The sequence below is a fragment of the Streptomyces sp. NPDC040545 genome, assembly GCF_055595065.1.
In genome coordinates this window covers 1-51,562 of the sequence record NZ_JBVIWA010000029.1, presented here as the reverse complement: position 1 = coordinate 51,562, position 51,562 = coordinate 1, and the positions used below count along the sequence as shown (strand labels likewise).

49 protein-coding genes and 10 pseudogenes are annotated in these 51,562 nt (G+C 70.5%); 26 read left to right on the top strand and 33 right to left on the bottom strand.

Translation table 11 applies throughout. The features are described 5' to 3' along the window. Positions 1–440: 440 nt before the first annotated feature. Positions 441–809 carry a PRC-barrel domain-containing protein gene (locus ACZ573_RS35185; RefSeq protein ID WP_471312403.1) on the top strand — a complete coding sequence of 123 codons (369 nt, stop codon included), beginning with the start codon at positions 441–443 and terminating at the stop codon, positions 807–809. Positions 810–1,037: 228 nt separating this feature from the next. Here the strand turns inward: ACZ573_RS35185 and ACZ573_RS35180 are convergent, their stop codons facing one another. From ACZ573_RS35180 to ACZ573_RS35165, 4 genes are all read right to left on the bottom strand, one after another. Continuing rightward, positions 1,038–1,289, bottom strand: coding sequence for a hypothetical protein (locus ACZ573_RS35180; RefSeq protein ID WP_471312402.1), 252 nt, complete (start codon positions 1,287–1,289; stop codon positions 1,038–1,040). A 107-nt stretch (positions 1,290–1,396) separates the two neighbouring features. After that, entirely contained in the window at positions 1,397–1,540 is a 144-nt protein-coding gene (locus ACZ573_RS35175) for a preATP grasp domain-containing protein (protein ID WP_471312467.1), read from the bottom strand. A 107-nt stretch (positions 1,541–1,647) separates the two neighbouring features. Next, a complete protein-coding gene (locus tag ACZ573_RS35170) occupies positions 1,648–1,878 on the bottom strand; it encodes a DUF5133 domain-containing protein (RefSeq protein WP_471312400.1) in 231 nt (76 codons plus the stop codon). Between the two features lie 437 nt (positions 1,879–2,315). Further along, on the bottom strand, positions 2,316–3,362 hold the full coding sequence (locus ACZ573_RS35165) for a fatty acid desaturase family protein (RefSeq protein ID WP_471312398.1): 1,047 nt from the start codon (positions 3,360–3,362) through the stop codon (positions 2,316–2,318). Between the two features lie 1,315 nt (positions 3,363–4,677). Between ACZ573_RS35165 and ACZ573_RS35160 the strand changes: the two genes are divergently transcribed. Next, positions 4,678–5,094 (top strand): hypothetical protein, encoded by a 417-nt coding sequence (locus tag ACZ573_RS35160; RefSeq protein ID WP_471312396.1) that lies wholly within the window; start codon positions 4,678–4,680, stop codon positions 5,092–5,094. 106 nt (positions 5,095–5,200) lie between these two features. Here the strand turns inward: ACZ573_RS35160 and ACZ573_RS35155 are convergent, their stop codons facing one another. Continuing rightward, on the bottom strand, positions 5,201–5,998 hold the full coding sequence (locus tag ACZ573_RS35155) for a transposase (protein WP_471312394.1): 798 nt from the start codon (positions 5,996–5,998) through the stop codon (positions 5,201–5,203). 20 nt (positions 5,999–6,018) lie between these two features. Beyond that, positions 6,019–6,693: pseudogene (locus ACZ573_RS35150) on the bottom strand (ISL3 family transposase); the annotation flags it as partial. A gap of 10 nt (positions 6,694–6,703) precedes the next feature. Here ACZ573_RS35150 and ACZ573_RS35145 point away from each other — a divergent pair. Together ACZ573_RS35145 and ACZ573_RS35140 are read left to right on the top strand one after the other, a co-directional pair. After that, on the top strand, positions 6,704–6,847 hold the full coding sequence (locus tag ACZ573_RS35145; protein WP_471312392.1) for a hypothetical protein: 144 nt from the start codon (positions 6,704–6,706) through the stop codon (positions 6,845–6,847). A 180-nt stretch (positions 6,848–7,027) separates the two neighbouring features. Next, entirely contained in the window at positions 7,028–7,312 is a 285-nt protein-coding gene (locus ACZ573_RS35140) for a hypothetical protein (RefSeq protein ID WP_471312390.1), read from the top strand. Positions 7,313–7,323: 11 nt separating this feature from the next. On the opposite strand, the gene ACZ573_RS35135 is transcribed toward ACZ573_RS35140, so the two are convergent. Further along, a complete protein-coding gene (locus ACZ573_RS35135; RefSeq protein WP_351369912.1) occupies positions 7,324–7,455 on the bottom strand; it encodes a hypothetical protein in 132 nt (43 codons plus the stop codon). A 145-nt stretch (positions 7,456–7,600) separates the two neighbouring features. Here ACZ573_RS35135 and ACZ573_RS35130 point away from each other — a divergent pair, with 145 nt between their 5' ends. After that, on the top strand, positions 7,601–8,746 hold the full coding sequence (locus ACZ573_RS35130) for a hypothetical protein (protein WP_388097687.1): 1,146 nt from the start codon (positions 7,601–7,603) through the stop codon (positions 8,744–8,746). Between the two features lie 551 nt (positions 8,747–9,297). Further along, positions 9,298–10,667: pseudogene (locus ACZ573_RS35125) on the top strand (IS1182 family transposase); the annotation flags it as partial. 103 nt (positions 10,668–10,770) lie between these two features. Here the strand turns inward: ACZ573_RS35125 and ACZ573_RS35120 are convergent. Then, positions 10,771–11,631: a Mu transposase domain-containing protein gene (locus ACZ573_RS35120; RefSeq protein WP_471312387.1), complete on the bottom strand. Its 861-nt coding sequence runs from the start codon at positions 11,629–11,631 to the stop codon at positions 10,771–10,773. Between the two features lie 38 nt (positions 11,632–11,669). Here ACZ573_RS35120 and ACZ573_RS35115 point away from each other — a divergent pair. Next, positions 11,670–12,422 (top strand): annotated as a pseudogene (locus ACZ573_RS35115) (GTP-binding protein); the annotation flags it as partial. A gap of 72 nt (positions 12,423–12,494) precedes the next feature. Here ACZ573_RS35115 and ACZ573_RS35110 read toward each other — a convergent pair. Then, a complete protein-coding gene (locus ACZ573_RS35110; protein WP_471312385.1) occupies positions 12,495–12,764 on the bottom strand; it encodes a hypothetical protein in 270 nt (89 codons plus the stop codon). Between the two features lie 30 nt (positions 12,765–12,794). After that, positions 12,795–13,031, bottom strand: coding sequence for a hypothetical protein (locus ACZ573_RS35105; protein WP_471312383.1), 237 nt, complete (start codon positions 13,029–13,031; stop codon positions 12,795–12,797). Between the two features lie 79 nt (positions 13,032–13,110). On the opposite strand from ACZ573_RS35105, the gene ACZ573_RS35100 reads away from it, so the two are divergent. Next, on the top strand, positions 13,111–13,461 hold the full coding sequence (locus ACZ573_RS35100) for an alpha/beta hydrolase (protein WP_471312381.1): 351 nt from the start codon (positions 13,111–13,113) through the stop codon (positions 13,459–13,461). A 427-nt stretch (positions 13,462–13,888) separates the two neighbouring features. Continuing rightward, positions 13,889–14,863, top strand: a complete 975-nt coding sequence (locus ACZ573_RS35095; protein ID WP_471312379.1) for an alpha/beta hydrolase — start codon at positions 13,889–13,891, stop codon at positions 14,861–14,863. A 139-nt stretch (positions 14,864–15,002) separates the two neighbouring features. On the opposite strand, the pseudogene ACZ573_RS35090 reads toward ACZ573_RS35095, so the two are convergent. Further along, positions 15,003–15,506: pseudogene (locus tag ACZ573_RS35090) on the bottom strand (IS701 family transposase); the annotation flags it as partial. A gap of 111 nt (positions 15,507–15,617) precedes the next feature. Here ACZ573_RS35090 and ACZ573_RS35085 point away from each other — a divergent pair. From ACZ573_RS35085 to ACZ573_RS35070, 4 genes are all read left to right on the top strand, one after another. Then, complete coding sequence (locus ACZ573_RS35085) at positions 15,618–15,920, top strand: hypothetical protein (RefSeq protein WP_471312377.1); 303 nt, start codon at positions 15,618–15,620, stop codon at positions 15,918–15,920. A gap of 5 nt (positions 15,921–15,925) precedes the next feature. Continuing rightward, positions 15,926–16,279, top strand: a complete 354-nt coding sequence (locus ACZ573_RS35080; protein WP_471312375.1) for a DUF6233 domain-containing protein — start codon at positions 15,926–15,928, stop codon at positions 16,277–16,279. Between the two features lie 214 nt (positions 16,280–16,493). Next, positions 16,494–17,378: a non-homologous end joining protein Ku gene (gene ku / locus ACZ573_RS35075; protein ID WP_471312373.1), complete on the top strand. Its 885-nt coding sequence runs from the start codon at positions 16,494–16,496 to the stop codon at positions 17,376–17,378. Positions 17,379–17,899: 521 nt separating this feature from the next. After that, complete coding sequence (locus ACZ573_RS35070) at positions 17,900–18,037, top strand: hypothetical protein (RefSeq protein ID WP_471312371.1); 138 nt, start codon at positions 17,900–17,902, stop codon at positions 18,035–18,037. 215 nt (positions 18,038–18,252) lie between these two features. Here ACZ573_RS35070 and ACZ573_RS35065 read toward each other — a convergent pair whose 3' ends face one another. After that, positions 18,253–19,527 carry a hypothetical protein gene (locus tag ACZ573_RS35065; protein WP_471312369.1) on the bottom strand — a complete coding sequence of 425 codons (1,275 nt, stop codon included), beginning with the start codon at positions 19,525–19,527 and terminating at the stop codon, positions 18,253–18,255. A 237-nt stretch (positions 19,528–19,764) separates the two neighbouring features. Further along, positions 19,765–19,977: a hypothetical protein gene (locus ACZ573_RS35060; protein WP_471312367.1), complete on the bottom strand. Its 213-nt coding sequence runs from the start codon at positions 19,975–19,977 to the stop codon at positions 19,765–19,767. Between the two features lie 235 nt (positions 19,978–20,212). On the opposite strand from ACZ573_RS35060, the gene ACZ573_RS35055 reads away from it, so the two are divergent. Continuing rightward, positions 20,213–20,476 carry a hypothetical protein gene (locus ACZ573_RS35055; protein ID WP_471312365.1) on the top strand — a complete coding sequence of 88 codons (264 nt, stop codon included), beginning with the start codon at positions 20,213–20,215 and terminating at the stop codon, positions 20,474–20,476. A gap of 130 nt (positions 20,477–20,606) precedes the next feature. Here ACZ573_RS35055 and ACZ573_RS35050 read toward each other — a convergent pair whose 3' ends face one another. The 4 genes and pseudogenes from ACZ573_RS35050 to ACZ573_RS35035 all read right to left on the bottom strand — a co-directional run bounded on the left by ACZ573_RS35050 (position 20,607) and on the right by ACZ573_RS35035 (position 22,510). After that, positions 20,607–21,284, bottom strand: a complete 678-nt coding sequence (locus ACZ573_RS35050) for a transposase (protein ID WP_471312363.1) — start codon at positions 21,282–21,284, stop codon at positions 20,607–20,609. Then, positions 21,275–21,481 (bottom strand): annotated as a pseudogene (locus tag ACZ573_RS35045) (transposase domain-containing protein); the annotation flags it as partial. The pseudogene ACZ573_RS35045 and the gene ACZ573_RS35050, both read right to left, overlap by 10 nt. 375 nt (positions 21,482–21,856) lie before the next feature. Continuing rightward, on the bottom strand, positions 21,857–22,129 hold the full coding sequence (locus ACZ573_RS35040) for a hypothetical protein (protein ID WP_471312361.1): 273 nt from the start codon (positions 22,127–22,129) through the stop codon (positions 21,857–21,859). 207 nt (positions 22,130–22,336) lie between these two features. Next, entirely contained in the window at positions 22,337–22,510 is a 174-nt protein-coding gene (locus ACZ573_RS35035) for a hypothetical protein (protein ID WP_471312359.1), read from the bottom strand. 639 nt (positions 22,511–23,149) lie between these two features. Here ACZ573_RS35035 and ACZ573_RS35030 point away from each other — a divergent pair. Beyond that, positions 23,150–23,485 (top strand): annotated as a pseudogene (locus tag ACZ573_RS35030) (Ku protein); the annotation flags it as partial. A 13-nt stretch (positions 23,486–23,498) separates the two neighbouring features. Continuing rightward, a pseudogene (locus ACZ573_RS35025) lies at positions 23,499–23,705 on the top strand (Ku protein); the annotation flags it as partial. Positions 23,706–23,996: 291 nt separating this feature from the next. On the opposite strand, the pseudogene ACZ573_RS35020 reads toward ACZ573_RS35025, so the two are convergent. The 6 genes and pseudogenes from ACZ573_RS35020 to ACZ573_RS34995 form a co-directional block, all read right to left on the bottom strand. Continuing rightward, positions 23,997–24,119 (bottom strand): annotated as a pseudogene (locus ACZ573_RS35020) (IclR family transcriptional regulator); the annotation flags it as partial. A gap of 350 nt (positions 24,120–24,469) precedes the next feature. Next, on the bottom strand, positions 24,470–25,378 hold the full coding sequence (locus ACZ573_RS35015; protein ID WP_471312357.1) for an aminoglycoside phosphotransferase family protein: 909 nt from the start codon (positions 25,376–25,378) through the stop codon (positions 24,470–24,472). Between the two features lie 78 nt (positions 25,379–25,456). Further along, a complete protein-coding gene (locus ACZ573_RS35010) occupies positions 25,457–27,046 on the bottom strand; it encodes an ISL3 family transposase (protein WP_471312355.1) in 1,590 nt (529 codons plus the stop codon). Positions 27,047–27,785: 739 nt separating this feature from the next. Then, the gene (locus ACZ573_RS35005) at positions 27,786–29,495 is read right to left on the bottom strand and encodes a sensor histidine kinase (protein WP_471312353.1); all 1,710 of its coding nucleotides are present in this window, start codon (positions 29,493–29,495) and stop codon (positions 27,786–27,788) included. A gap of 137 nt (positions 29,496–29,632) precedes the next feature. Continuing rightward, complete coding sequence (locus ACZ573_RS35000) at positions 29,633–30,451, bottom strand: ABC transporter permease (RefSeq protein WP_471312352.1); 819 nt, start codon at positions 30,449–30,451, stop codon at positions 29,633–29,635. Beyond that, positions 30,448–31,419, bottom strand: coding sequence for an ATP-binding cassette domain-containing protein (locus ACZ573_RS34995; protein WP_471312350.1), 972 nt, complete (start codon positions 31,417–31,419; stop codon positions 30,448–30,450). The genes ACZ573_RS35000 and ACZ573_RS34995 overlap by 4 nt, the downstream gene beginning before the upstream one ends. Before the next feature lie 264 nt (positions 31,420–31,683). Here ACZ573_RS34995 and ACZ573_RS34990 point away from each other — a divergent pair, with 264 nt between their 5' ends. Then, on the top strand, positions 31,684–32,364 hold the full coding sequence (locus tag ACZ573_RS34990) for a response regulator (protein WP_471312348.1): 681 nt from the start codon (positions 31,684–31,686) through the stop codon (positions 32,362–32,364). Between the two features lie 411 nt (positions 32,365–32,775). Here the strand turns inward: ACZ573_RS34990 and ACZ573_RS34985 are convergent, their stop codons facing one another. Continuing rightward, positions 32,776–33,114 (bottom strand): subtilase-type protease inhibitor, encoded by a 339-nt coding sequence (locus ACZ573_RS34985; RefSeq protein ID WP_471312346.1) that lies wholly within the window; start codon positions 33,112–33,114, stop codon positions 32,776–32,778. A 550-nt stretch (positions 33,115–33,664) separates the two neighbouring features. Here ACZ573_RS34985 and ACZ573_RS34980 point away from each other — a divergent pair. From ACZ573_RS34980 to ACZ573_RS34955, 6 genes and pseudogenes are all read left to right on the top strand, one after another. Next, positions 33,665–33,883 (top strand): hypothetical protein, encoded by a 219-nt coding sequence (locus tag ACZ573_RS34980; RefSeq protein WP_471312344.1) that lies wholly within the window; start codon positions 33,665–33,667, stop codon positions 33,881–33,883. A 32-nt stretch (positions 33,884–33,915) separates the two neighbouring features. Next, positions 33,916–34,035 (top strand): annotated as a pseudogene (locus tag ACZ573_RS34975) (hypothetical protein); the annotation flags it as partial. 65 nt (positions 34,036–34,100) lie between these two features. Beyond that, a complete protein-coding gene (locus tag ACZ573_RS34970) occupies positions 34,101–34,517 on the top strand; it encodes an ATP-grasp domain-containing protein (protein ID WP_471312465.1) in 417 nt (138 codons plus the stop codon). After that, positions 34,493–34,771, top strand: coding sequence for a GlsB/YeaQ/YmgE family stress response membrane protein (locus ACZ573_RS34965; RefSeq protein ID WP_383198532.1), 279 nt, complete (start codon positions 34,493–34,495; stop codon positions 34,769–34,771). Before ACZ573_RS34970 ends, ACZ573_RS34965 begins: the two co-directional genes overlap by 25 nt. Before the next feature lie 246 nt (positions 34,772–35,017). Beyond that, complete coding sequence (locus ACZ573_RS34960; protein WP_471312342.1) at positions 35,018–36,325, top strand: serine/threonine-protein kinase; 1,308 nt, start codon at positions 35,018–35,020, stop codon at positions 36,323–36,325. A 1,144-nt stretch (positions 36,326–37,469) separates the two neighbouring features. Further along, positions 37,470–38,537, top strand: a complete 1,068-nt coding sequence (locus ACZ573_RS34955; RefSeq protein ID WP_471312340.1) for a helix-turn-helix transcriptional regulator — start codon at positions 37,470–37,472, stop codon at positions 38,535–38,537. On the opposite strand, the gene ACZ573_RS34950 is transcribed toward ACZ573_RS34955, so the two are convergent. The 3 genes from ACZ573_RS34950 to ACZ573_RS34940 form a co-directional block, all read right to left on the bottom strand. Continuing rightward, the gene (locus tag ACZ573_RS34950; protein WP_471312338.1) at positions 38,528–39,730 is read right to left on the bottom strand and encodes an MFS transporter; all 1,203 of its coding nucleotides are present in this window, start codon (positions 39,728–39,730) and stop codon (positions 38,528–38,530) included. The two genes, ACZ573_RS34955 and ACZ573_RS34950, sit on opposite strands and share 10 nt — an antisense overlap. 107 nt (positions 39,731–39,837) lie before the next feature. Continuing rightward, complete coding sequence (locus tag ACZ573_RS34945; RefSeq protein ID WP_471312337.1) at positions 39,838–41,838, bottom strand: PEP/pyruvate-binding domain-containing protein; 2,001 nt, start codon at positions 41,836–41,838, stop codon at positions 39,838–39,840. Continuing rightward, positions 41,835–43,331 (bottom strand): ATP-grasp domain-containing protein, encoded by a 1,497-nt coding sequence (locus ACZ573_RS34940; protein ID WP_471312335.1) that lies wholly within the window; start codon positions 43,329–43,331, stop codon positions 41,835–41,837. The genes ACZ573_RS34945 and ACZ573_RS34940 overlap by 4 nt, the downstream gene beginning before the upstream one ends. Before the next feature lie 269 nt (positions 43,332–43,600). Here ACZ573_RS34940 and ACZ573_RS34935 point away from each other — a divergent pair, with 269 nt between their 5' ends. Then, positions 43,601–43,828: a hypothetical protein gene (locus tag ACZ573_RS34935; protein ID WP_471312333.1), complete on the top strand. Its 228-nt coding sequence runs from the start codon at positions 43,601–43,603 to the stop codon at positions 43,826–43,828. A 534-nt stretch (positions 43,829–44,362) separates the two neighbouring features. Here ACZ573_RS34935 and ACZ573_RS34930 read toward each other — a convergent pair. Continuing rightward, positions 44,363–45,310 (bottom strand): LysR family transcriptional regulator, encoded by a 948-nt coding sequence (locus ACZ573_RS34930; RefSeq protein WP_471312331.1) that lies wholly within the window; start codon positions 45,308–45,310, stop codon positions 44,363–44,365. Positions 45,311–45,425: 115 nt separating this feature from the next. Here ACZ573_RS34930 and ACZ573_RS34925 point away from each other — a divergent pair, with 115 nt between their 5' ends. Then, the gene (locus tag ACZ573_RS34925; RefSeq protein ID WP_052875022.1) at positions 45,426–45,800 is read left to right on the top strand and encodes a carboxymuconolactone decarboxylase family protein; all 375 of its coding nucleotides are present in this window, start codon (positions 45,426–45,428) and stop codon (positions 45,798–45,800) included. Between the two features lie 79 nt (positions 45,801–45,879). Here the strand turns inward: ACZ573_RS34925 and ACZ573_RS34920 are convergent, their stop codons facing one another. The 3 genes from ACZ573_RS34920 to ACZ573_RS34910 all read right to left on the bottom strand — a co-directional run bounded on the left by ACZ573_RS34920 (position 45,880) and on the right by ACZ573_RS34910 (position 48,276). Beyond that, positions 45,880–46,005, bottom strand: coding sequence for a hypothetical protein (locus tag ACZ573_RS34920; protein ID WP_471312328.1), 126 nt, complete (start codon positions 46,003–46,005; stop codon positions 45,880–45,882). Positions 46,006–46,139: 134 nt separating this feature from the next. Then, positions 46,140–46,313 (bottom strand): CsbD family protein, encoded by a 174-nt coding sequence (locus ACZ573_RS34915; protein ID WP_471312326.1) that lies wholly within the window; start codon positions 46,311–46,313, stop codon positions 46,140–46,142. 415 nt (positions 46,314–46,728) lie between these two features. After that, positions 46,729–48,276, bottom strand: coding sequence for an alpha/beta hydrolase (locus ACZ573_RS34910; protein ID WP_471312463.1), 1,548 nt, complete (start codon positions 48,274–48,276; stop codon positions 46,729–46,731). Positions 48,277–48,537: 261 nt separating this feature from the next. Between ACZ573_RS34910 and ACZ573_RS34905 the strand changes: the two genes are divergently transcribed. Continuing rightward, the gene (locus ACZ573_RS34905; protein ID WP_471312475.1) at positions 48,538–48,705 is read left to right on the top strand and encodes a hypothetical protein; all 168 of its coding nucleotides are present in this window, start codon (positions 48,538–48,540) and stop codon (positions 48,703–48,705) included. A 456-nt stretch (positions 48,706–49,161) separates the two neighbouring features. On the opposite strand, the pseudogene ACZ573_RS34900 reads toward ACZ573_RS34905, so the two are convergent. Together ACZ573_RS34900 and ACZ573_RS34895 are read right to left on the bottom strand one after the other, a co-directional pair. Continuing rightward, a pseudogene (locus tag ACZ573_RS34900) lies at positions 49,162–49,809 on the bottom strand (ISL3 family transposase); the annotation flags it as partial. Between the two features lie 330 nt (positions 49,810–50,139). After that, on the bottom strand, positions 50,140–51,234 hold the full coding sequence (locus ACZ573_RS34895) for a hypothetical protein (RefSeq protein WP_471312324.1): 1,095 nt from the start codon (positions 51,232–51,234) through the stop codon (positions 50,140–50,142). Positions 51,235–51,562: the final 328 nt, after the last annotated feature.

The following is a 51,562-nucleotide window of genomic DNA, read 5'->3' as shown; positions in this document are numbered from 1 at the left end:
GACGATCCTATCACGAGCATCCCGGTGCCGCCGACGACCGCGCAGGCCCGGTCGCAGCCGGACTCCTGGCCTTCCCCCCCCCCCCCCTCCCCCCTCCTCCCCCCCCCCTCCCCCCCCCCCCCCCCCCCCCTCCCCCCCCCCCCCCCCCCCATGCCGTCGCCGGAAAGCCCTCGTGAACCCGTAGCCGCTAAAGGCGGATATCGGGGGTATCCGGAGAGCAGCCGGGACGGTCGCCGTGACGCAGCAGGGGACCTGCTCACCTCCAAGGATCGACGGCCGCCCCGGTTCCGCATTCGATCCGGGTGCGTGAAGTCGAAAAGTCGGGGCAGGCGAAGTCCAGGCGGAACGCAGCACAACCGCCGAGCACCACGTACAGCACAAGGAGGACCGGCTGGGATTTCATTCTCCCGCCGCCCCGTTGACCGAGGAGTTGTTTTCGCGTGACTGAGAATGTGTGGAGTTACCAGCCGACCGCGGGCCACCTGGCCGGTACGGACCTGACCGGCTACAAGGTCGAGGCGACCGACGGCAGCATCGGCAAGGTCGACAAGCACTCCGACGAGGTCGGTGACGCCTACCTGGTGGTCGACACCGGCGTATGGATCTTCGGCAAGGAGGTCCTCCTGCCGGCCAGCACGGTCGTCAAGGTCGACCCGGACGACCAGAAGATCTTCGTCGACCGGACCAAGGAACAGATCAAGAACGCGCCCGAGTTCCACCGGGACAAGCACCTCGGCGACACCGGCTACCGCGAAGAGCTCGGCACCTACTACGGCACCGGCGCCCCCTTCGGCGGCCGCCCCGCCTGATCGCACCCCCGTACGACGACGCCGGTCCCGGCACCCCCTGGGTGCCGGGACCGGCGTCATGGTGGGGTCAGCCACCCTCGGATTCGAGGACCACGCCCTCGCCGCGATCCGGGGTCCAAGGCAGGCGGGAAGCGCGCAGACGGGCAAGCGCATGGTCGAAGTCGATGGGAGTCCGTGCCCAGCCCTTCGACACCGACCATGCCGGGTGTGCGTCGGCAGATCTCTCGGTCAGCCGGTGACCATGGCGGGCGGTGTGGTGGTGGCCGTACGGCGGATGTCGCTCTCACTCGCGTACGCGACCCCGTCCGTGTCGACCAGCGCGTCGAGCCCGAAGGGCCCGGCGTAGCCGTGGTTGACCAGGTAGCGGCCCAGGGCCGTCCCCCACTCCCCCAGCTCGCCGGCCACATGCGCGCAGGGCGGTGGCAGCGCGGAGGCGTAGCCGGTGCCCTCCGGCCGAACGGTGGGGCTCCACCACAACACGCTCGTGGTCCCGCAGGAGTTCGCGCGCCACGTCTTGCGCCTCCGGGCGCCGGCACATCCGGCCCGGCGGCAGCCGCATGCCCAGCTGCTCGCAGGGGGCACATCGATCACCGCCGCCGATTCCGGGGGCACCCCGTCAGGTCGTCCACGTACCGCAAGAGCTCCCGGCTCAACGGCACGGGAGTGACGAACATGTCCCCCGGCCGAAGCACCCACGCCTTCCGCGGCGCCTGCTGGGCCCACGTCGTCAGGTCTGACCCGGCAATGCCGTCATAGCGAACACGTCGCCAACCCTGCTGGTCGGGCAGGTAGATGATCAGCTTGGCGGCTGACGGCTGACGGCTGACGGCTGAACCGGTCAGCCGGTGACGAGCACCGAGTCGTCGAGGACACCCGTGCCAGGCAGGTGGAGGCGGGCGGCAATAAGGGCTGCGTGCACGTCCGTCGTGCCGGTGGACACGCAGAGCGCCCGCTCGACGTCCTCGATCTCCCTGCGCACGGGCGATCCCCCTTCCGCGGCGTCGAGCACGGACAGCGCCCAGTAGCGGTCGACGAGGCCGGGGAGCACGGCCGGGTGAGCCATCAACATGGGTGGTTGCCTTTCGTCGGCGGATCCAACGGGTGCCCGTCGCCTACCCTCCCGATCACCCTTGAACCCCGGCACGGTCGGCTCACCCTCTGGCCCTCGCTCCCATGGCCGAACCGCTTGTCAGGGGCAGACGGCACACGGTCCGACGCACCCCACTGCTCCGGCCGCGATGCGTCAGGCGGGTGTCTTGCGGCTCCGTCAACGTGAAGCGGCCACACTCGTGACCACACGGCAGAGGCGGCGGCAAGGAGTCTGCCGTCGTCGGCCGCCCCCCGCTCGGTGCGCGAAGGCCTCCCGGCGACGGGGCGCTGCCCGGACACCCGCCGCCGGGATTCCTGGGTGGCCGTTCAGCGGCCGCGGCCTGCCCGAGACCGGGGTTGGAACGGTGTCCCGCGTGCCGGCCGGGGTTCGGTCCCGGCCGGGGGTTCGTGGCGGCGTCAGGTGGTCTCCGGCGCTCTGAGGGGGGCTCCGGCCGCGTGGAGGCTGGCGAGGGTCTGCCGGTAGGAGCTGACCAGGCTGGTCTCCAAGTAGCTGACCCCGAGTTCCTGGCAGTACCTGCGGACGATGATCTGGGCCCTGCGCAGGTGGGGGCTGGGCATGCTCGGGAAGAGGTGGTGCTCGATCTGGTAATTGAGACCGCCCAGGACGATGTCGGTGAACCGGCCGCCGCGTACGTCCCGGGAGGTCAGGACCTGGCGTCTCAGGAAGTCGGGCCGCTCGTCACCCCGCAGGACCGGCATGCCCTTGTGGTTCGGGGCGAAGATCGAGCCGAGGTAGACGCCGAAGAGGCACTGGTGGACGAGGAGGAACACGACCGCTTTGCCGGGCGGCAGCACCAGGAACAGCGCGCCGAGGTAGGCGGCGAGGTGAGCGGCGAGCAGGCCCCCCTCCCACATCCGATGCTTGAGCGAGCGGTCGAACAGGGACCGCACTCCGGACACGTGCAGGTTGAACCCCTCCAGCGTGAGCAGCGGGAAGAAGAGGAACGCCTGTGATCGGCCGAGCAGCCGCGGCAGTCCCCTGGCCGTGCGGGCCTGGTCCTGCGTCCAGACAAGGATGTCCGCGTCGAGGTCGGGATCGAGGTCCTCGTGGTTGGGGTTGGCATGGTGCCGTGTGTGCTTGTCCTGCCACCACCCGTAGCCCATGCCGATGCCGAAGTTGCCGGCGATGCGCCCGGACACCTCGCTGGCCTTGCGCAGCCGGAACACCTGCCGGTGGGCCAGGTCGTGCGCGAGCAGGGCCACCTGCCCGAACACGAAGGCAAGGAAGGCAGCCGCAGGCAGCGTCCACCAGCTGTCGCCGATCAGGAAGAAGGCCGTCCACCCAGCGGCGTACAGGGCTGTGACGGCCACGATGCGCAGTGCGTAGTACCCGGGGCGCCGGGCCATGAGACCCGCCTCCTGGATCTTCCGGGAGAGTCGGGCGAAGTCGCTACCCGAATCCGCCCGTACGGGAGGGGGGCGCACCGTCTGGGAGGAATTCATGATCAAGAGTCGCTTTCCGTAGTCCGTCTCGGAGGAGCGGCCCCGGCACCCGCGGAACGCCCTGTGCCGGAGCCCACCCGGCTCGCGGGTGACGCTTCCCGTCGTACTGCACATACCCGGGATATCGGCATTGACGTACTCCCCGCTCCGCGCCATCGTCCCGGCCTCGGGCGAGCGGACGCCGGCCCGGGACGCCGACCGGGCCGGCACGGTGACGCACCGAGGCGGAACCCCTGTCGGAAGTCCTCTGCCCCGCCACTCGCACTCCAGCCGCCGAGCACGCCGCCACCGAGGGCGCGGGACGCCTCGGCCTGGGCCAGCAGTCCCTGCGCCTTGCCCTTGACGCCTTCGACGGCGCCGGCGACGAAGCGCAGGGGCGGCTGCTTCTGGTCGGGGGTGGTCAGCAGGGCTGTGGCCCGGCCGTACGGGGTGCAGTCCTGGCCATCACGGCCGCAACGGGGCCGCACCCCGGCATCGCCGCACCCTCCGATCCGAACGGGGAACCGCCGGTCGGCTGCCACATGCGCCCCGAAGAGTGCGGCTGATTCGGCAGGGTCCTCGCCCAGGCCGACGCCGCAGCCCTGATGCCCTTCACCAGGGGTGGCGAACCCACCGCCCGGTACCTCACCAAGCGCCAGGGCAAAGGCCACTTCGACACCTTCACCCACGCCGGTACCGGCATTGGCTGCATAGGTCCGTTACTGAAGCAGGATCACCTTGCGGAGAAATTCGAATCCGGCTCGGTAGAGCAGGCTCTCGATTCTCTTGAGAAGATGCAGCGCCCTGGTCCAGAGCGCGACAAGGCCGGTGGGGCTGGCTGTCGTACTCCGGTTCTAGAGTTCGGCACATGTCCCGTCACACACCTGCCCGCCCGGTCGACGTGGAGAGCCTCTTCCCTGAGCTGCTTCCCTTCCGCCGTGAGTCCGTCCGCCTCCACCCGCGCCCCGGTTCTCCGACATACCGTGACAGCTCCGTCGGGGGTCCTCTGATGTGGCCGGCCGACGAACCATGGCCGGTGTGCACTGCGGAGCACTACGACCCGGACACCACGAGCCACCTTGAACCCGCCGCACCCATGGCCCCCATCGTGCAGGTCCGCCGCGTCGACGTACCCGGCCTTCCCTTCCCCGAGGGCACAGATCTGCTCCAGGTCCTGTGGTGTCCCTACGCTCACGGCACATACTGCTACCCGCTGCCCCTGGTGTACTGGAGGGACTCCCGCGCCATCCGGGAGGTAGGGCCGACGCCTGCACCGGCGGCGGCCGGGCTTCCCGACGGGTGGTACCCGGCACCCTGTGTCGTTCACCCCGAGCAGGTGACCGAATACCCGAGGAATGACCTGTCCTGGGATCTCGAGGACGCGCTTGAGGACCGTTCCGAGGCATTGCTGGCCGAGACCGGGCTGCGTTACTCGTCGCATCTCGCAGACGCGCCGGGGATCAAGCTGGGCGGCTACCCGGGCTGGCGCCAGGAGCCCTGCTGGCCGGACTGCGAAACGTGCGGCGGCCGCATGGATCACCTTCTGACCGTGACCGAGGGGGAATTCAACAATGAGTCCTGGCGCACATGGCTTCCCGAGGAAGACCGGCCCACCGAGGAGACTGAGACCCGCTGGCTATGGGAATCCGAGGCGTTCAACCCAACCCTTCTGGACACTTGCGGCATCAACGTCTACGTCTTCGAGTGCCGCACCTGTCCCCACCGTCCCATCGGACACTGGTCGGACCGATGACCGGCAGACACAAGCCGTCTGAGCCCACATCTCACCCTGTCGACCACGCTTCAGCAGAGCAACACACTGCTCTCGAAACTCGGTTCTGGGGAGTGGTCGCGGAGCGTCACTGAAGCAGGATCATCTTGCGGAGTAGGTCGAATCCGGCTCGTCCGTAGAGCTGCCTCTTGATCTTCTTGATGCGGTTCACGGCGCCCTCGATGCTGCCCGAACTCCAGGCCAGGGTGAGCCCGGCTGTCACGGCGTCGAAGTCCCGGTGCAGGTGGAGTGCGAAGCCGGTGAGGCCCGGTAGTTGGCTGGCATCGACTGCGTCGATCCAGGCAGGGAGCCTATCGCCGAGGCGGCCGCTGAGTAACTCGCCAAAGTCGCGGACATGCCCGGCTGCCGTGTCCAGTTCAGGACGACGGGCCAGGACATCCTTCAGACTGGCGCGGTCCTCTTCACTCAGGGCCGTGGGGTGACGGGTGAGCCAGGCGGTCACCTGCCGCACCGTCGGCGGCCGGGGCGGGGCCCCGGGCGGATCTGCGCGCAAGGTAGCGATGTGCGCGCGGACCATGCCGTAGGTGACAGGAGCTTGCTCGGCAACCAATTCACGGTGTAGTCGGGTGACGCTGGTGCATCCCTCGGCGAATCGCCGCTCCAGGTAAGGCTTGTAGGGCTCCAGCCTGCTCGACCGGGGCCGGCTCTCGCGGAAGGTGTCCTGCCAGCGGGCGGCGGCCGCGTACCGGAGCACGGTGTTGAGGCCCCAGCCCAGGTTCCGGGCAATCGCCCGGCGTGAGTGGCCTTGGGCAAGCAGCTCGTGGACCACGGCGTGCGCGGCCTTCTTGCGCTCGGCCCGCCGGCCCACGGGTGCCGATTCGTCCTGCGGCCGACCGGGTTCCGGTCGGGTGGTCTCGGGCAGCATGCCGCTGGGCGACGGGTTGCGAGGCAGTCGCGGTGGGCAGCGACGCAGGTATCCACAGCCCGGCCGAGGCCCTGCCACAGATGGAACCGGTCAGCGACCTGCAGAGCGTCGGGGGCACCGCGGCGTGCGCCCTCTGCGTAGGCGCCCGCCCGGTCTCGGCAGATGATCTCCACGCCGGGGTGGCGGGTCAGCCACTCGGCCAGCGGCATCGCTTCACGCGTGGGGAGTACGTCGACCACGCGATGGTCTTCGACGCTGGTCAAGACGGTGGAGTAGGTCTGACCGCGACGGATCGCGCAGTCGTCCACGCCCAGCACACGCGGAGTGCCGAACCGCAGATCGGACATTGCCATGACTCTGCGTAACAAGGTCATCCGTCCCGCGCCGAAGCCCAGCTGGGCAGCCAGCCGAGCTCCGGCCCGCCCGGCCAGCGCGAGCCCCACTCGCTCCAAGGCGTGGTTGAGCCGAGTGGTGAACCGTGCGTGCGGGGCGGCCAGTCGGGAGAACGGCTCAGCGAACGTCCGGCGCGGGCAGTCCGCCGACCCGCAGATGAAACGCCGGACCGTCAGCCGGATCACAAAGCCCTGCTCAGCGAGCGGAAGGTCCTTCAGCCTGCGCTGATAACGGTCGTGGACTCGTTCTGAGAAGCGCCCGCAGTCCGGACACGCCGCCCCGGCCGCGTGGCCTCTCGCCACCACCTCGACCGTGCCGAACGCGGCGGTCACCGCCTCGACATCCACATCGTCGATCCCGTCGAACACCAGCGAGTCCCAGAACGGCGCATCGGTCTGCATGACCAGCACCATCACCGCCCACAACCGGCCGCAGCAGCGGCTGGCAGACACCTGAGGGAGCGTCACTTACGACCGTCAGACGACAAGGCGTACGCCGTCTCGCACGAGCCAGTCCCTCGCAATCGAACACCGAGGTAACACTCCGCGACGACTCCCCCAGATCTGTGCCAGAACCGAAAACGAAGAGCGAATGTTGGTGGGTCCTGGCAGCAGCAAGTGGCCTGACAGCTGTGAAATGTTGCTCCGGAAGTTCGGGTTCCGCGGCTCCGGCTCGCTCGCCGAGCTGGGGAACGCAGCCGAGGGCAAGGGCGAGTACGTCCTCCGCTACACCGGCGGGCGCACCACGGTGCGGGTGGAGCTGAAGGAGGCCGGGCGCGTGACCCTCCGGCTCCGGTCGTTCAGCGGTGGTTACGGGGCAGAACTGATCACCTGCGACGGGCCCTTCCGCGGCACCGTCGACCTGCCCGGCCCCGGCCTGATCGAGGTGGACAGCCGGGTCCCCTGGACGATCACCGTCTGAGTGGCGCGCGGTCACCGGTGCTGCCACCACCAGATCAGCGCCGTGGTCATGGCGGTTCCGACCGCGGTCGCGGACCCCTTGACGACGGCGAACAGCACCGACCATCCAGCCCGCCGGACCTCCGCCTTGCCGAGCTTCTTCATCGACCTCACCTCTCCTCTTCGGTGCTCCCATCCTGGGCAGCGGTGAGGCGGGAAGGACGATTGCGGACATCATCGGATTCGCACCCGACAGAACCGAGCGAGCTGGCAAGCTGTCAGACAGTCTCGGACACCTGAGGGGGCGCTGATGGCGAGGTTGCGACGTCCGGAGCTGCCGGTCGGCCCGCACAGCGAGTTCAACACCGCACTGCACGAGCTGCACCATCGGGCGGGCTGGCCTTCGGTCCGGGTCATGATGGACGAGGTCGGGATCGGTGAGGCCGGGCGCAGCAGGATCTACGACGCCTTCAGCAGCGTACGGCTGCCGACCTGGGGCCTGGTGGAGCTGATCGCGGAGAGCCTGGCCAAGCGGGTCCCCGGCCGCTCGGCGGACGCGGAGCCGACACTTCTGCATGAGCTATGGCTGGCGGCGAGCGGTGCTCCCGTACCGGAGATCCGGCGTCCGGCCGAATCCGAGTGGTTCGAGGAGGAGTTGGCCTCGATCAGGGCCGTCGTCGATGCGCACGCCCGCGCGCTGCTGCTGGCCGAGCTGGCCTCGCGGATGACCGAGGACGACGAGCGGCGGAGCCTCCAGGCCGAGGCGCTGCGGTCCGTCCGGACGATCCGCAACAACCGGTCCTGCGCCAGGGCGCTGGTCGAACTGTCTTCCGGCCTGGATGCCGATCAACGCGGGCAGGCGTTGACGGACGCGCTGAATTTCGTCCGCAGCATCGGCAAGGAGGAGGAGCGGGTGGAGACGCTGGTGGAGGTGGCCTGCCACCTCGACGGCGAACACCTGCGCCAGGCCCTGGGGATCGCTCGGGCGCTCAGGAACCCGGCTCCCGCCCTGATCGGCCTTGCGAAGAACCTCAAGGACCGCGAGGGCACCAGCCATCGCGCACTGCGCGCCGAGGCGATGGCGATCGCCGACGAGGTCAACGACGACGTCGCGCGGTGCCGGGTGTACGAGGCGATCGTTCCCTACCTCGACGGCGACGAGCCGGACGTCGTACTGGAGGCCGTCCGCCACATCGAAAACCCCTTCTCCGCCGCGGGTCTGCTGGCCAGGCTGGCCAGGCGGGGGCTGACCGACGAGCAGCGGGGCCGGGCGCTGGCCGCGGCGTACGCGCTGGACAGCCGGAAGGCGCGCTCGGAGGCGTTCGTCGGGCTCGGGCCGTACCTGGGCCCCGACCAGCTGGCGACGGTCATAGCCGACGTCGACAGGATGGTGGGGGACGAGGTGTTCGAGAGCCGGCTGCAGACGCTTCAGGGGCTCGCGAGGCAGCTGCCCTGATCCGGGCTACCGCCAGTCGTCGGTTCCGCCCAGCAGCGCGACCAGCTCCAGGCCGGGATCGTCCGCCTCGGCCGACCACCGGTCGTGGGTCGCCGACCAGAGCGGTGCCAACTGCAGTGGCCACGGCAGCCGGTAGCGGTGGACGAACGGCGGCCGACCGGGGTGGTGGACGACAATTCGCTGTCCCGGCAGGTTGCTCCAGTGGTGGACCTTGGCCTCGGCGGTGACCGCGGCTCCCGGTCGCCGATCCGCAGCACCCGCCGGCCGTCCACCTCGCGCAGCATCGCGGCCTGTCGGCCGAGCTGCCCCGACCAGAGGACTCCGGCCTCCACCGGGCTCGCAGTCGCCATCCCACCGCTCACTCCGCAGCGCCCCGACAAGGGCGAGTACAAGATCAGCCACCCGACAGGCTAGGAGCGTGTCTCGGGAACGGGCAACCCGCCTGCGTCTCGTGATCTTTCGTGCGGGATGATCCTGGTATGCGTGGCGAGGATGGGCTGTTCGAGGTCGAGCCGGTCGAGGTGAAGCGGACGCCGGGTCGTGCGGCAGCGGTGGACAAGACGTTCCTGGCGTTCGACCCGCATCAGGTCCTGCTGCTGCCGCCATCGCTGGACGACTGGCTGCCCGAGGGCCACCTCGCCCGGTTCGTCGCGGACCTGGTCGACGAGGTACTCGACCTTGGACCGGTCCTGGCGGACTACACCGAGAAGCGGGGCTATCCGCCCTACGATCCCCGGCTGATGGTGCGTCTGCTGGTCTACGGCTACACCACCGGCATCCGCTCCTCGCGGGCGATCGAGCGCAAGTGCGCCGACGATGTCGCGTTCCGGTTCCTAGCCGCCGACCAGGCCCCGGACTTCCGCTCGATCGCCCGGTTCCGCCGCCGCCACCTCGACGCCTTGGCCGACCTGTTCACCCAGTCCCTCCACCTCGCGGCCAAGCTCGGCATGGTCAAGATGGGCCGCGTCGCCCTGGACGGCACCAAGCTCGAAGCGAACGCCTCCAAGCACAAGGCGATGAGCTACGGGCGCCTCGTCGACAAGGAAGAGCGGGTAGAGGCCGAGCTCGCCCAACTGAAGGCGAAGGCCGCCGCCCTGCTCGCCGACGCCGAGGCCACCGACGAAGCCGAGGACGCCACCTTCGGCGTCGACGGCAAGGACATGGACCTGCCGCCGAGCTCGACCGGCGCGAGAAGCGCCTCGCCAGGCTGCAGGCCGCCCGCGCCCAGATCGAGGCCGAGGCCGCCGACAAGGCCCGCCGGCACGCCGAGGACAAGGAACGACGCCGCCAGGACCGCGCCCGCACCAGCGACGAGCAGGCCGTCACCGACGCCGGCGAGGCCGGCGCCGCCAAGGCCCGTCCGAAGCCGAAGGCCCAGGCGAACTTCACCGACCCCGACTCGCGGATCATGAAGAACAGCGACGGCGCCTACATCCAGGCCTGCAACGCCCAGGCCGTCGTCGACGAGGCCCACCAGGTCATCACCGCCGCCGACGTGACCCGCAACGCCTCCGACGCGCTGAACTACACCACGATGCTCGACCAGTCCCACGCGAACACCGGCCGCCACCCCAAGCGGGCCCTCGTCGATGCCGGCTACTGCTCCGAGACCAACCTCGAAGCCGCACGGGACCGTCAACTCGCTTGCGGAACCGACACATTCATGGCCACCGGCCGCCTCGCCCACGACGAACAGGTCCCACCCGCACCACGCGGACGCATCCCCAAGAACGCGACCCTGAAAGAGCGCATGGCCCGCAAACTGCGGACCAAACCCGGCCGGAAGGCCTACAGCCGCCGCAAGGCCATCGCCGAACCCGTCTTCGGACAGATCATGACCTGCCAGAACGGCCGCCAACTCCTCCTGCGCGGCGAGGACGGCGCCCGCGGCGAGTGGCGCCTGCTCGCCGCCTGCCACAACCTCCCGGCCACATCACGAGCCCTGCCCGCCGGACACCCGGCGGGCAGACCCCCTCCAGAGCCCCACACAGGCCCCAACCGGGCCGCCGCAACCGATCCGCCAGTCACGGGAGCGGAGCCGCTTGCTCGTTACTGCCCCACACGTCGGGCTCCGCGTCGGCCGCCTTGCGGGCCTCCAGGGCGACGGCGTCCGCGGTCAACGCGCCGGATTTCAGTGCTGCGGCGAGGCCGGTGATCAGGTGTTCGTGGGGCAGGTGGCGGCTGAGGAGGAGGACTTCAATCAGAGCCCGGGTGCCGTCGCGTTCGCCGTGGGCCTTCACCGCGGCCTGCCACCAGGCGTCGTGGATGGGGGTGAAGCGGCCGCCGGCGCGGGCCTGGTCGAGGGCGGTGGCGCCGGGCAGGGCACCCGGTTTGCGGATCAGGGCCTCCAGGTAGTGGTCGAGTTCGAGGCGGGTGGCGCCACGGGCGATGAGCCGTTCGTGCCGGGCGACTTCCTCACGACCGTCGTAAACCACCAGCTCGGAGGCGTGGAGCATGACGCGGACGGTGCGGCCGATCAGGCGGACTGGCACCGAGTAGCGGTTCATCCGGACACAGATCTGGCTGTAGCGGTCGACCCGGGGAGTGGAGAGCCGGCCCGTCTCGAACGGCTCCTCCGGCAGCGGCGCCAGCAGCGGCTGCTCGGCCGCGAAGTACTCGCCGATCGTGCGGGGACGGGCCCGGATGCGGCGGGCGTCGTCCTCCTGGTCCCACCGGTCGATCATCGCGTTGAGTTCGGCGAGCGTGTCGACTTCCGGGACAGGGACGAGATGGTTGCGGCGGAACCAGCCGATCTGGCCCTCGACTCCGCCCTTCTCGTGGGCGCCGCGGATACCGGGCTGGCAGTAGAAGGCTTCCAGGCCGTAGTGGGACCGGAAGGCGGTCCGGCGTTCGGCTTCCACCCGGCGGCGTGAGAGGCCCAGCACCTGGGCGACGGCGGCCCTAAGGTTGTCGTAGCGGACCGAACTTCCTGCCGGAACTCGTCGGCGGCGACGAACTCGCCGCCCGCGGCCTCGACCAGTACGAGGACGACGAGCGCACCGTCAGCGACCTCCTCATGGACCAGATCGAGTTCGCGGACGTCATCGTCCTGAACAAGCTCGACCTGGTCGGGCCGACCGACGTCGCCAGGCTGCGCGCGACACTCTCGCGACTGAACCCCGAGGCGAGGATCGTTCCCGCCATCCGCGGGCAGGTGACCCTCGAACAGGTGCTGGGCACCGGCCTGTTCGACGTCGAGCACGCCCAGCAGGCCCCGGGCTGGGTCAAGGAGCTCAACGGCGACCACGTCCCGGAAACCGAGGAGTACGGAATCTCCTCGCTCGTCTTCCGCGCCGACCCGCCCTTCCACCCCGGCCGACTGTGGAGGTTCGTCACCCAGGGCCTCGACAGCGGCACCTTCGGCCAGATCCTGCGCTCCAAGGGCTTCTTCCGGCTCGCCAGCCGCCCCCGCGTGACCGGCCTCTGGTCCCAGGCCGGCGCCGTCGCCCGCTTCGAACCTTCCGGCGCCCGCGGACCGGACACCACGCAGGGCCAGGAGCTCGTCTTCATCGGCACGGGCCTGCGCGCCGACGCACTGCGGGCGGCCCTCGAAGCCTGCCTCCTCGGCCCGGGCGAAGCCGTACCCACCGTGGACGACTTCCCGGACTGGGAGACGTACGGAATCGACGAGGCCTGCGAGCACGAAACCGGGCAGGCCGTGGGCGCCGCCGCCTGAAGACTCCGGGCCGGACGGTGGTCGCAGCCACGGCACCGTCCGGCGCTGGTGCCCCGTTCTGAGGCTGCCGGGCTACCTCGATGCGATGCCGACGCCTGGGCCCGACAGGCCGCCGCCGACGACGGGGAGCCCGTCCACCACCGCGCAGGAGATATCGCCGACCGCATTGGCGATCGGGATTCCGTGGAAGGTCTTGCAGATGTCGCGACCCAACCCCCCGGAGGTCAGTGCGGTGAGATCCAACAAGGGGATCGGTGCGGCGCTGGCGGGTGCGGCCAGGGCCCCGAGGAGAGCGGCGGTTCCGAGGGAGAGGGCGGTAAGTGCCCGGCTGGTGGTGTTCATGCCCCGCCAACGATCTTCATCCCGCCGGAGTCACGCCCGGCTCACGGACTTCGCCCTGCGAGCCATGACCAGGCCTGGGCGGTGCACGCGCTGGACGACGCTCCGCACAGGCCTGCCCAACGACGCCTCAGGAGGATGCGTGCGCAACACGCGGGCGGCGCCGGCGTAGCGGACCGCCGTGAACTCCGGGATCCCGAAGATCGCGGCCAGGCGGCGCGGGTCGCCGCCACCTGCGAGGGCTTCCTCCAGGTGGCGGTCGATGCGCATCTGTTCCAGGGAGGCACGGCGGCCGTCGAATTGCAGGTGACACCAGTAGTCGGTGGGCGGTGACTCGCGTGATGAGCAGGTGGCGGTGAAGGAGGTCGTACCGTACTGGTCGGCCACTCCTATGGCGGGGCCGTCAGTCTTCGCCGACGACAACTCCAAGACCAAAGCGGCCGAGCTCGCCCTCACACAGCGTCCCCTGTCGCAGAGCGCCTTCGCCGAACCGCTCGACGCGGAGCCGGCATGGAAGACCATTCCGAGCTGGGACCTGGTCACTCTCAAGGACCGCGCCATCTCGCTCGCGGGCCGGGAGTTCAAGGCCAAGCGCGCGGGCGCCAGAATCACCACGATCCCTGCCGCCCACGCCGTGAGGCTCACCCGGCCCGATGCCGTCAACAAGGTTATTCTGGATGCGGTGGCGTCGGTCCGCTGACTACGCGAGGCCGCCAGGTGGCGGACGCGGTCCGGTCGGCGCACGCCGGAAATGGACCAGCGTTGCCGCTGCGCCCGTATCGGTTCCTCGGGGCGCAGAGCGGGTGGGCAGCCGCAGGGAGGTCCTGTGGTGTTCGGCCCGCACTGCGCTGAGCGCGCATCTCTGCGACGGACTCGTCCGCGACGCGCAGTCCGGTTCCCGATCCGTGTTCCCATGCCGACCAGCACCGAAGCCCTTGTCCGGCGCCGCGCAGGCTGCGGGAGGAGGGGCGATCGCGCGGACAGAGCGGGAAGCTCCCGCACACCCCGTAGTGACCCGGGGCCCCGCACCGATCGATGTGCGTGAATCCTCGTCCCAGGTGCCGACCGCATGGTGAACCAGCAGCCAACTGAAGCCGCGCCGTGTCGGCACCTTCTGGAGGTTCATCATGAAAGACCTGCCCCCGCCGCCCACTCCCACCCTGGAGCCCGCGGCGAAGGAACTCGCCGACGCCACCGCGCCCCACCCCCGCATCTACGAGGTTCCACCCGCCCAGGGGCGTGACATCCTCGCCGGTCTGCAGACCGGCGAGGGCGTGGACAAGCCGAACATCGACGAGAGCTGGATCAGTGTCGATGCCGGTGAGTGGGGCACCGTCCGCGCCCGCATCGTCAAACCCGAGGGAGCCCAGAACCCCCTGCCCGTCATCTTGTACATCCACGGCGCGGGCTGGGTCTTCGGCGACGAGAACACCCACGACCGCCTCGTACGGGAACTGGCCGTCGGCGCAGGCGCGGCCGCGGTGTTCCCCGTCTACGACCGGGCCCCGGAGGCCCGCTACCCCACCCAGATCGAACAGAACTACGCCGTGGCCCAGTGGGTTGTCGGCCACGGCGCCGAACACGGCCTCGACCCCTCGCGCATGGTCGTCTGCGGCGACTCCGTCGGCGGCAACATGTCGGCGGTCCTGGCCCAGATGGCCAAGGACCGCGGGGACATCCGCCTCGCCGCGCAGGTGCTGCTCTACCCGGTCACCGACGCCGACTTCGGGACCCCCTCCTATCTACAGTTCGCCGACGGCTACTACCTCACCCTGGACGGCATGATCTGGTTCTGGGACCAGTACACAACCGACCACGCCCAGCGCAGGGAACGCTACGCGGCCCCGCTGCGCGCCTCCCTCGACGACCTCAAGGACCTGCCGCCCGCCGTGGTGATCACCGACGAGGCCGACGTCCTGCGCGATGAGGGCGAGGCCTACGCGGCCCGCCTCCTGGAGGCCGGCGTCCCGGTCACCGCCGTCCGCGTTCTGGGCATGGTGCACGACTTCCTGATGCTCGACAGCCTCCGCGACTGCTACGCCACCAACGTGGCCCGCCGGATCGCCGTCGACGCCATCAAGGACGCCCTGCACGGAAGCTGAAACCGTCGTGACGGCTGTCGGAGGCCAGTAGGGCGTGGTCAGGTTGGGGTTGGTGTGGGTATGTCGCGGTGACAGGTGGGGCAGGCGCCGTTCCAGGTGGCGAGGAGGGTCTGTAGTTCGCGGACGATCCGGTAGAGGCTCAGGCTGGCGCCTTGTCTTTTGGGGCCCTGGCCAGCCGCTGGAGGGTGTAGAAGGCGTGCGCGATGGAGACGAGGGTGACGTGGTGGTGCCAGCCGTTGAAGGTGCGGCCCTCGAAGGGGGCGAGCCTCAGGGCCTGCTTCATCTCACGGTAGTCGTGTTCGATGCGCCGGCGGCGCTTGGCCAGGCGGACCAGGGTGGCCAGGGGGTGTCGGCGGGCAGGTCGGAGAGCCAGAACTGGACGGGTTCGCCCTGGTCGGCCGGCCACTCGGCCAGCAGCCGGCACTCGGGCAGTTCCGGGCCGTCGACGGCCTGGCGGACCTCGCGTCCGGCAGGCCGGATCCGCAAGGCCACGAACCGCGAATACATCCGCTTGAAGCCGCTGCGGCTGGTGCCGGGCCGGGAGCCCTCCCGCCATTGCACCGGCTTCGCTGCCTTTCGGCCTGCCGCGACGACCAGCTGTTTTCACCGACTGCGGCTTCTCCGGGTACTTCGCCACGGGTGGCAAACTGCGGAGTCAGCCCGAGGTGCTGAAGGTCAGGTACACCGTCCAGGTCGGCCTGAGCAGACGTACGATGCGTCATGTCCCTTCGACTTCCCTCCCCGTCTGCGGGCCTTGCAGGCACAGCTCCACCGCGTCCGCGCCGAGCACACCGCCCTGTGCGCCACCCTGCCCTGGTCGGCGGAACCCCTCCCCGGCTGGACGGTCCAGGAGGGCCGCTACTCCCTGCGCGGCGACGTACCGCCGAGCCCCGGCTACACCCCGGACCAGCAGGTGGCGTTGGGGCGGCTGGGTCTCCGGCTGCTGCGGCTGACCGGCGTCGTGATGACGGACGCGTTCTGGCAGAGCGTCGAACGCGAGAAGGTCGTGGCCGCCCGGATGGCACTCAAGCGGGCCCACGAGCCGGCTGCGGGGTAGCAGTCGTGGCCGGGCGTGATCCGCGCGCGCTCTTCCCACCGGATCTGGCCCGGCTCGAGGTGGTGGAGCAGCAGCTCCACGCGCTGCTCGTCGAAGTCCGCACACTGATCGCCGAGGCGCGCCGAGACCAGCGCCTGGCCGAGACCGAGCACCGGGCCGTGCCGGAGGTCGAGTGGCGGATCCAGTACGGCATCGGCGCGGTGCGCCGGCCCGTGATGGTGCACACGGGGGACTGCTGCATGGGCATGGCGCGCTCCCGCCCCGCCTCCCGCGAGCAGGCCGTCCAGGCCCTCAGGCATGGAGTGGAGGCGTGCCCGATCTGCCGGGCCGACTCCGGGCTGGGGGTACTGGAAGCCTGAGCCGACCGAGCGCCTGCGGTCCGGCTACCCGACCACAGGTAGGACAGAGGTCGGCGGGTAGGTTTCCTGGTGCGGGGTGCGGCCTGGCCATCCAGGCCGCGACGGGGCCGCACCCCGCACGCCCCCTCCACTTCCGCACCCACCCGGTGTACGCCGCCCGCAGCCCCCTTCCGCTGGTGCGACCCTGCGTTCAGGGGCCCAGGAAGGTTCCGACGTGCGATCCATCTGGAGCGGCGCCATCTCGTTCGGCCTGGTCACCATTCCGGTCAAGGTGGTGCCTGCTACGGAGTCGCACGACATCTCCTTCCGGCAGATCCACACCGCCGACGGCGGCCGGATCCGGAACCGCAAGGTGTGCGAGCTCGACGGGCAACAGCTGAGCCAGGACGAGATCGTTCGCGGCTACGAGACGGCGACAGGCACCCTCGTACCCGTCACCGACCAGGACCTCGACAACCTGCCGCTGCCCACCGCGAAGGCGATCGAGATCGTCTCCTTCGTAGCCGCCGCGAGCATCGACCCGATCCAGATCGGCGCCTCCTACTACCTGGCCGCGACCGAGGCCGTCACCGCGAAGCCGTACGAACTGCTGCGCCAAGCCCTGGAGCGCAGCAGCAAGGTGGCGGTCGCGAAGTTCGCGATGCGCGACCGCGAGCGGCTCGGCCTCCTGCGCGTCAAGGATGACGTGATCATGCTGCACGCCCGCAGGTGGCCCGATGAGATCAGGTCCGCCTCCCAGATCCCTGTCCCCGACGTCGCGGTCACCGACGAGGAGGTCGACGCGGCCGTCCGCCTCGCCGAGACCCTCACCGGCGATATCGGGGAGCTGTGCGACGAGTACCGCGACGCGCTGGAGGAGGTCATCGTCGCCAAGGCCGCCGGAACCCGGCCCGCACCCGCCAAGGAGGCGCCACCGGCCTCCGCGGAGGTCGTCGACCTCATGGCCATGCTGGAGAAGTCCGTCCAGGACGCCCGGGCTGGCCGCGGCGAGCCCGCCACCGTGCACGATCTCCCCGGCAAGACGAAGACCGGCAAGGCCACCAAGGCGGCCACCTCGAAGAAGACGACCTCGAAGGGCAAGCCGCGCCGCACCGCCTGAACCGGCGCCCGGCGTTCGAGAGCCCCAGTGCAGGCCTCCGCATGGTCGCCCCTCCTCCCTGGAACACGCCCCGGCCCTCCCGCGTCCGGTCGCGGAGGTCCCGGTCCGGCTGCCGCGGCCCCCGGCTGTCCGCCCATGCGAACGGCCCGCCGGGCGCCGATCCCAGGAGGAGGCGGCATGCCCTCGGGTGTCCCGGCCATTCCAGGGCGGGCGACGAAAGGAATTTCCGCGGGCGACGGCAATTTTTTCGTAGGCGAGCGGCGTCACCCTCGGTAGCTACGACAGGTTTCGATCGATACGAAACCATGGATTCGAAGGTCGACTACCCGAAAATCTGCACCTCTCCAGCATTTCTTGGAGTGTCAACCCTTGACATCGAAGGTCACGAATGTGTGTGGGGGCTCTTCGGGCTGTAGAGTGAAGCACAGAGAGCCACCGCCGATGACCCTTGGTTTCCACGCCTCGGGGTCTTCGGACAGCGGCTCTCTCTGTTTCGCCGAACCCCTACGAAAGGCATCGACGTGACCAATAGTAGCTTCCCCGACCCGAGCGGTCAGGGCCCGTGGCACCGGATGCGGCGCCTGTTGTGGCAGGTGGCGCTGGGCGCCGCCACCGCTGTGGGCGCCCTGATCGTGAACGAGACCTTCAAGATCTTCTAGGGACGTGTGGCCCGCCCCGGATGCAGGCCCGGGGCGGCCGACGTCGTTCTCGTGCCGCGCCCGTGCTCGGCGCGAGCGGAAACGACGGCGCGGAGATCCGGCGGTCGAGCTCCAGGAGAGGAAGCGGGGCTGCCTTCACGCGCCGCCGCCGTACGGTGGTCACTCTGTCGCCGATCTGCTCCGGTAGGAATCCATGGACGGTGGAGGAGGGCCGCTCAGCCGCCGGCCGGGTAGCTCGACAGCCGGTTGTCCTCCAGGATCAGCCCTGCGTAGGCGTTGACGAGGAGGGGTGCGGCCTTGGGTGGGGTGGGCATGTCGGCGCCGGTGCGTGCCTCCAGGGCGACGGGGCCGCCCACGCCTCGGCCGTAGATCCGCCCGTGCCAGACCGCGGTCACCCTCGGGGGCTTGCGGCTCCCCTCGCCGTCCTTGATGATCCACAGCTGCCGTCCGTTGGTCGGGTCCACCGCGGCGACCCCGAAGGCGTACTCGCATACCAGGGTCTCGGCCTGGTCGTGGGTGCAGCTCATCGTGTTCAGCCCCGGCGGCATGTCGGCGCGGACCTGGCCGCCGGTGACGTCCAGCAGCCGGTCGGCCTTCGAGCCGTCGGGGCGCTGGCCCGAGATCCGCACCGTGCCGGGGCCGGCCTTCTCCATGATCGCGGCGTAGGTCTTCTCGCCCCGCCACTTCTCCGTGCCGGTGGCCAGGTCGACGCCGACCGGGAACGGGGTGAGGGGCTCTCCGTCCAGCAGGCCGGTGGCCATCCCGGTGCCCACCGCGACGGTCTTCAGGCCGGAATGGGTCCAGCGCAGGGTGTGGGAGGCGGTGTCGATCCCGTACGACACGGAGTCGTCGCCGGCGACCACGGTGACCACCGCCGTGCCTTCCTGAGCTCCCACAACCGCCACCGTGGCCTTGGCGGAAGCCAACGTGGCCTTGGTGGAGCGGAGCGCCCACTCGGGCAGCTTGATCGTCGTCCGCCAGGCGGCCTTGTACGGGGCCGTCGTGCCGACGGCGACGAGCTCGACGGACCCGCCGGCCGCGTACGTGCCCGAGGCGGGCGTCGCTGTCAGGAACGGGACCAGCACCTCGGTCCCGGACAGGACCGGCGGCAGGGTGTAGCCCTCGGCGTCGCTGCGCAGCGCTTCGCCCTGGGCCGTCTCCTCGCCCACGATGCGGCCGGTGGCGAGGTCGACCACCTGCACACCGGTGGGGGACGCCACGAAGGCCTGCGTGTCGTGCAGCAGGACGGGCAGCTCCGTACCGCCGCCGCGGACCTGCCCCGCCAGATTGGTCCGGCCCTTCGTCGCCGCTTCGGGCAGTGCCACCTTGCCGCGGGCGTCGAACCAGGAAGGGGGGTCGTGCGCCACCAACTTCGGTACGGACGGGACCGGTGCACTTGCCGCCGACGGGGCCGTGGTGCCCGGCTTGGCGTCATCGGCGGCCGGACCGCACCCGGCGACCAGACCGGTCAGGGACAGGATGAGCACCAACGGCCGCACAGGAAAACGCACATGAACCTCACTTGCAGTCGATCATACGGGTGATGATCACGGTACGCCTCGCACGACGCGAGCTCGGCGCGATGGAGAGAGGCCGATGGCCCCTGCATGTGCAGGCGAACGGTCAGCTGCCGAGGAGTACGTCGATCCGGAGTTCTGGACCTTGCGCTTGCCGGTAGGGATGATCAGGTCGATCTGCTCGACGGACTCGCCCACCGCCCGGCGCTGTCACGCCTCGACGGCGGACACCTTCGGCGTCCGGCACCTGCCGCCACTCCGCTGCCGGTGCGCAACGGCGCTCCCCCCAACATGCTGCCGTCCGGAGCCGGTATAGCTGCGGCCACACGTGGCGCAGTCCCAGCGGTAGAGATCCGAGCGGGGCAGGTCGTCGGGCTCGCGGTTGGACGTGATCGCCTTGAGCAGCAGCTTCAACAGGTTCATCGTCGTTCTCCTTGTCTGGGTGGCCCCGACCCTTGCCAGGGTCATCACATCGTTCCGTAGATGGTCTCGGTGGTGTGGTCGCCGGCTCGATGGGGTTTGCGGCGGGCTTGGGCCGGTGGTCGCGGGGGCCTTCGCCGCCCAATGCAGTTGCCTTAGAGCTGCGGGGATCGTTGCCCCGTCTGTGACGGAGTGGGGCGCGGGCCAGCGGGTCAGGCACGCTCCGTACCATCCATAGGTGATCAACCCGTTCTTCCACACACCCGGACGCCGCTTCATCACCCTGGCCATGCTGGCTGCCGTTGTCGCCTTCGGGTGGTACGCCGTTCAGCCGGTCTATCCGCGATGCACGATCCACTCAGCGGTCGGCTCGGGGGGCCTCGTGTCCGCTGTCACCTCGGCGGAAGAGATGGAAGCCGTAGCCAGGCAGGCTTACGAGGATGCCTTGGCCGACGGCGCGTGCGGACCATCACACGCCCGATTCCGAAACTGGATTGGCTGACTTGAGCCCGCAGCCCCGACGCGCTGCGGCCCTTGGCGCCGTCGTGGAGGCCTCGGGCTGCCAGAGGCCGCCACTGCCCTCGCCCGGGCCCGAGCCGAGGGACCGATCGTCATTCTCGGCCCCTCGTCACCTAATCCGTAGGCGGTGACGAGGCTCGGGTTCCCCTGAGTACCGGTCTTCCGGCCCGGCGGGTGCTCTTCGGCTTCGAAGTCGGGTTGTGGGACCAGCGGCCTGGTTGCACGGCGCCGCGTCTAGCGCGTGTCCTCAGCACGGGCCAGCGGTTCGGCTTCTTGATTGCGCGTGGGCAGTCGCGATTACGCCGGGCCGGAAGGAGGCGTGCGCGGGCCTCCCGCCTGGCCTCGGTGAACGAGCGGGTGAGCTTGGTGGCAGTCGCTCCTAGCTGGGACGGGATGCTGCGGCGAATGATGCGGACGCACTTCAGGTAGGAAACACGGTCGGCGTCCACCGCCGGCCGGGCGAGCGCCGCTGTGTGCGCGAACTGGCGGATCGCGTGGTGGACGGCGAGGTAGGCCCACAGTTCCTGCCGGACGCCTTCCGGCGTGCGCGACCTGATCGGCCCGCCGGGGCCCAGGTGGTTCTTGATCTCGTCGAAGGCGAGCTCGATCTCCCAGCGTTCCCGGTAGAGCGCGACCAGCTCGTCGGCCGGGTACTGCTCAGGGTCCAGCAGTGTCGTGCCCAGACAGGCGACGCGTGTTGGAGACCGTGTTCCGCGAGAGCGTGGCTGCCCGGGATGCCGCTGGTCAGTACCCGCAGCACCTCCTCGTACGACTCCCGGGCGAACAGACACAGGGCCAGGACGAAGTACACGACCAGCCTCGCCGGCAGGAGTCGGCGGCGCCGCTCGGCACGGTCGTGCTTGGCTATCGCCGCGTCGACCAGCTCGGCCGTGAACACCTTCGTCAGAATCCCGATCCGCACCCGCCGGCCCGCGCCCCACCCCGTCACACGCGGGCAACGATCCCCGCAGCTCTCAGGCAACTGCATTGGCCTTCGCCGCCCCCCGGACCCCGCTCCCCCGGCACCGCCCGGCGCGGTCCGGTCGCGTCGGGAACAGGCCGGTGCGCGCCGGACGGCACCGGGGCCTGGATGTTCGGTGCCGGCCGAAGGGGTGGCGGGGGGTCAGGAGAACCGGGGCACGGGCGATCATGGCCGTCGGCTGCCCCCGCCTCGGCGGCGTCCACGACCGGCAGGTGCCGAGGCAGGGGGCCGGCCGCCGCGCGTATGACGCCGTCCCCAATCCGCAGTTTTGCGGCCTTGCCGATCACCCGGCAGCAGCGCGGAGCGATGTTCACGCCCTGCCTACCTGGTCGTCGACAAACCTGCAGCACGTCCGAAGTGACGAACGGCGACAGCAGCTGTCTACCAGCGGTCGCCAGCGGCGGACTCCCACCAGCCAGGCTTTCGGGTGGCGAGCGGCGAGCGGGGAACTGCTGCACGGACGGCGGCACTCTCGGTACGGGCCGCTGCGGCCTGGGCCTGGCGAGCTCGTATGGAGCGGGCGGCCTGGGCCGACCTGGACACGATCTCGCGGTCCATCGCGGCGATGCCCGCCCGGACTCTTTTCGCCTCGGCCGTCTTCCCCACGGCGCTCAGTGCCCGTTGAGAGTCGATGGCCGCGCGCTTCTTCAACATCAGCTGCTGCACGGTATGCACCGCGTACGCCGCGGCATACTGACGTCTACGGCGTTCCCTGGTTTCTCTACGGGACATCAGGTTCTCCATCGACATTGCTCGTTAGCGGCTGGTGGCACGGTTCCTATCGGCAACCCGGCTCAGGCCGGGGCATCGCTCCGGTAGCAGGCAGGGGCCCGGGCTGGTTGTCCGGGCCCCTGGTGAGTGCTACTCGGTACGCCTGTCCGCCTCCTCGTTCCGGAGGCGTCGGCGCCGGTGAATCCGGCGCGCGTACCAGACAGTGGCCGCTCCGAGGACGGTCGCGAGGTAATCGCTCACGACGGGCTCCCGGAGGATCTGGACGGTCACGCTGACCAGTGCTGCGGCCTGCTCGATATTCATTTCGTGGCACCTGCAGGGGTGCGCCTGCGGGGCCGATCAGCGCACCCTTGACTTTCGCCGTTCTGCGTCGGGTGTGCTGGTCCGGCTCGGCCCTACCGGACCGGTTGCGCTAGTACTCCGATACCGAGGTTCCTCGGCCGAGACGGCGGGCCGGTCGAAGATCTCGTTTGGTAGTTGTCGATGAGGATGGACGCGCGGAGCCAGTATGGCGGTCAACCCCGCCGTCCCACGGAGGATTTGCATCTCTCGCACGGAGTGCGGTAACGCGGTAATACCAACGGAATGGCGCTCGGCTCGGCTGCGGATCGGGTCACAGCCCCCAACCTGTAGGAAGGGGTCCGGGCAACCGCCACCACCGCAGCAGATCCATCCCGTACGAGCGGATCGTCGACGGCGGCCGCGAACACGCCTGGAACTCAGCAAAGAACGCGGGACACCGGCTCAACCGCCGTCCCGCCGGCGTCCAGCAGCACATACGGCTGGGCAGGAGTCGCCACCTCCACCAAGGCACCGGTCTGGGGCGGTACGAAGCTGATCAGATCCCGAGAGGGACCACCCGTCTTAAGCACGGCCGGAAGCGAGCAGAAATCACGCCTGACCTGCTGTTATTCGGAATCTAGTTCAGTCAACACCACGGTCATGTGCAAGGTGTGGCCGGCGACCGAGTCGCACGACGTCGCCTTCCGCCAGATCCATCTCGCCGACGGCGGGCGCGTGCGAGTGCGGAAGGTGTGCGAGCTCGACGGCCAAGAGGTCTCGGCGGCGGAGATCGGGCGCGGCCACGAGACCACGACCGCGGTCATCCCCGTCACCGACCAGGACCTCGACGCCATGCCGGTGGCCACCGCCCGGACCATTGAACTCGCCGGCTTCCTGCCGGCCGCCAGCATCGACCCCGTGCAGATCGGCACCGCCTACTACCTCTCCCCCGACGGGCCCGCCGCCCAGAAGCCGTACGTGCTTCTCCGCAAAGCACTGGAGCGCTCCAGTGCTTCTCCGCAAAGCACTGGAGCGCTCCAGCCAGGTCGCGGTGGCCCGGCACTCGATGCGCAATCGCGAGCGCCTGGGCCTGCTCCGGGTCGTCGGCGACGTCATCGCCCTGCATCAGCTGCGCTGGCCCGACGAAATCCGCCCAGCCGATGCCATCCCGGCCCCGGCCGCCACGGACGTCACGGACGTCACGGACGTCACGGACGAGGAGATCGACACTGCCGTCGAGCTGGCCGCCGCGCTGGCTCCAGGCGGATTCGAGCTCGCCGAGCAGCGCGACGCCTACCGCGACGCCGTCGAGGAGGTCATCGCAGCGAAGGAGGCCGGCCACAGGATCGAGCCCGCCGCCGAGCCGCTCACCGCGGGCAAGGTCGTCGACTTGATGGCCGCGCTCCAGCAGTCCGTCCAGGACGCCAAAGCCGCCCGTGGCGAGAACCGGACTGGGCAGGGACAGGGCCACGCCCTGCGGTTCGGTGCCGGTGCCGATGGGGACGGCGGCGCAGACGGTTCCGAGGGTGTACTCCTGCAAGTCGAGCAGGGGTTGGCCGGGCCAGCGGTCGTCGAGCTCGTCGAAGAGGACCTCCGGGCTGGTGATGGTGTGGGGAGTGAACTGCTCCATGCGGTTGGTCTTCAGCCGGCCAGGGCGACGAGCCTTCCGTATTCCAGTTGGTCTGTCCGCCTGGCGGTGAGGTGGATGGGAACGTCGGAGAGGTGCTCCTTCAGGGCGGTGTACCCGGCCGCGTACGTCTCCTCCTGCTCGCCGGCGTCGGGCGGCATCCAGAAGATCAGGAGCTGTTCGTTCCTTCGCGTGCCTGGCTTTGTTCATGAGAGCGGGGTTCTGGCACAGATCTTGGGGAGTCGTTGCGGAGTGTCATCTCGGTGTTCGATCGTGAGGTTCAGGCTCACTGTCCCGTCCCCCTTCACTGGGCCTGCGTCGTCTGCCCCTTCCTCTCCGACCGGGGAGGCCGCTCAACGAGCGGTGGCGTCAATGAGGATTGCCTGAAGTCGTGCTTGGCACTCGGCAACGAACGCGGGGAAGGTGTGCTGGTAGTAGGAGATGCCGCTGACGCCCACTGCGATCGCCCAGGCGCGGGCGCGGGCCCAGGTCATCTCGTCCAGGTTCAGGGTGTCCCAATAGGCCTGTCGTGCTTGTGGCGGGAGGTCCCAGAGTGTGGAGTGCTCGGCGTCGGGAAATCCGACCGAAAGTCCCCCGAAGTCGATGACTGCGTGGAGCTTGCCTTCGCGGACCAAGAGGTTGGTCGGCTTGAGGTCGCCGTGGAGCCATACGGGGGGTCCGGAGGGCTCGGGCAGTGCGAGCGCGGCTCGCCACAACTGCTCTAGGGAGTCAACGTCGAGCTCAGAACCCACAGTGGTTCGGCAATCATCGAGACACCTGGTGATCCACTGGTCGCATGGCGCCAGGCTGCCGCCGCGGTACCAGCTGAGGTCATCTGCGCGAGTCGCACCCATGAGGTCAATGTCGTGGAGTTCCCTCACGACCGCCGCCAGGTCGGCTCCGAAGGCTGCCCAGTCCTGGACGGTGGCAGGGCCGGCCTCGTCACCGTCAATCCAGCGGTAGACAGACCAGACCAGAGGGAAGCCGTTGGTGGGCTTCCCGGCGTGGACGGGCTCAGGAATCGGAGATGAAAGTAGGGGCGCCAGGCGAGGAAGCCATTCCTGCTCCTTTCGCACGGCCTGTCCCTTGTCGGCGGTTCGTGGGAGTCGCACGAGCAGGTCATCGCCCAGCCGATACATGGTGTTGTCCGTGCCCGCGCCTGCGGTTGACAACGGCAGGTCAGCCCACTCTGGGCGCTGTGCCTTCAGCAGCGACCGAACCAGCGTCTCGTCGACTGGGATCTCATCCTCGTGAAGCGTCACGTCGGCAGTCTCACCGCAAGAGGGAGCGAGAAGCCAGTGACTTTCTGAGGTTCTGGCACAGAGCACCGTCTCGGATCGTTACTGGAGCAGGATCATCTTGCGGAGGAGTTCAAATCCGGCTCGCCCGTAGAGTTGCCTTTTGATCTTCTTGATGCGGTTGACGGCGCCCTCGATGCTGCCGGAGCTCCAGTGCAGGGTGAGCCCGGCTGTAACGGCGTCGAGGTCCCGGAGTAGGTGGAGTGCGAAGCCGGTGAGGCCGGGCAGTTGGCTGGTGTCGACTGCGTCGATCCATGTCGGGAGCGTGGCACCCAGATGGTCGCTGAGTATCTCGCCGAAGTCGCGGACATGCCCGGCGGCCTTGTCCAGTTCGGGGCAGCGGGTCAGGACCTCCTTCAGGCCGGCCCGGTCCTCCTCGGTCAGGGTCGTGGGGTGCCGGGTGAGCCAGCCGGTCACCTGCCGCACCGACGGCGGCCGCGGCGTCGCGCCGGCCGGAGCCCCGCGGAGGGTGGCGATGTGGGCACGGACCATCTGGTAGGTGACGGGCGCATTGTCGGCTACGAGTTCGCTGTGGAGGCGGGTGACGCTGCTGCATCCCTCGGCGAAGCGTCGCTCCAGGTAGGGCTTGTAGGGGTCCAGTCTGCTGGGTCGGGGGCGGTTCTCGCGGATGGTGTCCTGCCAGCGTGCGGCGTTCGTGTACCGGAGCACGGTGTTGAGGCCCCAGCCCAGGTGCCGGGCGATCGCCCGGCGTGAGTGGCCTTGGGCAAGGAGCTCGTGGACCAGGGCGTGTGCCGCCTTCTTCCGCTCGGCCCGCCGGCCGACGGGCTCCGAGTCGTCCTGCGGTCGACCGGAACCCAGGGTGGCCTGAGGCAGTATGCCGCTGGGCGACGGATTGCGCAGGCAGTCGCGGTGGGCGGCGACGCAGGTCTCCACGGCCCGGCCGAGGCCCTGCCACAGATGGAAGCGGTCAGCGACCTGCAGAGCGTCGGGGGCACCGCGGCGGGCACCCTCGACGTATGCGCCCGCACGGTCCCGGCAGATGATCTCCACGCCGGGGTGGCGGATCAGCCAGGCGGCCAGCGGCCCGGCATCGCGGGTGGGGAGAACATCGACCACGCGATGCTCTTCGACGCTGGTCAAGACGGTGGAGTAGGTCTGGCCGCCGCGGATCGCGAAGTCGTCCACGCCCAGCACACGCGGAGTGCTGAACTGTGGATCGGGCAATGCCATGATCCTGCGTAACAAGGTCATCCGTCCCGCGCCGAATCCCAGCTGGGCAGCCAGCCGAGCTCCGGCCCGCCCGGCCAGTGCCAGTCCCACCCGCTCCAGGGCGTGATTGAGCCGCGTGGTGAACCGTGCGTGCGGGGCAGCCAGCTGGGAGAACGGCTCGGCAAACGTCCGGCGCGGGCAGTCCACCACTCCGCAGATGAAACGCCGGACCGTCAGCCGGATCACAAATCCCTGCTCAGCGAGTGGAAGATCCCTCAGCGTGCGCTGGTAACGGTCGTGGACACGGTCCGAGAAACGGCCGCAGTCCGGACATACAGCCCCGGCCGCGCGGCCTCTCGCCACCACCTCGACCCTGCCGAACGCGGACGAAACCGCCTCGACATCCACATCGTCGATCCCGGCGAACATCAACGAGTCCCAGAACGGTGCATCGGTCACCATGACCAGCACCATCACCGTCCACAACCGACCGCAGCAGCCGTCGGCAGGAACCTGAGGGAGCGTCAATTTTGAGTGTCGGACGACAAGGCGTACGCGGTCTCACGCGAACCCGTCTCCTCGCAATCGAACACTGCGGTAACACTCCGCGACGCCTCCCCAAGATCTGTGCCAGAACCCACTACCCGTGAACAAAACCCAGGGGCGCTCCGCGACGGCTCCCCAAGATCTGTGCCAGAACCGTAAACGAGAACGAATGTCCGTCAGTGCTGGCAGCGTTGCTGGCCTGAGGTGCCTGGAGATGTCGGTCAGAACCAGGAACGGCTGGAGGGTCAGACCCCGATTCGACGCATCCACCAGGGGAAGCCTCGGGGTGCGAAGGGATTGTTGAGGGTGCGGTCAAGCCCGTGTTCGTCTGCGGGACCGATGACTGCGCTCAGCTCGCATCGCGCCTTGGAGCTCAGAGCATGGAGTGTGATCTCCAGCAGGGTGCGGACGTGGTAGTCGCCGTTGCGGAGGTCTGTGTCATCGCGCTCGTAGAACCGATCGAGGTCCTCGCGTGGCCGGCGGACAGACGTGTTCCAGCGGCGGAACGCGTGTGAGACTTCACCCGCGGGGAGCCTGTGGTGAGTCCTCGCTAGCGCGGGACCCGCAGGCCGCGATCGACGACCAGATGCGCCTGGGACCGCCGGCACCGGCGATGCCGCCCGGATCGCAGCCGACTACGCGGCACGGGCGCCGCTTAGGGCCGGCTTGAGGGCACAGTGTCCTTCGCCACCAGTATGTTGTCCGACCAGCAGAGCCGGTAGAGGTCGACCTGGTCCAACAGGTCGCGGCCGGAACGGTAGAACTGGCACGTGGCGCCGAGCGGCCGGGGTGCGGAACGGGCGTGTTCGGGCGGGTAGGGGTACGCGCGGGCCGGAAGCAGAGCGGCGAGTTCGGCACGCGGCCGGCCGGTGGTCAGCTCGTCGAACCGGGATGGGGGCAGCACGCTCGTCGTCAGCTGCCAGGCCAGGTAGACGGCGGCGGGCACGAAGAAGGCGGCTGCGACGGCAGGCGCCGCGAAGGCGGCGACGGAGCGGCGGCGGGCGGAGCTCCGTACGTAGGCGAGCCGCCTGGCGGACTCCGGTGTGACGGTGACGGTGACGGTGTCCGTGTCCGCGTCCGTGTCCGGGGCCGGGGCTGGGTTGAGAGCAGTCTCGGACGGCAACGCGGACCCGGTGTGCCGCCCTCGGATCCAGGACAGCATTCCGGGCGTCGTCCCGGCTCCCGGCGCTGGTGTCCCCGGGCGGGACGTGGCCTGGTGCGGGAGGACGGCGGTGACGCGGAACCCGCCCTGATACGGGCCGGTCCGCAAGGAGCCCCCGAGAACCGTCACCCGCTCCCGAAGCCCCGTCAGGCCCCGGCGGCCGACGCCGACCGTCGGGCCTTCGGCCGCGTGCGCCGGTCCGTCAGCCGGCGCGGCGGCGTTCACCACGCTCACACGGGTACGCCTCGCCTCGTGCGTGATCCGCACCCGGATCGCACTGTCCGGCGCATGCTTCACCGCGTTGGTGAGGGCCTCCTGAACCACCCGGTACATCCCGCGTTCGACCAGCGGGGACAGCGTGGGCACCGCCCCGCGCAGCTCCCAGCGGACCGGCACCCCGGAGGCGACCGCCCGTCCAAGGAGGTCCTCGACGGTGTCGTTGACAGGCAGGCCCGCACCCGTTTCCGTTCCGGGCTGGTCGTGCAGTACGGCGACGGTCTCCCGCAGTTGCTCCACGGCGTCCGCGATCGTCCCGCGCAGCTCGGCGAGGTCGGTGCGGTCACGGTCGGTGAGGTCTGGGGAGAGTTCCAGAGCCCCGGCACGCAGGGCGACCAGGCTCAAGGCGTGGCCGAGGGAGTCGTGCATGTCGGCCGCGATGTCCGCGCGTTCGGTCAGCCGCGCCCGCTCCGCAACCAGTTGTTGCCGCTCTTCCAGGCTCCGGGCCAGCCGCCAGCCCTCCCGAACGAGTTCGCGTCGGCCACGCCAGTGCCGGCCGGCCAGCCAAGGCACCAGAAGGGCGGCGGGCAGCACGGTCAACGCGTAGAACCACCACACGGCCTGCGTCCGCAGCACCGCGCACATCGCGAGATCGGCCGCGAGGCACCCGGCGAGCACCAGGAGGGGGCGCCGTGCCGCAGCGACCCGGCCGCCCAGCAGACAACTCAGGACGGCCAGCGACAGGACGTGGGCGTTGGCGGGGGTCGCTGAGTCGGCCATGCCCAGCGCGCACAGCCCGTTGACCAGGACGACCGCGGCCCCCGATCGGCGGCGGGACAGCGGCACGGCAACCGCCAGGACGGCCAGCGGGAGGAGCAGGTCCCAGACCAGCGAGGCTGCGCCCGCTTCCCGGAACCCGTAGCCGGTGGCGGCTGCGAGCACGCCCCACAGGGCCACGTCGCCTCGTATGGACCTGGCTGGGGGCATGCGCGTGTGCTGCATGGCGCGTCGACTGTCCTTCCGATGGATGTCCTCACCTGCCCAGTCGATTCTGTGGGACGGGCCCTGACGCCCGACGAGGGGGTGGGCACGGTGAGGGCGTCCGAGCGGGTTCCGACGCGCGGTCAGGCGTCCCGGCGGCGAAGGACGTACAGGCCGATCAGGTGCGCGGCCGCGGCCCACGCAGCCACGATCAGGACCGACGTCGCCGACGCGTACGGGGCCTCGGCGCCGATGCGCATGAAGTGGTCTCCGGATCCGTGCGGCAGATGGTCGTTGACGTCCGCGAGCGTCGGGCCTCCGAGCCCCAGGAGCACGCTCGGCAGTGCCCACAGGAGTGTGACGAGGATCGAGAGCGCGCCGGCCGGGTGGCGCGTGGCGAACGCCACCCCGACGGTCAGGACGGCGACCAACGCCTGGTAAAGACCGACCGCGAGGACCTGCCGGAGGCTCGGGCCAGCCTCGAAGGAAGCGCGCCCGTCGAACGCCACCCAGGCCACCGCCGTACCCACGACGGCGAACGTGGTGCCGGCGACGAACGCGACCACGGCCGCCACCAGGGCCTTCGCCGCCTGGACCCGAGGCCGCCGGGGCACCCACAGCAGGGAAGCCCGCACACTTCCCGTCGAGTATTCGGAGGTCACCGCGACGGTGGCCAGGACGACGACGGCGAACTGGGCGAGGACGGCGGAAGAGGCCGCCGCGTTCCCTGCGGGCTGGATCGGATGCCCGTTGATGCGGGCGATCGAGGCGTAGTAGTAGGTGAAGACGCCGGTGATCGTGAGGCCCGCCAGAAGGCAGAGATATGGGGCCCGGACGGACCACAGTTTGGTCCATTCGGAGGCGATCGCCCCGGCGAAGCCACCCGGTGTGCCCCGGCCAGGGGTGTCGGGCACGGCCCGGGGCGGGTCCGTCCGCCTGTCGGGTGTCGTCGTCGCGGTCACTGTCGTCCCCCTTCGTTCGGCGCCGCGTCCGCGGCGCTCTCGTCCGCGCCTCTGCCGCCCCTCGTGTACTCGACGCTGCGCGCGGTCAGGTCCATGTACGCCTGCTCCAGCGAGACCTGGACGTCGCTCAGCTGATGCAACCGGACCTGGCAGTGGTGGGCCAGGTCGCCGATCTCGGCGGCGGTGCGGCCCTCGACGATGAGATCGCCGGACGCGGACGTCTCGACACTCACCCCGTCAGCCGTCATCAGACGGCGGACCAGGGTCGCCCGCTCCTCGGGGTCGGGCACCACGGCGCGCGCCGACGCGGGAGAGGCGGCAGAGAGGAACTCGGTCATGGAGGTGTCGCTCAGCAGTCGGCCCCGTCCGATGACGACGAGGTGGTCGGCCGTCAGCTGCATCTCGCTCATCAGGTGGCTGGAGAGGAACACGGTGCGTCCTTCCGCCGCCTGGTCACGGACGAGCCGGCGGATCCAGCGCACGCCGTCCGGGTCGAGGCCGTTGACCGGCTCGTCCAGGACGAGTACCGGAGGATCGCCGAGGAGGGCGCCCGCCACCCCGAGTCGCCCGCTCATGCCGAGCGAGTACGTTCCCGCCGGCCGGCGGGCCGCCTTGGTCAGGCCCACCGTCTCCAGCACCTCGTCCACCCGGCGTAGCGGGATGCCGTTGGCCCTGGCCTGGGCGACGAGGTGCGTGCGGCCGGAACGAGCCGGGTGGACGGCCCGGGCGTCGAGCATCGCGCCGACGGCGCACAGCGGCCGTCGCAGGTCCGCGTAAGGCCGGCCGGCGATCAGGGCCCGCCCGCGGGTGGGGTGGTCCAGGCCCAGGATCATGCGCATCGTGGTGGACTTCCCGGCCCCGTTGGGGCCGAGGAAGCCGGTCACGCGGCCGGCCCGGACGTCGAGTGTCAGGTCATCCACGGCGAGGGTGCCGCCATAGCGTTTGGTGAGTCCTTGGAGGGTGATCACGGAGTTCCTTCAGGTCGGTCGTGGACCGCGGAATACAGCACCCGGGAGCCGGCGGTGGCGCGCGCCGACCGAGGCGTGGCGGGCCTGGCCCGGGTGCGGCCGCCTCGTTTCCCGTACGGAATCGACGCTAGGAGTCCGCGGCGTCGGCGCCCATTGGCCGAACGGCAGCGACGTCCTGCCTTTCGTCGGGGGTGTGCCCCGACCCGGGGCGGATCCGTGGGGCTCGCCGTTCGCACGGTGGTGCGGCGGCCGTAGGCTCGCCGCGTGGAAGAGACGACGCCGAGCAGCCGACAGATCCGGGTCCTGGTGGCTGACGACGAGGCGATGGTCCGGGCGGGTATCCGGGCCATCCTCGCCAGGGACCCGCACGTTGAGGTGGTCGCCGAGGCAGGTGACGGGCACGAGGCCATCGCGCTCGCCGGCCGGTACCGGCCGGACGTGGTCCTGTTGGACATCCAGATGCCGGGCTTGGACGGGCTGACGGCAGCGGCGCGGCTCCACCGAGAACCGACGGCGGTCGGTGTGATCATGCTGACGACCTTCGGTCAGGACGAGTACGTCACCCGCGCCCTGGAGGAAGGCGCCGACGGCTTCCTGCTGAAGGCGGACGACCCGAGGGAACTGCTCAACGGGGTACGGGCGGTGGGAGCCGGCGGGGCCTACCTGTCCCCCCGGGTCGCCGGCCGAGTCATTGCCGGGCTGCGCGCGCACCGGGCAGCGCATCCTCACCGCTCGCTGGAGCGGCTCACGGAACGGGAGCGCGAGGTGCTGGCCGGACTCGGGACGGGACTGTCCAACGCGGAGCTCGCGAGCCGGCTGCACCTGGCTGAGGGCACGGTGAAGGCGCACGTCAGCGCGGTGCTCGCGAAGCTGGGCGCGCGCAACCGGGTGGAGGCGGCCATCTCCGCGTACGAGGCCGGCCTGGTCCCGCAACGCCCCCGCTGACCCGGTGTCAGCGTCCCGCCGAGTGCCGATCATGCCCTCGCCACAGAAGCGCCCGGGCACGGAGGCGGCGCGGCGGCGCCCGCCAGTGCTGTGACCGGGAACCTTTGCCGGGTTGCTTGTATCCGGTCCCATGACGGACCCTCACGACCACGCTCCGGCCGATGCCGATGCCGATGCCGACGACGTCGAGCGCCACCCCTGCCCGCGGTGCGCGGCCGCCCCGGCTCGTCGCGCCGCTCGCGCGGTGGCGCGGTCGCCGGGTCGAGGTGCGGGTACGGGGGTGGGCGGGGACGTGCCCGAGGTCGACCCCGGGCAGCGGCAATAGGTTCCTCCGGCTGCACTGGGGAGGACGGCCCGGGTGCCTGTTGGCCCTCGGGCCGTCCGTCAGCTCGAAAGGTCGGCCGTGCAAAGTCAGAACGCGTACACCGGGTTCCCGTTCAGGGTCGCCGACATGATGCACGCGTTGGAGAAGGTGTGTTTCCAGGTGACGCGCCTACCGTGCAGTACGCCGTCCGCGGTGACCGTGACGGGGTCGAAGTACTTGGGGCACGACCGCGATGTATTCGGTTTTGCCAGCAGGCGGTTGAGTTCTCCGTCGGTGGCGTTGAGGGCGTCGCACGCGGCCCTCGGGGCGGGGTGAGTGCCCTCGGCGGTGTAGGCGCAGCTGAGGGTCGACGCGCGCAGGACGGTGTCCGTGGGTGCGCCGGAACCCTGGGCAATGGTGAAGACCATCGCGGACGGGCTGTGCATACCGGCGGGTTGAGCCTCCGCGAGACCCGTGGCGCCTGCAAGACAGAGGAGGCTGAGGGCGGATACTGCGACCATGTGGTGACGCATGACAAGTTTCGCCTTCGATTCAAGGGTGATTTCGCTTCGATGCCTGCGTTCGAACGCTCCACTGAAGACGAGCCTGGCAGGCCCGAAGGAGGGTCGCCAACCAGCAGTCGATTTACGGACAGATGATTTGAATAGCGGATCACCGGCCGGTGTTCGCCCGGCTGGCGCGGTACATCCCAGGCTCCCGAGCGGCCCGGGGTGGGGGTGCGGCCCCGCCGCGCCGTGTTCCTCCCTGGTGACGGCGGTGCGCGGTTCGCCGAATCACCTTGCAGGGTGACGGGGGAATGTGGTCAACCCAAGTCTCAGGGCGCGGAGCTCCTGACTGAATCCGGTCCGGCGCAGCTCGGCGGGAAGGTGGCCGGTGTCGATGAAGAGGAAGGACCTCCCTTGAGGCCCGACACCCCGCGGGGCTGGAGTATTCGGGCGCCCGTTCAGCCGGCAGCGGTTCGTCAGGCTCACCTGAATGGAAGCCCGTACCCCGTCCGCCCTCCCCCTGCCCGCCGCCCACACCCCGATCGCCGGACTCACCGCGCGGGCGGCGGCCTGGCGCGGCTACGACGTGCCGACAGGGCGACGGGTGTCGAAGGCCGCAGGGCGCACTGGTACGGAGGTCCCCGTGCGGCCGCACGCCATGCCGGCCCGCTGGGCCTGGGGCTGCTCGAACCGGCCGACGACTGGCTGACGCACCTACCGCGCCCCTTCCTGCGGGGGCGCGTGCGGCTCACCACCCTCGGCGAGGCACGGGAGCTGCGGGAGCAGGTTTTCGTGAAGCCGCCCTCGGCCAAGCTCGACCTGCTGCCCGCCGCCGTCCACGAGGTCGGGACCAGCCTGCCCGGCGGGCTCGACGGCTCCACGCCGGTTTTGGTGAGCGGTGTGGTGGAGTTCGCCACCGAGTCCGGCTGTTCGTCCTTGACGGCGAAGCCGTCACCGGCAGTCGCTACGCCGTCCACGGACGCCTCGATCCGGCGCCGCTGGACGCCGAGAGCCGCGCATTCGCCCGTACGGTCCTCGACGCCACGGCCTCCGGCCTGCCCAGCGCGGTGTGTCTGGACACCGGTCGGCTCGCCGGCGGCGACTGGGCGGTGGTCGAGGCCAACATGGCGTCATTCGCCCACTGTTACGCCGCGGAACCCGACCGCGTCCTCGACGTAGCGCTCCGTGCCGCCGGCCCGTTCGGGTCCAAGACGCGAGCAGCCTCTCGTAATGATCAAGAGATCCGAACGTTTGGAAACTCGGGCGTGGTGAAGACGGTTGTTAACACCGACTCTATTCATCGAGGTAGGAGAAGCGCATGGGCATCATTGCCTGGATCTTGATCGGACTGCTCGCGGGCTTCATCGCGAAGGCGCTGATGCCCGGCAAGGACCCCGGCGGCGTCATCATCACCATGCTCATCGGCATCGCGGGCGGCCTGCTCGGCGGCTTCCTCGGCAAGGTCATCTTCGGCGTCGACTCCATCGACGGTTTCTTCGACCTGTCCACCTGGATCGCCGCCATCATCGGCTCCGTCATCCTCCTCGCCGTCTACCGACTGGTCACCGGCAACAAGCGACACCACAGCCACGCCTGAACGACCTCCTCAGACCCGGACGAAAACGGCTCCCCCTCTCTGCTGAGGGCGGAGCCGTTCCGCTGCTACGAGTGCAGCCCAGGCCGCGCCTCTCTCCGTGGCGCCCCCACTTCCGTCAGGCCAGAGGGGTGACCTGCCGGCCAGCAGCGGGCCGTGTGTGCCGGTGCTGGGCTGCCGGAGACGGTGCGTAGGGCGACCCTCAGGGGGTAGGCGCGCGGCACTGCCCGCGAGTGGAGGAGGACCCGTATGCCGGCCCGGTCCGTCTCAGAGCATGAAGCAGCGCCTGAACGCGACGCCCTCTTGGGCGGTCGCTACCGGCTCCAGGGCCCCATTGGGTCCGGCGGCACGGCGGATGTCTTCCGCGGCGTCGACCAGATGCTGGGCCGTGAGGTGGCGGTCAAGGTGTTCCGCGCGGGCACCGACACGATCACTGCCGACCGCTTCTGCGACGAAGCCCGCACACTGGCCCGACTGTCCCACCGTGCCCTCGTCACCGTCTATGACGCCGGCCGACACGGCCAAGGCGCGTACATGGTGACGGAGTTGATCCGCGGCGTCACCTTGCGCACCCGAATGGATGCCGGCCCCCTCAGCGCCGTCCAGGTCACGCGGATCGGCGCCGACCTTTCCTCAGCCCTCGACCACGTGCACGCCCACGGCATCATCCACCACGACGTGAAACCCTCCAACATCCTCCTGGGCGCAGAGGGCTCGCCACACCTGGCCGACTTCGGGCTCTCCCGGACCGTCCACGACGACTCCCACAGCGCCCACGACACCCTTGTCGGCACCCTCGCCTACATGGCCCCGGAACAGTTCCTCGGCCAAGGCGCGAGCACAGCCAGCGACATCTACGCCCTGGGAATGACCCTCCTCGAAGCACTCACCGGCCACCGCGAATACCAGGGAACGCCCGTGGAGATCGGCACCGCCCACCTCCTGCGTCAACCCCGGATTCCCGAGGGGCTGCCGGACGACCTGGCTCGCCTCCTCAGGGCGATGACCGCCCAGGCCCCTGCGGATCGCCCCGACGCCGCCACCGTCCACCAGCGCCTGCAAGACATCGCACAGGCGCCGCGGCCCCGGACCGCATCGAGCACGGCGCTCACCGGCACCTCTACACACCGCTCATTGCCGCCATTCCCTGCCGCGCACCCCATGCGAACGCGGAGCAGGGCTGTCAGCCGGCGACAGGCGGCTCTCTTCAGCCTTGCGGCTGCGAGTGTCGCGGCCAGCTGTGCGTTGGCGCTGGGGGGCATAACAGCAGGGAAGAACACACCCGACACCGCTCCCTCCCCCGAACAACCGTTGGCGTCAAAGAGCACCGAGTGGGCCGGCCCGGCAGGACCCCCCAGCACGGTGCCCGCGTCGCCTCCTGCAGCGTCAGCCCCGCAGCTGCCGGTCGCGGCACCTTCCATCCCAGGAGAACTTGAGCCCTCCACCAACCCGACCCATTCATACTCCGCTCCATCCGTCACAGACCGTCCGACGAAGGCTCCTGAGCCAACGGAGATCCCCGGGAAGGCCAAGGGCAAGAAGGGCAAGGGATGGTAAACGAACCACCCCTGAAGCGCTGGCACACGCCGGTAGCCGACCGTCGTTGAACCCCGTTCCCATGCCGCGGCGCGCAGGGCCACCCGCCAGGAGGTGCTCCCGGCCGCGCGGGGCGTTTACCCGCAGGTCGGGCCGGGCTGCACTCCGACAGGCGGGGCCTGGGGGCGTACTACGTGCCGTTGAGGTCGTCGATCAGCATGAACAGGGCATCCTCGGACGGGACCTCGATGTGGTCGCCGCTCTCACTCTCGGCTCCGTAGTACGCAGCCCCCATGAGCCCTGTCTCCCATCGAACCGCTGACCTTCGCGGCCAGAACGACACGCGGAGGTGTGGCTTCCCGGGCGGGTGGGTGGAGCGGTCAGCGGATGTCAGGGGCACGTGCGGGGCGGGTGGAATGCGTGCGTCGCGCAGGTGGGTGTGACGGATATGTCCACGTCTGGTAACCAGCGTCGGCGGGGGATGCCGTGGGGGCCGTGGCGTCGAGAGCGTGGCCCTGGGCTCACTTCGGGCCGAATCCGAAAGACCACCCGCGACGCCATCAACCTCCGCGGCTGGGCCCTGCGCGACGACCGCGGCCGCACCGTCGACACCGAGACCTGGGGCCGCCGCCAGCCTCCACGCGCAGGCCGGGCCCCGTGCCAGTGAGCCTGCGCGAGATGCCCCACCCGTGGCCGGCCCATGCGGCCACCACCGCTGACCGGCACGCGCGCACGGGCCGTCGCCCCCCCGGTGACGGCCCGAACTGCTGCAAGTGGAGGGGGCGTGCCGTGTTTCTCCGGCCCGCATCGAAGTGGAACCCTGCTGAACGGTCGGCGGACGCATACGATCGCGTCCGCCGCCGGACGACGGGGCAGGCGGACAGCCTGGAGTGACGAACCTGTACGACGGGCGTCGCCCCGCCGCCTCGCTTCCCCATGCCGGGCGGCCCCATGACCACCGTGTGGCGCTCCGCCATCAGCCGGTCCACGACTGCCGACAGGACGAAGTCGCGGCCAACTGCCGACCGGGCCTCAGGTGCCGTCCCGTCCCCCTGGAGGGGGGTACCGGACATTCCGCTTTCCGGGTACGGCAACTTAGCTCGAATCGGGTTAAGTTGACCTCCCGCCCGCAGTGTGAGCGGCAACCCGAGAGACAGAAACAGGCATGTACGCGAAGAACGAAACCGGGCAGGTACGGTCGACGATCGGCGGTGGCGGGGAATTCGCCCCGCGCGCGGGCGGGAACCAGGAAATCCCGGAATCGGCGCGGTGGTTCGAGGCCCTCGCCTCGTACGCCCCTGCACCCGCCTTCATCCGCGACGGACAGGGCCGGTACCTGTGGGTGAACGCCGCCTACGCCCACCTCTACGGCATGGAACCGCAGTCCGTGGTCGGGCGGACGGTCGAGGAGATCGACGCCCCCGACGACGCCGCCATGTTCCGGGCATTGGACCGCGAGGTGCTGTCGTCGCGCCGCCCCGTACGCCACACCCTCGTCTTCCGGCACCCCGACGGTGCGCCCCGGCAGGTGACCGGGCACCGGTTCGTCCTGGACCTCGGCCGGGGCCCCCGCGTGGGCGGCATCTACACGGACGTCACCGACCAGGCCCGGGCCCTGGAGGACAAGGCCGCCGCCGCCGAGGAACTCCACGCCCTGTGGGAGCGTTCGGGCCTGGCGATCGTGACACTGGACCTGCGGGGCCGCGTACAGCGGGTCAGTGGAGGAGTTGCGGAACTACTCGGGGGTGACCGTGCCTCCCTGGAGGGCAGCCGCGCCGTCGGGCACTTGCGTGGGGACCCCCGGGCGGTGCGGCACGCGTGGGCGGACCTGGTCACCGGCAAGGCCTCCCGGCGCACGTGTTTCCTGATCTGCGGGACGGCCTCCGGCGGGAGCAAGGTGCTCCGCGCGGATCTCGCGGTGGTCAGGCGCCGGGGGGCTCCCGACCGGGTGTCGGCCGTACTGACTCCGCGCAGCGTCGAGTTCGGCACCCCCGTCCAGGTCAGCCCCGTGCAACTGCGGGTCCTCTCCCTCGTGGCGGGCGGCCGGTCCAACGGAGCCATCGCCACCGACCTGGGACTGTCGCGCCAAGCCCTGGACTACCACCTGCGCCGGCTGCGCGTCGCGCTCGACGCGGACTCGCGTCCGGCCCTGGTGGCTCGGGCCTACACCCTCGGCATCTTCGACAGTAGTGTCTGGCCGCCGCGCGCGGCCGTCCCGCCGTATCAGGGCTGACCGGATGCCCGACGTACGCCCTCCCGACGCAGCCGCCCCAGGACGACGCCCACGACGAGCAGCAGCAGACAGGTGCCCGCCGCCGCGTGCACGAGGAGAGCGTCGAGCCGGTCCACGGCCAGGTAGGCACCGACGGCCAGTGCCACCACCGCGCACACGCCCCGGTCGAGGATGGACTCCACCGACAGCAGGGTCGCCCGGTAGGGGGTCGGCGGGATGGCCGCGTTGATCAGGTTGCGTTGCACCGGGTACGCGAGGCCCGCCGCGGCGGCGAACACGCACAGCCACAGGATCGTGCCCAGGCCCCCCGACAGCGTGGTGGCCGCGAGCGTGATTGCCATGACCACGCTGAGGACGGTCACCACGGTGGCGTCGGCCAGTCTGCTCCGCAGCCAGCCGGTTCTGGCCGAACCAACGGCCTCGGCGACCGTCATCGCCGACAGCACCGCACCATGGTCGGCGACGGGGAGGTCCTTTTCGAGGAGCAGCGGTTGGAAGAGGTTGACCTGGCAGATGCGGGCGAGCGTGAACACGGCCACGCCCTGCACCATCAAAGGGCCGAGGGACCGTGACGTTCCGAGCACCTTCGCGGCCTGGCGGGCTGAATCGAGGAGCCCGACGCGCTCCGCGCGCGGCTGACCGCCCCCGCGGGGCGCCGCGATCGCCGGGAGGGCCGCGGCGCAGGCCAGCGAACCGAGCGTGGAGAGCGCGGTCAGCACGTAAGGGGCCTCGTGCCGGACGTGCATCACCACGCCGACCAGCGGCCAACAGGCGATCTTCGCCCAGAGGCCGAGCGCCCGGGCGGTGCCCTCGGCCTGTACGTAGTGCTCGCCCGCGCCGTGCTCGTGCAGGTACTCGTACAGGTAGGCGCTGGAGGCCCCGGACACCAGAGAGCGGGCGGCCGCGATGGCCAGGAAGTGCGCCATGAAGCCCGCGAAGGACGGCGAGGCGACCGGCAGGAGGTTCGCGGCGGTCATCGCGGCCGCCCCCAGCTGCATGCAGCGACGCTGTCCGATGCGGTCGGCGATGAAGCCGGTGGGTATCTCCAGCAGGCAGAACGCCACGTAGTAGACGCTCTGGATGCCGAAGATCTGGCTGTCCGAGAGGCCCGCCTGCTTCTGGTACTGGTAGAAGACCGGCATCCACCACAGCAGGTTGAACAACAGCTGGAACCCGTTGTTCAGTCGGATCACGCGGAGCACCACGGCGGGCGGACGCCCGCGGCGTTTCACGCGCGTACGCAGGGAGACGGGCATGGGCGACCTTCGGGTGGGACGGAACGGGGGGGAGTACGGACGGGTCAGGCGCTGTACGGGCGCAACTGGAGGATGTGGAGCGCGCCTCCCGGCCCGAGCAGCCATTCGATGTCGAGCGGCCCCGCGAAGGTGTAGTCCGTGGCGAAATGGGACTGGAGCAGGCGGCCCGCCAGGGCCAGCCGCCCCAGGTGGGCCCGCGTGTCCTGGGCCAGGTCCTCGGTGGCCGCGCCCAGCGAGATCGTGCGGCCGCCGCCCTCGACCGTGTTGTACAGGTACTGCAGGGGCATCGTCCGGCCGTCGACGACATCGGCCGTGGACCCGTGCGCGCAGTTGAGGTACACGTTGCGGAAGTCGGCCCGGTTGGTCGGATTGCAGGTGACCATGACGCCTCCGAGCGGGGACGGCTCGTAGCGCTGGACGATCACCCCCATGTAGGTGTCGTCCAGGGGGATGCCGGCCTGATGGCGCAGCCGCACGCTGCGCGGGGAGAGCAACGAGGCCCATACCTGGCGGATGGCGTCCAGCAGCCCCGGCAGATCGGTGACCTTGGTGTGGGACTCGTAGATCCCGGCTGCGGAGAAACCCGGGAGGTCCTCGGCGTTCGAGGAGGACCGCACGGCGAAGCGGCCCGTGCCCGCCAGGTGCTCGACCAGCTGCGTGTCCAGGGCGCGCACCAGGTGCTCGGGCACCGGGAGAGTGCGCACCAAGTGCTGCAGTTGGAGGCAGACCGTGTCCACGGCGTCCATGGAGTTCAGCTCCAGGGCCATTTTCAGTTTGCCGATGCTCTGTTGCACGGCCGGTGAGGAGTCCAGGAAGCGCTGCTGGACGGAAAAGGGGACGGCGATGCCTGCCGGCGCCTGGACGTACCGGGTCAGGAACTCGCTCGCGTACTGGGCGAGATCACCGTCCTCGGGCATCCCCAGCCGGGCGGCCAGGTGACCGAGCAGGTCGGCCCGGGGCGGGCGGGGCACGGAGTAGTAGCCGGTCAGCCGGCCCGATCCGTGGCGCAGTACGTGGTGCAGTTCCCCGAGGTTGGCCGCTTTGGTGCCGTAGCGGTTGCGGTCACCGGCGCGTAACGCGGACAGCGGCACGAGCGGTACGTCCGTCACGTGCGGCGCGTCGAGACGGACCCGCTGCGTGTGCCAGGTCGGTTCGGCGAGGTCCGACGGTTCCTCGGCGCGCTCGATGACGAACCCGTCGGCGGTGACCTCGTAACGGACCCAGGCACCGTCCAGCTTCTCGTCGGCGATCGTATCGAGGACTCCGCGGACGATGGCGTTGGGGATGCCCCACCCCGCTGCCAGCATGTTGGTGTGCGACAGCGGAGTGGTGGGGTGCGCGTTGATCAGACCGGAGAGCCGGGGAATGTCGTCGGGGACCACCGGCATGGCGACGATGTCGTACCAGGTCAGACCCGCGCGGGCGGCCAGGTATTCCTCGCCCGAGGCGAAGGCGCGGAGCCGGCCGGTGGCCGACGCGAGCGTCAACGGCACGAAGGGCGCGGTCGCCAGGAGCGCGTGACCCCGTGCACGGGGCACCACGGTCTCCGGCACCTTCGCGAGGGCGTGCTCCTGCCCGTGGTTGGCGGGCTTCACCAGCAGCTCCAGCGCGGGGTCGAGGTGAGCCCGTACGAAGGCGTGGAACTCGATCAACAAGTCCGCGCCCATGGTGTCGGCCTCGGTGGTCTCCAGGACCATGAACGGCTCGACCCGCTCCGGGCCGCCCCGGGAGTGCAGCGACAGGACGCCGAGCAGGAAGCGCCGTGCGGGGTCCTGGTAGACGTCATGGTTGAAGCGGTCGAGTTCGGCGTCGAGCTGCCCGAGGGTCAGACCCTGGATCTCGGTGGCTATGTAGTTGACGTGGAAGGAGTGCACGGAGCTGTCGAGGACGTGCCAGAGGCCCTGGTCGCGGTCCACGACGACCTTCACGTACGAGTGCCCGCCCAGCACCCCGGCCAGTTGCTCGAACAGGGGGAGTGTGAGCAGGGTGTCCACGGCGGCGCCTCGGGGGGACGGCGCGGCAGCGATGGTTCCGGCGTTCGTCATGCGGTGCTCCCGGGCGTCGAGCGGTCGGTGGGCAGGGCGGAGGGCTCGGGGGTGTCGGCCGTGAGGGCGTGGGACGGGGCGGTGAGGGCTTCCGGCAGGGCCGAGAGGATGCGTCGGCAGTCGGCCAGCAGTTCCGGCCCGGACTCGGCGGTGAGGAAGCACAGCGCGGCCATGGAATTGGCCCCTCCCGCCTCCTCGTAGCGCGGTACCGGGCTGCCCGGCGCGAGACTGTGTTCGCGCACCGGCTCCACGCGGGAGCCCGGGGCGACCAGGGCGGCCCAGTCGACCGCCTCGAAGTCCCAGGAGGGGTGTTCGGTCCAGGGCCGGCCCTCGGCGTCGACGGCAAGGACGACGAGGGATCCGGCGGCGCCCTTGCCCTTGGTCAGCATCCGCTCCGGGTAGGCGACCTCCCGGCCGAGCAACTGGCGCACCAGCATGCCGATCATGTCGAACCCGAAGACGGTCTCCACCTGTCGGGTGGTCATCACCCCACCGAAGCGGGCGGCGGTCTCGATCAGCCACATGACCCCGCCCGCGCCGAGTTTGATCTCGGTATGGGTGGCGCAGGTGTCGAGTCCGAGCGCGTCGACGGCGGCGCGCGACACTTCCTCGATCCGATGCTGCAACGCGTCCGGGAGGGCGGCCGGAGCCAGGCTCGCCCGCTCGGTGAAGGGCGCGATGGTGGGCATCCGCCCGGTGATGCACAGCGGGTGGTAGCGGCCGTCGGCGACGATCCCCTCCACGCTGACGTAGTCGCCCCACCCGTCCCCGTCGAACCAGTCTGACGCCTCCCCGGTCACGATCTCCTCCAGCAGGAAGTCGCTGACGCCCTCGTCCGCGGCGAGCAGCTCCGAGTAACCCTGCGCGGAGGAGGCTTCCATGACGGAACGGCCGGTCGTCCAGGCCGCCTCGGCCTGCTGCTCGTTCCACACGGTGAGGTGGGCCGTGGAGCCCGCGCTCCAGGCTGCCTTCAGGAGGAGCGGCGGCCTCAGGGTTTCGAAGGCGGCGATGATGTCCTGTCGAGCGTGGACCTCCGCGAACCCCGGTACGGGCACCCCGGCGTCACGCCAGATCCGGCGCATCAGACGCTTGTCCCGCGCCCCCGCGACCCGCTCGCCGGCACCGCGCAGACCGAGCCGGAGGCTCGCGTGGGCGACGGCCACCACCGCGTACTCCGACAGGGTCAGTACCGCCCCGGCGCCGACGCGGCGGGCGTGGGAACAGATCAGATCGACCAGTTCCACCCCCTCGCCCGGCGGGACGGTGGTGACCGACGCGCACTCGGGCATCCACACCGACTCGGTGGTTCGGGGCAACGGCGCGAGCGCCAGGACGTGCACCTCGGCGTGGGCGGCGATGCGCGGGACGGCGTACTCCAGAGGAGGGCCGCCCTTGGCATAGACGAAGAGGATCGGGGTCATGGTGCTCCTGGGGTCGAGGGGGACGCCGCGGGGCGCGACGGCGGACGATCCGTACGCGGTGTCACCGTGCACAGACCATGGGTAACTAGACCACGACGGAAAACGGCGGACGCACAGATGCACGCCTACTCGGTTAGGCGTTCGCCAAACAATGGCGCTCGCCAAGTCGGCCCGGTATGGGGGCGTTTCAGCCATCCGGGCGGGCCTCGTGGTGATCGCGCGTCCGCGGGCGGTCCGGCAGGTCGTCACCAGCCGATCAGGAACCCGAGCGGCCACCCCGGCGGTCGACGGGGCCCCGTCCCGGCCCGCGGCGACGACTCACGGCCACAGCATGCGTCGACGTGCTGGGCCTGATCATCGGCGTCGTCGTCATGGCCGCTTCCGCGCACGACAACGCCGCCCGCACCGCCCTGCTCGACCAGGCCGCCGAGCGGTGCGGGCTGCGCCTGGAGAAGGTGCTGGTGGCTACTGCGGAAGCCACCCCGAGGTGCGGTGCGCTTCGTCGACGCCACCAGGTCGAACACGTCCATGGGCAGCCCGTACGCGCCTTCGTGCGCTTCAGCGATTGAGAGGTGCCCCGGGACTTCCATAGGCTGGCGACACGGGTGTTCCTGGGGGTGCGGGGCGTCCCTGCGCGGCCGCGCCGTGGTGGGTGTTGGGTTCCGCGGGCGGAGGGCCTTTCGGTGGGTGAGCCGGGCGTGTGGGGTGAGGTCACGGCAGTTGAGGGTTTGGAGGCTGAGGCTGGGACTGCTGCGCCCAGTAGACGCCGAGGTCGGCGAGGGCGGCGAGCTGCCTGATCGGGCCGGCCGCGGCGAGCCTTCCGGTGCACATTGACGGCTTGGTTCAGTTCTGCTGGCCGGGCGAGCGTACGTGGCTCACGTCGGTCGGGTCTTGGGGGAGGAACCCGTTCGCGCCGTCCTTCAGCGAGAAGACCACGAGGTAGAGCTTGCACGGCTTGGTGGTGGCAGGTCCCTGATGGTTGAACCTGATCCCCGGCCTCTCGTCGGGGTAGGTGTCGAAGACCCATGCCGCCGGCCCGGTGTAGGAACGACCTGCCGCGTCGGTGGATTGCCCGCAGTCCGGTCCGGGCCGTCTGGTTTCGCTCAGGCCGGGTGGGAGGCTTCGGCACCGGCGACGGCCGCCGGGTGCGCGAGCGGAACGACGGGGTGGACACCGACCAGAGGGTCCGCCGAAGCGTGGGCGTCCGCCAGGGCGGCGGCCACCGCGTCCACGAGCGGGTCGGGGGCGTCCGCGCGGCGGGCCAGCACCAGGCGGCTCGGCGGATGGCCGTCGACCGGGACGAACGCGAGGCCAGGGCGCGCGTGCCGGCGCGCGGCGCCGGCCGGAAGTATCCCGGTTACCCCGTCCCACACCACCGCGTGCAGGCATTCCTCGACGGACGCCACCACCGGGCCGGGAGTGTCCTCGTCAGCGGCGAGCCAGTACGCGCGCCACCGCGCGTCCGTCCCGGCCGGCAGCCGGAAGCGCGGCCTCCCCGCGAGTTCCCGCACGTGCAGCCGCGACCGCGCGGCGAGTGCGTCGTCCGCGGGCAGCGCCGCCACCAGAGGCTCGACGCCGAGCTGACGTACTGTCAGTCCCGAAGTGTCGAAGGGGAGACGGGTCAGTGCCAGGTCGACCCGACGCTCGCGCAGCCCGCCCGTCGGATCGGTCACGGGCGCCTCGTGCAGCCTCAGACGCAGTCCGGGGCGGGTGTCGCGCAGTACCGCGAGCGCCGCGGGGCAGGAGTCCAGGCCGGCGCCGCCAACGGCGCCCAGGACGACCTCGCGTACGGACTCCGCGGCCCGCACCCGCTCGCGGGCGCGCTCGGCCCGGGCCAGCAGGTCGCGGGCCTCCGGGAGCAGGACCTTTCCTGCCGCCGTCAGGCGCGCACCGGTCGGGATCCGGTCGAACAGACGGCACCCCAGGTCCGCCTCCAGATCGCGGATCCGGCGGCTGAGGGGCGGCTGGGCGAGGTGGAGTCGCACGGCGGCGCGGCCGAAGTGGCCCTCCTCCGCGACCGCGATGAAACAGCGCAACGCCCTCAAGTCCATGACCGGCCACGATACCGACAACGGCACCGCCCCCGCGGAACCGGTCTTGGACGCGGGGGCGGGGTCCGGGATGAGGTGGAGACGTCCCACCCCCATCGACTTCCCGAGGAGTACCATGTACGCGCACCCCGACGACCTCCACCGCGCCCGCTCCGTGGGCGCCGCCGCGGCGCCCGAGTTCGCGGCCTGGCTCGCCTTCCAGAACGCGGTCGACCGCGAGGACGGCGCCGTCCCCCGCCGTTACCGCGAGCTGATCTCCGTGGCCGTGGCCCTCGTCACCCAGTGCGCGTACTGCCTCGACGTCCACACCGCGGCCGCCCGCAGGCACGGCGTCACCGCCGAGGAACTCGCCGAGACCGCGTTCGTCACCGCCTCGGTCCGGGCCGGCGGAACCCTCGCCCATGCCCTCCTCGCCGACCGCCTCTACGAACAGCACGGCCACCACGACCCGTCCGCCACCTCTGCGAGCGCGACCACCCCCTCCGGCTGACGGCCCACCGGTCCGGCCCTCCGGCAACGGGACCAGCACTCCGGCAAGACAGCCGTGGCCGGTGCCGGGAGGCAAGGGGTCAGAGGTCTTCCGCGTCGGAGCCGCCGGGGTGTTCCGCCTGCCGGGGGAAGAGGGCGTTCTCAAAGGCATCCAGCCCGAAGAGGGCGTGCTCGGCGGTGTGTGCCGACCCCGGCTGCCCAGGCACAGACGACCCCCTCGCCCGGCTGGCCCTGCCCGGCGCGGTTCGGACCGAAGCCTCCCTGCCGATTCGGAGTACGGCGAGGCCCCCGACCCCGGGAAGGGGATCGGGGGCCTCGCCGTGAAGGGGCTGTCCGCGGGTCAGTGGCGGAAAGCGTCCTTTGTCTTCTCCTTGGCCTGGCGGGCGTCGCCCTTGGCCTGCTCGGCGCGGCCTTCAGCGGTCATGCGCTCGTTGCCGACGGCGCGGCCGAGGGCCTCCTTGGCCTTGCCCTTGGCCTGCTCGGCATGGGCCTTGCTCTTCTCGGTGCCCGACATCGGGGACCTCCTCGTCGTTGTACCGGATCGGTCGTGAACGCTCTCCTGCTCACATCCGCCGCCCGTAAACGGGGTGGGTCCTGGAGTTGCCGCGGCCTGCTCCGAGCGGAGCATGAATCCCGATGGCGGGCCGGCACGGTCGGGCCGTGGAGGGTCGGGCCACTTCCCGTCGTGCGGGGGAAGGGGCCGCTACTGGAAGCGGCGGTACGTCAGGTAGACGTCAACGGCACCCACTGTCCGGTGGTGGTGCGGGGACAACATGGGGGCCGGTGCTGTCCACAGCCGACGCGAGGCGCGATCATCTCACCCAGGGGCCGGCGCAGAGGCTCGCCGGCCGGGGCATCGCCAACGCCGTCGCACCCCGACCCGTGTAGAGCCCTCGCGGGCTTGACCGGCAAGATCCGAAAGCGACGACCTACCGGCCGGCGGTCGGGTCGGGCAGCGGCGTGCCCCCGCACGAGGCATCCTCGGCCGGCATCCGGCCGTCGACGAGGAAGCCCTCGACGTACGCGTCCACGCAGGGGTTGTGCGACTGGTAGACGCCGTGGTCGCCGCCGCCGACGGTGATCAGCCGTGATCCGGCCGTCCGCCGGTGGGCCCGCAGCGCGCCCTCGTAGTAAGTGGCCGGATCGTGGAGCGAGTTGAGCATCATGATCGGCGGCAGCCCCAGCCCGGTGACCTGCACCCGGGGCGCCTGGGAGCGCGGCCAGGCGGCGCAGACCGAGGCGAAGGTCAGCTCACGGGCCCCGGCCATCGGGTACGCGGCGCCGTCGGCCGCGCTCCGGCGGACCCAGTAGGAGCTGTCGTGGTTCCACGGGGTGTCCTGACAGATGACGGAGAAGAAGTCCGCCGCGAACTGCGCCCCCAGCGGGTGCTTCAGCTTCTCGGCCAGGGCCTTGCGGGCGGCCGGCGGAGCCGCCTCCGGGTGCTCCAGGACACCGAGCAGCATCGCCAGGTCGGGGAAGCGGTCGCCGCTGTAGATGATGGAGGTGGCGGCGGCGTCGAGGTGGTTGGGGGTGACCGTCGTCCCCTCCAAGTCCAGCGGGTGCTCGCCCAGCGCGCGCCGCAGCCGCTCGTACGAGGCCTTGGCCTCCTCGGCGGTCCGGCCCCGGTGGTACGTCGCGTCGTTCGCGGCGAGCCAGGGCAGGAAGTCCTGTTCGAACCGGCGCTGGAAGCTCATCGGCTGGCCCGTCAGGAACTCCTGCCAACTGCCCGTGAAGCCGATGTTGCTGTCGAGCACCACCCGGTCGACCCGGCGCGGGAACTCGGTTGCATAGTAGGCGCCGAGGAAGGTGGCGTACGAGGGGCCGTAGTAGGACACCTTCGACTCGCCGAGCAGCGCCCGGAACAGGTCCATGTCGTGCACGGCCTGGTCGGTGGTGATGTACGGGAGGAGGCCGCCCGACCGCCGCTCACAGTCCCGCACGAAGTTCCGCGCCCGGTCCACAGTGGCGTCCACAGCCCGGCGAGAGCGGTCGCGCAGGTCGCCGCTGGTGAACAGGGCATCCACCGCGTCCTGGTCGGAGCAGACCACCTGCGTGCTGGCCCCGACCCCGCGCTGGTCGAAGCCGACGACGTCGTACGAGGCCGCCAGCTTGGGCGAGTACGCCGCCAGCCCCGCCGGCCGGCCCAGCCCCGAGGCGCCCGGCCCGCCGGCCGCCATCATCAGCACGCCCCGCCGCGCGGCGGGGTCCGCGGCCCGGTGCCGGGACACCGCGACAATCAGGTCCGCCCCCGTGCCCGGGCGGTACCAGTCCCGCGGCACCGTCATGGAGGCGCACTCCAGCGCACCGGACTGGCACGGCTGCCAGTCGAGGCGCTGCTGCGCGTACCGCGCGGGCACGGCCGGGGCGCCGCCCTTCGCCCCGGCGGCGCTCGCCGGCGACGCGGGCAGGGCGGCGAGGGCGAGCAGCCCGCACGCGGCAGCCGTGGCCCATCGCGCGGGCTTCTTGAAGAGGTGCATGTGGGTGGTTCCCCCGGTCGGAGCGATTCGATACACCCCGATCCTCCGAGAACCCGGGCCCATCGGACGATCCCCCCAACGCCCGTATCCGGGGTGGTGCCAGCACCACCCCGGCCTGGCCAGGCCGCCTCGACCCCGTCGAGGCCGGACGCGGCCTCGGAAGTCGGAACTCCCGGGCTGCCCTGCCTGGCCGTGTGCCAGGGCCCCTCTCACCACACCGGATGGTCGTTGACCGGGTGAGCGCGGCCGGGGCGCTTCTCCTTGGCGATCCGCGCCGCAGGTGTGCTGGAGCGGATCGCCGCCCGGGTGGGCTGGGAGACTGCGGGCGCGGTGTGCGACGAGGGTATGTGCGCCGAAGCGGTGGCCACCGCGCTCGGCCCCACCTACTCCAAGGCCCTGGTCCTGCTCCTGACCTCGCAGGACAGGTAACGGCCGGCGTCTCCACCAGCCGTGGAAGGCTGAACCCCTCCTCCCCCCACCGCTGCTGCGGCTACCGTGGCGGTACGACCTGCCCCGATGGCGGCCCGCTCCACCACCACGCCCAGCAGGTGTGAATCGGTGGGGTCCAGTCTGCTGGACCGGGGGCGGTTCTCGCGGATGGTGTCCTGCCAGTTGGCGGCGTTCGCGTACCGGAGGACGGTGTTGAGGCCCCAGCCCAGGTGCCGGGCGATTGCCCGGCGTGAGTGGCCTTGGGCCAGGAGCTCGTGGACCAGGGTGTGCGCTGCCTTCTTTCGCTCGGCTCGCCGGCCGACGGGCGCCTGGTCGTCCTGCGGGTCGACCGGAAACCAGTCCAGTGGCCTCCGGCAGCATGCCGCTGGGCGATGGGTTGCGCAGCCCGCCGCGGTGGGCGGCGATGCAGGTCTCCACTGCTCGGCCGAGGCCCTGCCCCAGTTGGAACCGGTCGGCAACCTGCAGAGCGTCGGGGGCACCGCGTCGGGCGCCCTCGGCGTAGGCGCCCGCTCGGTCCCGGCAGATGAACTCCACGCCCGGGTGGCGGATCAGCCACGCGGCCAGCGGCGCGGCTTCACGGGTGGGGAGTACATCGGCCACTCGATGGTCTTCGACGCTGGTCAAGACGGTGGAGTAGGTCTGGCCGCGGCGGATCGCGAAGTCGTCCACGCCCAGCACCCGCGGCGTGCTGAACTGCGGATCAGGCAGCGCCACGACCCTGCGCAACAAGGTCATCCTTCCCGCGCCGAAGCCCAGTTGGGCGGCCAGCCGGGCTCCGGCCCACCCGGCCAGCGCCAGCCCCACTCGCTCCAAGGCGCGGTTGAGTCGAATCGTGAACCGTGCGTACGGGGCGGCCAACCGCGAGAACTGCGCGGCAAACGTGCGACGCGGACAGGCCGCAGCTCCACAGATGAAACGCCGGACCACCAGCCGGATCACGAAGCCCTGCTCGGGCAGCGGAAGATCCTTCAACCTGCGGTGATAGCGGTCGTGCACCCGCTCCGAGAAGCGGCCGCAGTCCGGACATGCTGCCCCGGACAGTAGGCCTCTCGCCACCACCTCGACCGTACCGAACGCAGCCATCACCGCCTCGACGTCCACGTCGTCGACACCCTCCAACACGATCGAGCCCCAGAACGATGCATCGGAAAGCATGACCAGCACCATCACCGTCCTTGGCCGACCACGGCAGAGACCACCGAGGACCTGACGGAGCGTAATTTCCGGCTGTCGGGTGGTACGGCGTACGCGGTCTCACGCGAGCACGTCCCCTCGCAATCGAACACGGAGGTGACGTTGCGCGACGACTCCCCAAGATCTGTGCCAGAACCGAGAACGGACAGCAGATGTTCACCACTTCGGGAGGCACCGCTGTCCGGCGCTGTTCGATCGGTACTGGCACCTGTCACTCCGCTAGAGGAGGCCGGTGCGCAGGTGCTGCGTGAGGTTGTCGTGGATCTCGCGTAGCCACGGGGTGCGGACGGCCGGCAGCCGGGTCAGCATTCGTTGGAAGACGGCCCAGTCGATCCGGAATACGTCATGGACACTCGGCGTGGGCGGGTCGTCACGAAGTACGCCGTCGGGTATACGCCCCGATGAGAGGGCCGGCAGCTGCGGTTCGGGGGAGACCAGCCGGAGCCACACCCCGAACGGCAACGGGACCAAGCGCGCCGGAGTGGCAGGGGTCCATGCCTTCCCGGTCTGCGGGTGGGACGGCACGAGGAGGATGTCGGCGCCGTCGTGGGCCGGCTGTCCCGGTCCGGCCAGGACGGCGCGCCGCCTCGGCCCGCCAGCCGGCAGCAGGGTGTCGAGGGCTCGTTGGAACATCTTGGCGGTCAGGCCGTCCGGCACGGCTACCGCCCGGCCGTCGGAGGCCACCAAGAGGTGGGCGAGCGCCTGCCCGGCTGCCGCCACCCATTGTGGGCTCCAGTGCCATCGGTCGCTCGCCCGGAACGGCTCTCCCCACTGGGCGATCGGCTCGGACGGGGGCACGCCATCCCCCTCCGCGAGCAGGTCCGCCCAGGACAGCGGTCCGGCGTCGGCGCCTTCGACGGGAAGGCGGCGCACGGCGTCCGGGGCGAGCCACACGGCCTGCCAGAGCGAGCAGTCGTCGATCCTGCTCGCCACGGGAAGACCGCACGCCGCGCAGGCCATGTTGGGGCCGTCGCGCCCGTCGAAGCCGCAGCAGGCGCCGCCGCGCTTCTCCGGGATCAGCACGGCACCACGGGTGTCTCCCGGTGCGATGACAACCGCGCCGGACACGCCGTCGGACAGGGCATAAACCGGCGCGAAGATGCCGCGGGCAGCCGCCTCGTCCGGATCGATCTCCTCCCACCTTCGCCACGGTGGTCCCCAGGGCTCCAGTTCCACGGCGAACGTCCCCGATTCCATGAGCACCGGGAGCTGAAGCCCGTTCCCGTACTGCTGGCGAGCGTGGGCCGGCAGGGCGACCTGGGACAACGGGGCGGTCAGCTCGGAGCCACACCGCACACACACGAAAACGAACAAACGTCCTCCGCTCGGGAAACAGGGGCATCGTCGCAGCTCCGTGACAGACCGGCCAACGTGTTTTCAATTCGCTGTGGGGCCGAAGCACAGCCACGACGCTGAGCATCACCGTTCGAATCCTCGGCGGGCTCTAGTGCCTCCCGAAGTGGGGTTCTGGCTCACTTTCCGTGGAGGGCTGACTGAGTGTGATGTCAGTGGTGTGTGGTGGGATGGCCGGACTCTGCTGCCATGACCTGCTGGGAGACCGCCTTCATGCCCGTGTACTCGTCTCTGGCTCACGCCCTGGCCGCGGCCTTGGTCGATGTCCTGTGGTTCATCGAGGGCAGTG

Coding starts and splice junctions, on each gene's coding strand:
- ACZ573_RS35165 (WP_471312398.1), bottom strand. CDS start 3,362: ATGAATTCCTCCCAGACGGTGCGCCCCCCTCCCGTACGGGCGGATTCG.
- ACZ573_RS35040 (WP_471312361.1), bottom strand. CDS start 22,129: ATGTTGAAGAAGCGCGCGGCCATCGACTCTCAACGGGCACTGAGCGCC.
- ACZ573_RS35110 (WP_471312385.1), bottom strand. CDS start 12,764: ATGAACACCACCAGCCGGGCACTTACCGCCCTCTCCCTCGGAACCGCC.
- ACZ573_RS35155 (WP_471312394.1), bottom strand. CDS start 5,998: ATGCTGCCCGAGACCACCCGACCGGAACCCGGTCGGCCGCAGGACGAA.
- ACZ573_RS34910 (WP_471312463.1), bottom strand. CDS start 48,276: ATGCACCTCTTCAAGAAGCCCGCGCGATGGGCCACGGCTGCCGCGTGC.
- ACZ573_RS34980 (WP_471312344.1), top strand. CDS start 33,665: ATGGAAGCCCGTACCCCGTCCGCCCTCCCCCTGCCCGCCGCCCACACC.
- ACZ573_RS35095 (WP_471312379.1), top strand. CDS start 13,889: ATGAAAGACCTGCCCCCGCCGCCCACTCCCACCCTGGAGCCCGCGGCG.
- ACZ573_RS35005 (WP_471312353.1), bottom strand. CDS start 29,495: ATGCCCCCAGCCAGGTCCATACGAGGCGACGTGGCCCTGTGGGGCGTG.
- ACZ573_RS34925 (WP_052875022.1), top strand. CDS start 45,426: ATGTACGCGCACCCCGACGACCTCCACCGCGCCCGCTCCGTGGGCGCC.
- ACZ573_RS35135 (WP_351369912.1), bottom strand. CDS start 7,455: ATGAAGAAGCTCGGCAAGGCGGAGGTCCGGCGGGCTGGATGGTCGGTG.
- ACZ573_RS35170 (WP_471312400.1), bottom strand. CDS start 1,878: ATGTTGATGGCTCACCCGGCCGTGCTCCCCGGCCTCGTCGACCGCTAC.
- ACZ573_RS34945 (WP_471312337.1), bottom strand. CDS start 41,838: ATGACGAACGCCGGAACCATCGCTGCCGCGCCGTCCCCCCGAGGCGCC.
- ACZ573_RS35035 (WP_471312359.1), bottom strand. CDS start 22,510: ATGAATATCGAGCAGGCCGCAGCACTGGTCAGCGTGACCGTCCAGATC.
- ACZ573_RS35010 (WP_471312355.1), bottom strand. CDS start 27,046: ATGGTGACCGATGCACCGTTCTGGGACTCGTTGATGTTCGCCGGGATC.
- ACZ573_RS35130 (WP_388097687.1), top strand. CDS start 7,601: ATGGCGAGGTTGCGACGTCCGGAGCTGCCGGTCGGCCCGCACAGCGAG.
- ACZ573_RS34915 (WP_471312326.1), bottom strand. CDS start 46,313: ATGTCGGGCACCGAGAAGAGCAAGGCCCATGCCGAGCAGGCCAAGGGC.
- ACZ573_RS34985 (WP_471312346.1), bottom strand. CDS start 33,114: ATGCACAGCCCGTCCGCGATGGTCTTCACCATTGCCCAGGGTTCCGGC.
- ACZ573_RS35105 (WP_471312383.1), bottom strand. CDS start 13,031: ATGCGCATCGACCGCCACCTGGAGGAAGCCCTCGCAGGTGGCGGCGAC.
- ACZ573_RS34955 (WP_471312340.1), top strand. CDS start 37,470: ATGTACGCGAAGAACGAAACCGGGCAGGTACGGTCGACGATCGGCGGT.
- ACZ573_RS34930 (WP_471312331.1), bottom strand. CDS start 45,310: ATGGACTTGAGGGCGTTGCGCTGTTTCATCGCGGTCGCGGAGGAGGGC.
- ACZ573_RS34965 (WP_383198532.1), top strand. CDS start 34,493: ATGGGCATCATTGCCTGGATCTTGATCGGACTGCTCGCGGGCTTCATC.
- ACZ573_RS35140 (WP_471312390.1), top strand. CDS start 7,028: ATGTTGCTCCGGAAGTTCGGGTTCCGCGGCTCCGGCTCGCTCGCCGAG.
- ACZ573_RS34960 (WP_471312342.1), top strand. CDS start 35,018: ATGCCGGCCCGGTCCGTCTCAGAGCATGAAGCAGCGCCTGAACGCGAC.
- ACZ573_RS35060 (WP_471312367.1), bottom strand. CDS start 19,977: ATGAACCTGTTGAAGCTGCTGCTCAAGGCGATCACGTCCAACCGCGAG.